Origin of the sequence: Pseudomonas sp. NPDC096925, from assembly GCF_044762545.1 — a bacterium.
Classification (GTDB): Bacteria; Pseudomonadota; Gammaproteobacteria; order Pseudomonadales; family Pseudomonadaceae; genus Aquipseudomonas.
Map to the genome: position 1 here is coordinate 286,691 of NZ_JBIWEM010000003.1, position 57,289 is coordinate 343,979.

Here is a 57,289-nt window from a genome sequence, read left to right on the forward strand (position 1 = left end):
ACAACTAGAAAAGGACTGGCTCATGCGCATCCGCCCTACCCTTGAGCGCGACATTCAATGGCTCCCGGACGTCGAGCGTTCGGCGGCCCAGGCCTTTGCCGCCTGGCCGGCGCTGGCATGGCTGGCGCAGGGTGATGTGATGAGCCGTGAGACACACCGGGCATTCGTCGATGCAGGCGGTAGCTGGGTGGCTGAGGATCTGGAGGGGCGCATTCTGGGGTTTGCCTGTGCCCGCCTTGAGGATCACGCGCTGCATCTTCATGAAATTTCGGTGCGCCGGGAGGCCCAGGGGCAAGGTGTCGGGCGCAGGCTGCTGCGGCAGGTGATCGATGCGGCACGACAGATGGGTGGGCGGGAGCTGACCTTGACCACCTTTGCCGAGGTGCCGTGGAATGCGCCGTTCTATGCGCGGATCGGGTTCGAGGTGGTTGATGAGGGGCTGCTGGATGCGCGGCTGCGGGGCATTCTGGCCAAGGAGCTTGCCCATGGGCTCACGGGGCGCTGTGCAATGCGCCTTTATGTAGGGCCTTGAGCGCTTGGGCGCCGGCAAGCCAGCGCCCACCTCGATAGCGTTGAGCACAAGCCATGCGCAAACCCTGTGGGAGCGGCTTTAGCCGCGAAGAATCCAACGCGGTGCATGGCACCGGCTGCGCCGGTGTTAGCGGCTAAAGCCGCTCTCACAGGGCCCCTGCTAATTCAATGAGTTATGTGCAGTTCCATGAGAGCCGGCTTGCCGGTGCAGGCAATTGAAGGAATCATTCTTCCCCTCCCACTACCACACGCCCCGCCACACAATACCCATCCCGCCCCTGGCGCTTGGCCTGGTACAGCGCCGCATCCGCCGCCACCATCAGGTTCTCGGCCGTCACCCCCTCCCGTGCCAGGTCACCCACGGCAATCCCCGCACTGAACGATACCCGTCCCAGGGGGCTGCCTGCATGCTCCAGCAGATGCCGACGCAACAGCTGTTGCACTTCCTGCACCAGCAGCTCCGCCCCGCGTGCATCGGTATCGGGCAGCAGCAGTGTGAACTCCTCGCCCCCATAGCGCACAGCCAGGTCGGCAGGCCGCTTCAGCGCCTGTTGCAGCAACTCGGCAAAGCGCCGCAGGCACTGGTCGCCCGCTGGGTGCCCGTAACGGTCGTTGTAGGCCTTGAAGTAATCCAGGTCGAGCATCACCAGCGCCAGTGGATAGCCCTGGCGCCTCGCCCGGCGCAGCTCCGGCTCGAACACCGCATCCAGCCGCCGGCGGTTACCCAGCCCGGTCAGGCTGTCGGTCAGTGCCAGGGCCTTCAGGGTCTGGTGTGCCTGGTGCAGGGCCCGCTCGATGACAATACGCTCGCGCAACTGGCGCAGCACCACACCACCAAAGGCCGCCAGCCCCACCAGTAACAGCAGCAGTACCGACACCGACTTGATTGCGTCTTGCCGCCAGGGCGCGACGATCGACTCCCGCGACAAGCCCGCCTCCACCACCAACGGGTAGCTGGACAGCGCGCGAAAGCCATACAGCCGTGGCGTGCCGTCGACCACGGCGACCGCCTCGGCCACCCCTTCCGTTGCATACGGCAAGTGGTTGCGGAAGATCTCGCTGTTGCTCAGGCTACGGCCCACTACCTGCTCGACGAACGGCCGCCTGACCAGGATGGTGCCGTCGCGCTTGGCCAGTACCAGCGCGCCACGTTCGTCGATCTTGAAGTCGCCGTAGTAACGCACGAACCACTCCACCTTGATGGTGCCCAGCAACACCCCGGCGAAGCTGCCATCGGCATATTCCAGGCGCCGTGAAATGGGGATGATCAGGTCGCCAGTCGAGCGGCTGCGCACCACCGAGCCGATGTGTACTCCACGGTCGGGATGGTCGCGGTGGTAAATGAAGTAGTCGCGGTCGGCATTGTTGGCATTGGGCGGGACTACCGCCTGGTCGGTAACGATCCAGCTGCCATCGGGGCCATACACGAACAGTCCGTGCAACTGCGGCATGATGCGCTTCTGCTGGACCAGCAAGGTATGCAGGCGCGGCCGGTCGATGTGCTCGAAGCCGTCGCCTTCCAGGCGTTCGGCCAGCGCCGCGGTGATGACGTCGACCTGGCGGATGGCGTCTTCGGCATGCTGCGCCGTGGCTCGGGCCAGGTTGGTAACCATGTTTTCGGCATTGGTGAAGGCGTGCCGGTAGTCGCGCCAGATACGCCAGCCTTCCACCAGGACAAAGGCCAGCATCACCACCAGCATGAACGCCAGTACCAGGCGGAACAGCGCCACGGCACGGCCCTCGCCGGTTATCGCAAAGAGGCCGTCTTCATCCTGCTTCCTGGCTGCACACATTGAAATCCCTAGGTATACCGCGTTTGCCGTCTTTCACTATAGTTGAGCGCCACCTGGGCGCTGCCGCCCAGGAAAAAGATTAAACCTTTGCCGCCCGTGCCCCCTCAACCGTACGCGACACTGAGGTCGCGTCAAGGTTTAAGGAGTGAAGCATGAGCAGTCTCTTCATCAAGCGCGTCGGTTTTTCCATGGTGTTGGGCCTGGCATCGGTACACGCACTGGCGGCTAGTTCCGATGACTTCGTTGAGGCGGCCACCGAGGCCGGCATTGCCGAGGTGGTCACTGGCAACCTGGCCCAGGAAAAAAGCCAGAATACAGCGATCAAGGCATTCGCCCAGCAAATGGTCACTGACCACACCCAGGCCAACCAGAAACTGGGGGACATCGCCCGCAAGCTGGACATTTCCGTGCCCGACGAGGCGGCAATGACCGACAAGGTCAAGAAAGTGATCCTGGAATGGCGAGAAGAGTCGTTCGACAAGTCCTACATCAACAACCAGGTCGATGCGCACGAAAAGGCGGTGGAGCTGTTCAAGAAGGAGGCGGCCTCGTCAGACAAGGCTGAGCTCAAGGCCTTTGCGAGCGAAACCCTGCCCAAGCTCGAACAGCATCTGGAGCATGCCAAGGCGCTTCAGGCCAAGCATGGCAAGTGAGGCCCTCCATGAGTAACGATGCATTGAAAACCGAAGTGCTGACTCGCCTCCTGCACGCCCACCCTCAGGGGCTGGGCAAGGAAGTGCTGGACAACTACCGTGGGGAAAAGGCGGTGGCCGGCATGCTCAAGACACTGCAGGAAGCCGGCTTGATCCAGGATGGCAGCGTGGCGGTAAGCAGCGACCACCAAATCAGCGTGAACTACCCCATCAAGCTATCGGCGGCAGGTGTGGAGGCAGCCAGACAAGCCGAAGACTGAGCGCGCTCGGTAACAGCGGCCTTGTATCGCGATCGGGCTGTGGAACAGCCCTACGATGTCGACATTGACGCAAAAAATCGCCGGGGCTGCCCCGCGGCCCGATCGCGACACTGCAAAGACAGCGCTGGTCTGTGACTTACTGCGCCGCGTTAGCGGCAGACAACTGCGACCGACATTCACGCAGCTCCTCGTCTCGTGCCTTGAGCTGCTCCTCAAGCTGCCGTAACTGGCGAGCCTGTTCCGCGCACACGTCGCGCCTCGCTTCCAGGCTCTGTGCCTGCATATCCAGCTGCCGACGCATTTCCTCGCTGGCACCCTGCGCCTGGGCCAGGATCGTGCGCAAGCCCTGGATCTGCGCATCACGCTGTTCCAGCAATTCATCCTGCGCCCTGCAGGCGCTGGCGGCCTGACGATGCTCACCCAGCAAACGCTCATTGTCGCGGTGCAGGCGGGTCAGCTCGTCCTGCTTGACGATCATGCCCTGCTGCAGTTGGCGCACTTCCACTTGCAACTGTTGCAACTGTGCTTCATGCCGGCGCTGTTCCTGCTCACGCTGTTCGCGGCTGGCGTTGCGGTAGTGCTCCAGTGCATCGCGGGCATGGCGATGCTTGTCTTCCAGTGATTTTACCTGCTCGTCCTTGTCGGCCAGGCGCACCTGCAGCTCGCCCAGCGACTGGTTGAGGCTGGCACTGCGCAACTGTTCGGCTTGCAGGGTGCTTTGGGTGGAAAGCAGTTTTTCCGATTCGGCGGCCAGTGCGGCCACATCGATCTGATGCTGCTGATGCGCCGCAGCCAGTGCCTGCTGGGCGATCGCCAGCTGCGCTTCCAGCTGCTCGCGCTGTTGAGTGAAGGTGCTTTCGGCCTGCTCGATCTTCAGGTCGGCCTCGTCCTGCAACTGGGTTGCCAGTTGCCCGACCATTCGGCTCAGCACGTCGCTCAGCGCAATGCCGCCCTCGGCGGCCACGGGCTGCTGGCCGGTCAACTCTTTCAGGTAGCGGTGAATGGTGGTCTTGGAGCCGGTGTTGCCCAGCTCGATACGTATGGCATCGATGCTGGGGTTTTCGCCCCGGGCAATCAGCGCCTGACGCGCCTGCTGCACTACAACCTTGTTTATACCGCCCCGGGCCATGCTTGCTCCTACGATTTTGTACCGTGTTATGTACCATGTAATTACATACCAATTATGAATACAAGCAATCGCCCCTGCAAACATTTACTAAGGTTGAATAATCACGGCTTATCGCATGTGAGATGGAAAATCGGGCTGTTTTCGAACCGGGCAACCGTACCGGCCCTGCCCGTAGCTGCCTTGTGTCAGTTGCGCTTTGCCGCCACCATGGGTGTCCAGCACCCGATCACCGACAGAAAATGACCCTGGAAAACTACAAGGCAATCGCCGACAGCATCGCACTGCTGCTGTACCCGCACGCAGAAGCCATCGTTCATGACCTGCGCAGCCAGACTGTCGTGCACATCGCCAACAATTTCTCCCAGCGCAAACTGGGCGATGACTCGGCGATCGATCACGAACTGGGGGACCTGCTCAACGGTGCCAACCTGGGGCCCTACGAAAAGCTCAACTGGAATGGCCAGAAAATCCGCTCCATCAGCACCGTGCTGCGCAATCAGGACGGTGAAGCCGAGTACCTGCTGTGCATCAATCTGAATGTGTCGGTACTGGAGCAGGCCCGCGCGGCGCTGGATGCGTTTTTCCAGATGAGCCGGCTGGTGCCGCAGCCGGATTCACTGTTCCGCAATGACTGGCAGGAACGCATCAATACCTTCCTGCATGCCTGGCTGCAGGAACGCAACCTGTCACTGCAAACGCTGCAGATAAAAGACAAGCGCAGCCTTGTGCAGGCATTGCATGCCGAGGGTGCGTTCGAAGGGCGCAGTGGCGCCGACTACATCGCCAGCGTGCTCAACATGGGCCGGGCCACGGTGTACAAATACCTGAAGGAGTTCCGGGCCTAAGCCCCCTTTACTTCACAGCGCTGGCGACCAGATGGGGGCGCCGACGGTTTCGCTCGCCCTATTGCCATGAATAGACCATTAGTCTACGGTGGACATATATTCCATGAATAGACAGGAGTGCAGCCATGCCAGCCGCCACAGGTTCCCCCACCGTTGTCGATGCCGATTACCTCGATGCGCTATACGAAGCGATCAAGGATGCCCATGTGGCGCTGCGCCCGGCCGTCAGCATCACCCCGTTGACCTACAGCGCCCGGTTGTCAGCAATCAGCGGCTGCAACGTGCTGCTCAAGTGTGAACACCTGCAGCACACCGGCTCGTTCAAGTTTCGTGGGGCCAGCAACAAGATCCGTCTGTTGCCGGTCGATCAACACCAGCAGGGGGTGATTGCCGCCTCTTCCGGTAACCACGGGCAAGCGCTGGCGCTGGCGGGTAAGCGGGCTGGCGTACCCGTCACCGTTTACACCACCACTTCCGCCTCTGCGTACAAGGTGGAAGCCATGCGTGCACTGGGCGCCGAAGTGGTCTGCCTGCCCACCGACCCGCTGAGTACGGAGCTGGAGGCGGCCAGGCAGGCCAAGGCCCAGGGCAAGCCGTTCGTGTCGCCCTACAACGACCCGCAAGTCATCGCGGGCCAAGGCACCATCGGCATCGAGCTGTTCGAGCAGGCGCCAGAGCTTGACGCCGTGTTCGTTGCCGTGGGCGGTGGCGGAATGATTGCCGGCATCGCTGCCGCCCTGCGGGTACTCAAACCTGGCACCGACATCATCGGTTGCTGGCCAGAAAATGATCCGGCTCTGCAACAGTCGCTCAAGGCCGGCGAAATCATCGACGTGGACGCTACTGACACGCTGTCCGATGGCACGGCCGGCGGTGTCGAGCCCGGTAGCATCACCTTCCCGCTGTGCCAGGCGCTGCTGACCGATACCGTGCTGGTCAGCGAGGCCGAGATCAGGGCGGCCATGCGTGATATCGCCAGCAGTGAACGCTGGATCATCGAAGGTGCCGCCGGCGTTGCTGTCGCCGGCATGCAAAAGCTTGCCGAGCGCTACCGTGGCAAACGCGTCGCGGTCATCCTGTGTGGCCGCAACATCCTGCTGGACAAGTTCCTCGAGGCCGTCCAATGAAGGTCTTCAGCAAATCGCAGATCATCGCCAGCCTGGACCGGGAAGCTGCGGTACGCTGCCTGGAGCAAGGTTTCATCGCCTACTCCGAGGGCAAGGCGCAGGTCCCGCCAGTCCAGGGCTTTGCCTTCCCCGGGGCCAACGGTGACTGCTGCGTCAAATCGGCCTATATAGAGGGCAGCGCCACCTTCACGGTCAAACTCTCGACCGGCTTCTATGACAACCCGTCCAAGGCCTTGCCGAGCAATGATGGCTTGATGCTGGTGCTGTCTGCACACACCGGGCAGCCGCTGGCCCTGCTGCAGGACGAGGGCTGGCTGACCGGTATGCGCACAGCCCTGGCCGGGCGTATCGCTGCGCGCTTGCTGGCGCCGGCACAGGTCACCGCCATTGGCATCCTGGGTACCGGCATGCAGGCGCGGATGCAGCTTGAGCAGCTGGGTGCGGTGACCGACTGCCGCCGGGTCGTTGTCTGGGGTCGCCACGACAGCGGGCTGGGCGCCTATAGCGCTTTTGCCCGCGAGCTGGGTTACGAGGTGCGGACAACGCGTGACCCTGCAGAGGTCGCCGCGGCGGCAAACCTGATCGTCTGCACGACCCCGTCCCGCCAGCCGTTGTTGCGCAGCGAGTGGGTCCGGCCCGGCACGCACATCACCGCTGTCGGGGCCGATGCGCCAGGCAAGCAGGAGCTGGACCCGGCGCTGGTGGCCAGGGCAGATCGCATTATCGTCGACTCGATGGCCCAGTGCAGCCAGTACGGCGAGGTTGCCCACGCCTTGAACAGCGGCCGGATCGACGCCAGCCAGTTGATCGAACTGGGTACGCTGCTGGCTGGCCGCGCCAAAGGGCGTGAGCATGATCGCCAGATCACCCTGGCGGACCTGACCGGTGTAGCCGTGCAGGATGCGCAGATCTCAAGCTGCGCCCTGGCTGCGATGGCCGCCTGAGACCACGCCGGCGTCAGACAAAGCGCTGGACCTGCGCCGGCGTCCGCTGCATCAGCACCTTACCGTTGCGTACCGACACCAGCGCATGCCCCTGGCTGCGCACCATCTCGTAATCATCCGGCGCCGACAGCAGCAACAGGTTCGCCGGCCGCCCCACCTCGATGCCGTAGCGCTCGCCCAGGTTCAGGGTGCGGGCGCTGTTGTCGGTGATCAGGTCCAGGCAGCGCTGCAGGTCTTCGTAACCAAGCATATGGCAGATGTGCAGGCCGGCCTCGAGAATACGCAGGATGTTGCCGTTGCCCAGCGGGTACCAAGGGTCGACGATGGAATCCTGGCCAAAGCATACGTTCATCCCGGCGCGGTCGAGTTCGGCCACGCGGGTGACACCGCGGCGTTTCGGAAAGTTGTCGAAACGCCCTTGCAAGTGAATGCTCTCGGTCGGGCAGGAGACGAAGTTGATACCCGACTGCTTGAGCAAGCGAAACAGCTTGTAGCAGTAGGCATTGTCGTACGAGCCCATGGCCACGGTATGGCTGGCTGTGACCCGAGCCCCCATGTCGCGCACCCGGGCCTCTTCGGCCAGCACTTCGAGGAAGCGTGACTGCGGGTCGTCGGTCTCGTCGCAATGCACATCCACCAGGCAGCCGGTGCGCTCGGCCAGGTCCATCAGGAACTTCACCGACGACACGCCCTGGTCGCGGGTGTTTTCGAAATGCGGGATACCACCGACCACATCGGCGCCAATGGCCACCGCTTCGCTCATCAGCGCCCGGCCGTTGGGGTACGACTCGATACCCTCCTGGGGGAAGGCGACGATCTGCAGATCAAGCAGGTCGCGCACTTCGTCACGCACTTCAACCATGGCCTTGAGCGCGGTCAGGGTGGGGTCGGTGACATCGACATGGGTGCGCACATGCTGGATGCCATGGTCCACCAACATGCCGATGGTCTTTTTCGCGCGGCGCTTGATGTCGTCGTGGGTGGTGATTGCCTTGCGCTCGCCCCAGCGCTCGATGCCTTCGAACAGGGTGCCGCTCATGTTCCACTGCGGCTCGCCAGCAGTCAGCGTGGCGTCCAGGTGAATGTGCGGTTCGATAAAGGGTGCCACCACCAGGTTCTGGCCGGCATCCAGGTCATCGGCAGCGCGCGGCGCCACCCCGTCGGCCTGGGGCTTGATGGCGGCTATGCGTTCGCCGCTCAGTTCGATGCGGAACAGGCCAGGCTTGCCGCGCAGGCGTGCGTTGATGATGTTCATGAGGCTTCTCCCTGGGCTTGGCTGATGGCCCTACCAGCATAGTGGCGCAAGCCCTGTGGTATTTGCTACTGGCCCTATCGCCGGTGCAGGCAGCAAATCAGGCTCCGTCCAAGCCCATCTGCCAGAAGTCCGCCTCCAGGCTGGACGCCTGGCCGAAAATCCCCACCAGTTCGGCAAACCGTTGCTCGGTCATGCTCCGCGCTGCCAGCTCGTCCAGATGCTTGCGCGCCGCGCTGGCGACACCCTGGTAGCCCTCGCCGGCATACTCTGCGATCCATTCACGGTACGGGTGACTGCTCAAATCGCCAATGCGCTCGGACAGCGTTCGGCCGATCTCGGCATAGCCGATCACGCAGGGTGCCAACGCCACATGCAGCTCCAGCAGGTCACCCGCAGCGCCGCAGTCCAGCACGTAGCGGGTATAGGCAACCGTGGCCTGGTGTTCTGGCGCCGCCTCGATATCGGCCTGGGTCAGGCCCCAGCGTGCACATAGGCGCAAGTGCAGCTCGGTTTCGTCCAGAATCGCCGCCAGCCCGGCCTGCGCAGCGCGGATGTCGGCCGGGCGACGGCTCTTGTAGGCAGCCAGCGCCCAGGCGCGGGCGAACTGGATGAGAAACAGGTAATCCTGTACCAGGTAGGTGCGGAAGGCGGCTTCGCTCAGCGTACCCTCGCCCATCTGGCGCACGAAGTCGTGGTCGACATAACTGTTCCACTGCGGCGTGGCAGCGGCCTTGAGGCGATCGAAGATATCCATGCCCAGTTGTCCTCCGGGTAGACGGCGTTGAAGAAAGCCCGCTCCAGCGCCACGGTGCGCTGGCAGAAGTCACCGGCCAGCACGGCTTCCTGTGGGCCGACGCGGTCGAGTTCGGCTTGCAGGAAGGCAACGAAGTCCTGGTATGTCGGCCGGTTCACTGCCTTGGCATGGACGAGCCTCATAGCAAGGCCGGCAAAAGACAGGTTACAAGGCACATCCCTTCGCCGGCCTGATCCGGATCAGGTTCGTGGGGGCACCGCGCTGCAGCGTCCAGCGGTTCATCAGCCCATTGCCGGGCGCCCCTTGGTGGCGCTCAGGTATACCCCAGGGCGCCGGTGCTGTCACTACCCAATCAGTGGGCAATGGGTGACCCACTAGTGGGGACCTTCACCCATTTTTGACGCTACGGCATTTTACGCACATCAGGCACTACAAGGATTTGTTTGGAAAGGTATTCCCCCAATTTGGGTTGGCACAACCGTTGCTCTAGCCCCATAAACGGGCAAAACGCCATCGATAGCGTAAAGCCATAAGGCCGCGAGCGAGGCACAAGGCTATGAAAACAACTGCCGTGATCCACCCTGCCAGGCATGCGTTCCAGCTGTCCTCTGTCACTGCGCTGATGCTCAGCCTAGGGCTGGTCACGGTCATGGCCGCCCCCCTCGACGACAACAGCATGCCACCGCCGACCGACCCGTCAGCCTACACCAACCAGCCGGCCGACCCGACCCAGGCCTTGCTAGACCTCTACAACATGCCGCCGACCAACCAAGGTGCGCTGGAGCTGACCAATGGCGTGTACGGCGACCGCGACACGGTACGCGCCAACAACGTGCTGCCGCCGGCCCTGCAAACCGGTAACAAATACCCCACCAACGGCAAGCCCAGCCCGCTGTTCGGGGCACTGCCGTTTACCCAGCAGTTGCTGCTGTTCGAGGAATTCGGCACGGAAAAGCTCGACCCCACGCTGCCGCCGCCCCCCCTGACCTTCCCCGTGCCCACCTTGGGCGCAGCACCGGCGCAGGACCCTAACGTGGTAGCTCGCAGCGGCCCCAGCGGCACGGCCCTGGAAGCCTTCCTCAAACAGCCGGGCCTGTACCCGTTCCCGACCCAGTATTCCAACGTGCTCGACCGCAACCCGTGGAAGGCGCAGATCGAGATGTTCCTCAACCGCCAGCCGGTCGGTTCGCCGGCGGAAGGCCGGCCACCAGGAAAAGGCTGGTCGCACCAGCGCTGGAACGAGTTCACCCCGCAGGCGGGGTTCAAGACCGCCCAGGCCGGTGCGCGCATCAACCTTGGCCTGCGTGACCGCAGGCAACTGCACAACTACGCGGTTGGCGAGTTCGCCCCGGGCGGCCTGTACTACCAGACCTCCGACATCCCGACCACGCTGGGCACCACCAAGGGTATCGACACCCGCTTCCACCCGAAAATGCCACTGCAAAACCACAAGTCGCTATGGACCTTCGACGGCACCTTCCCGCCCAAGTTGCTGATGGTGCGCTATGGCCAACCGATCCTGATGCGCCACTACAACGCCTTGCCGATCGACCCTTCGGCCAACGCCGGCTTTGGCCTGCACACCCTTTCGACCCACGAGCACAACGGCCACTCACCGGCCGAGAGTGACGGCTTTGCCAACGCCTATTTCTTCCCAGGGCAGTACTACGACTACCGCTGGCCGCTGCAACTGGCCGGTTACGACACCATCAACACCCGGGCCCAGGACCCGCGTGCAGCGTTCCCCTGCTCGCCGGGTGAAACCCTGTTCGTCAATGACGCCTCGCCAGGCCTGAAAACCTGCCAGAACGGCAGCATCAAGATTCGTGGTGACTGGCGCGAAACCATGAGCACCCACTGGTTCCACGACCACATGCTGGATTTCACGGCGCAGAACGTCTACAAAGGCAACGCCACCATGATGAACTACTACAGCGCCCTGGACCGTGGCAACGAGGCGCTGCAGGATGGCGTGAACCTGCGCTTCCCCAGTGGTTCGGGCATGCCGTGGGGTAACCGCGACTATGACGTCAACCTGGTGATCGCCGACAAGGCCTGGGATGCCAACGGCCAGCTGTGGTTCAACCCGTTCAACACCGATGGTTTCCTCGGCGACCAGATCCTGGTCAACTGGCAGTACCGGCCCGTGCTCAAGGTACGGGCACGCAGCTACCGCTTCCGTATCCTCAACGGCTCGGTGTCGCGCTACTTCAAGTTCGCCGTGGTGCGGGAAATTGCCGGCACCAGTGGCGAATTCAAAGGCCCGACCGGCTCCAACGTATCGTATGCGCGGGTGCCGTTCCACATGATCGCCAACGACGGCAACATCATGGAGCACACCGTGCCGTTCGACGGCACCCTGGACCTCAACGGTGACGGCAACCTGCAGGACAACAACGGCATCCTGCCACTGCAAGGTATCGCCGAGCGTTACGACATCATCATCAACTTCGCCAAGAACGGCATCAAGGTCGGCGACAAGCTGTACTTCGTCAACCTGGAAGAGCACCTGAGCGGCAAGGGGCCGGAAGGCGCCATCGCGCTGGCCGACGTGCTCTCGGAAAAGTACAAGCCAGTGATCAAGCAGACCACCAGCGGCCCGCGCTGGGAAAACGGCGACCCAGGGATCGGCAAGTTCCTGCAGCTTGTGGTACAGCCCTACAGTGGCCAGGACCTGAGCATGAACCCCGCAGACTATGAGCCGGCCAAACCGGGCAAGGCCGAAGGCCTGAAGATGCTACCACTGCCGATTGACCGCAACTCTGCCACCGACCAGGCCAAGCTCAAGGCGGCCCGCCACCGCGAGTTCATCTTCGGTCGCTCCGACGGTACCGATACCCAGCCCTGGACCATCAAGACCGATGGCGGCTTTGGCTACAGCATGGACCCACGGCGTATCGGTGCGGCGCCACAGCTGGCCCAGCAGTCCACCGACGGCGGTTTCAGCGGCGACGGCACCCTGGAAGTGTGGAAAATCGTCAACGGCGGCAATGGCTGGAGCCACCCGGTGCATGTGCACTTCGAGGAAGGTGTGATCCTCAGCCGCGACGGCAAGGCACCGCCAGAATGGGAAAAGTGGGCGCGCAAGGACGTGTACCGCATCGGGCCGGATGTCGATTCGTCGGAGGAAGTGGAAATGGCCATCCGCTTCCGCGAATTTGCCGGCACCTACATGGAGCACTGCCACAACACCCAGCATGAGGACACCTCGATGCTGCTGCGCTGGGACCTGGAACACCCGGGCCAGTTCCAGGTGATGCCGACCCCGCTGCCGGGCTGGGATGGCGTGGAGTACGTGGCTTCGGTTGGCCTGCCGACGTTCCGCACCAAAGACCAAGGCGAAGACCCGGTCAACAAGCCGCCGGTCGCGGCCAACGACAGCGCCGCAACCACGGCCGGCAAGCCGATCACCCTGAATGTACTGGCCAACGACACCGACCCGGAAGGCAACCTGCCGCTGAAGGTCGTCGGTCTCAGCCAACCGGACTCCGGCCAGGGCACCACCAGCACCGATGGCACCACGGTGACCTACACCCCGCCGGCCACGGTTGCCGCGCCGTTCACCGCCAGCTTCAACTACTCGGCGCGTGACGCCAAGGGCGCCGAATCGGTAACACCGGCCACGGTCAGCATCGCGGTAGGCGCAGCGGCGATCGACCAGATCCAGGTCACCACTGCCACGGTGCAGGTGCTCAGCAGCAACCGTTTCACCTGGGAGGTCGCAGGCACTACCTCGGTGGCCACGGGCAACAGCATCACTGTGACCGTGGCTACCACCGGCGGCCCGGTGAACCTGGGCACCGCCACAATGACCGCCACGGGCAGCGGTGCCAGCTGGCGGTTGGTGGCAACCACCAGCGGCTATGGCCCGGCCACGCCGGCGACGGTGACCGTGAAATCGGCGCTGGGGCAGAGCGTGACCGCGCCAGTCAGATACAAGTGAGGGTAAAGCGGGGGCCGCTTGGCGGCCCATCGCCGGCAAGCCGGCTCCCACCTCGACTGCATCGGCTCCAAGCCTTGTGCAGTACCTGTGGAAACTGGCCCAGCCCTTTGGGGCGTAGATAACTGCACTTGCAAGCAGTCCGCATACCCTGTGGGAGCGGCTTTAGCCGCGAAGAATCCAACGCGGTGCATGGCACCGGCTTCGCCGGTGTTCGCGGCTAAAGCCGCTCCCACAGGGCCCCTGCCAACTCAATGAGTGATGTGCAGGCTTGCCGGTGATGGGCTGCGTGGCAGCCTCAATACCGTTACGAGGACCGCATCATGTCCGGCTCATGGCGTTTCCTGCTGGTGCTCTCGCTGTTCGCCGCCAGCATCCCGTTCTGGCCGCTGCAACCGCAACAACCCGTGGCCGAGGAAGCAGCAACCCCTTGGGGCTCCGACTACTTTCCCAACATCCCCCTGCTCACCCAGGACGGGGAAAAAGTGCATTTTTTCGACGACCTGATCAAGGACAAGGTGGTCGCCATCAACTTCATCTTTACCGGCTGCTCCGACTCCTGCCCAGTGGAAACCGCCCGCCTGCGCCAGGTGCAGAAAATCCTCGGTGATCGGGTCGGCAAGGACATCTTCCTCTATTCCATCAGCATCGACCCCTACAACGACACCCCCGCCACCCTCAAGCGCTACGCCGAAAAGTTCGGCATCGGCCCTGGCTGGACGCTGCTCACCGGCGAGCCGGCCGATATAGAGCAATTGCGCCGTAGCCTCGGCCTGTACATCGAAGGCCTGGAAAACGGCCGCTCCAAGGACCACAACCTGAGCCTGATCATCGGCAACCAGGCCACCGGCCGCTGGATGAAGGCCTCGCCCTTCGAAAGCCCGTACATCCTCGCCGACCGCCTGGGCAACAGCCTGCACAACTGGAAACAGGCCAGTGCCATGGCCAATGACTACGCCCAGGCGCCCAAGGTACGCCCCCCCAGCAGCGGCGAGCAGCTTTTCCGTACCCGCTGTTCGTCCTGCCACACCCTTGGCAACGCCGAGCCAGGGCAACCCGGCATCGGTCCTGACCTGCTGGGCGTGACCCGCCAGCGTGACGCCAACTGGCTGACCCGCTGGCTTAAGGAACCCGACCAGATGCTGGCACAGAAAGACCCCCTGGCCATGCTTCTGTACGAACAATACAACCGCCTGGCCATGCCCAACATGCGCCTGGGCGATGCCGAAGTCAGCGCGCTGATGAGCTACATAGAGGAAGAAACCGCACGCCTGCAGACGCCCCTGGCAGAAAAGGGAAACCCTTAAAGGCAACGCGCCATCAGTCATGCTGAAACCACAGCCGGGACAGGCAACCCATTTCGGTTTATCGTGTGCCCATCGCCCACCGACACCCGCACCATGACCGACATCGAGCGCTACCTCCGCGCCGCCACCCGTGACAACACCCGGCGCAGCTACCAGGCCGCCATCGAGCATTTCGAAACCCACTGGGGCGGCTTTCTCCCTGCCACGGCCGAGAGCATTGCCCGCTACCTGGCCGATCACGCAGACCAGCATGCAGTCAGCACCCTGCGCCAGCGCCTGGCCGCGCTCAGCCAATGGCACGTGGCCCAAGGTTTCCCCGACCCGACCAAGGCACCGCTGGTGCGCCAGGTACTACGCGGCATCCGCACCCTGCACCCGGCACCGCCCAGGCAAGCCGCGCCGCTGTTGCTGCAGCACCTGCAAAGCGCAGTGGAATGTTTTGAAGAAGAAGCCCGCCAGGCCCGGGAACACCATGACCTGGCCGCCTTGCGCCGGGCGCGCCGCGACGCTGCCCTGTTGTTGCTGGGCTTCTGGCGCGGTTTTCGGGGTGATGAACTGGCACGCCTGCGCGTCGAGCACATCCAGGCCGAGGCCGGTGTCGGCATTACCCTGTTCCTGCCGCGCAGCAAGGGCGACCGCGAAGCCCTGGGCGTACAACACCGCACCCCGGCCCTCAAGGCCTTGTGCCCGGTCACCGCCTACCTGCAATGGCTGGAAGTCGCCGGCATCGCCCATGGGCCGGTGTTCCGCAAACTCGACCGCTGGGGCAACCTCAGCGACGCCGCGCTCAACAGCAACAGCCTGGTCGGCCTGTTGCGGCGCATGCTGGAACGCGCCGGGGTACCAGCGGCGCTGTATACCGGCCACTCGCTGCGCCGTGGCTTTGCCACCTGGGCCACGGCCAACGGCTGGGAGTTGAAGTCGCTGATGAGCTACGTGGGGTGGAAAGACGCCAAGTCGGCGTTACGTTACATCGACGCGGCGCAGCGCTTTGGCGAACTGGCCGTGCTACCGGCCAGCCAGGCGCAAAAGCTTATTCCTTAGGTACACCGCCCCAGCGGGCAATACCCTTTGGGAATTTACACCGTGCAGCATCCAATGGGTGCATGGCACCGGCTTCGCCGGTGCTCGCGGTGAACCCGCTCCCACAGCGCTCACCGGTCAACCTGCTCAAATCTGCTTCGCGCAACGCCACAAGCGCCCGATATCACAAGCTCGCGCCCGCAGAAGCCCGGCGGCATTGGCACATGCCTGCTCCAGGCTCATCGGCCCACTGGCCAGGGCAAAGGCGGCATCGACCCCATGGGCATACAGCTGCTGGTAGCCCTCACCCAAGGTCCCGGCCAGCACCACCACCGGCACCCCATGGCGCTTGGCAACCCTGGCCACACCCATCGGCGTCTTGCCACGCAAGGTCTGGGCGTCGAAGCGCCCTTCGCCGGTCACCACCAGGTCCGCGCCTTGCACCAAGGCATCCAGGCCGGCCAGTTCGGCTACCACTTCCACCCCGGGACGGAACTGCGCGTCCATGAATGCCCGGGCCGCGAACCCCATGCCGCCGGCAGCGCCGCAGCCAGGGTAGTCGCGCACATCCTCCCCCAGCAACTGCGCACAATGGTCGGCAAAATGACCCAGGGCCTGGTCCAGCGCCTGCACCTGCTGCGGGTTGGCGCCCTTCTGCGGGCCGAAGATCGCCGAGGCGCCATTGGCGCCACACAGCGGGTTGTCGACGTCTGCCGCAACTTCGAATTGCACCTCGGCCAGACGCGGGTCGAGGTCGCTGGCATCGATGCGGGCCAGTTTGGCCAAGGCCAGGCCGCCCTCTTCCAGTGCTTGCCCGTCGGCGTCCAGCAGGCGCAGGCCCAGCGCCCGCAACATGCCGCTGCCCGCGTCGTTGGTGGCACTGCCGCCGATGGCCAGCACTACCCGTTGCGCGCCGGCGGCCAGGGCGGCGGCAATCAGCTCGCCGGTGCCCCAGGTGCTGCTGCGACAGGCATCGCGCAGGCCAGTCGGCACCAGCTGCAGGCCACTGGCCTGGGCCATTTCGATGATTGCCGTGCGGCTTTGCGGTAGCCAGCCCCAACCGGCCTCGACGCTTTGCCCCAGTGGCCCGCGCACGGTCTGACAACGCAGTTCGCCGTGGCTGGCGGCAAGAATCGCATCCATGGTGCCTTCGCCACCGTCGGCCATCGGGCACTCGACCAGCTCGGCCTCCGGCCAGGCCTCGCCCAGGCCCGTCGCAATGGCGCGGGCGACACCGGCAGCGTCGAGGCTGTCCTTGAACGAGTCGGGGGCAATGACGATCTTCATGGGGTTTCTCCTGTCCAGATGAGCGGCATGCTGACAGGTGCTTGCCAAGGTGGCCTCGGTCAAATGCACAAAACGCCGGGCGGGTTGTTTGGGCAGATGCCTTTCGCCTGTATTGGCCCTATCGCCGGTGCAGGCAACCCTTCAGTCGGCAGGCAGCAGCTGCAACCCCAGGTACAAGCTAAGCATGCCTTCCATGCGCAGCGGGTCCACCTCGCCCAGTTCGGCAATCCGTTCCAGGCGGTAGCGCAGGCTGTTGCGGTGGATGCCCAGGGCATCGGCACAGGCCTGGCTCTGGCCATCGTGGGCACACCAGGCGCGCAGGGTGGTGAGCAACTGCCCACTACTGTCCTTGCTGCGAATTCGCTGCAAAGGCTCCAGCAATTCATCCAGCGCATCATCGTTGCGATGCCGCCACAGCAAGGCTGGCAACCGGTAGCGCTGCAAGCTGAGCAGGCGCTCGCCGGGCAGTACCTCGCGCCCATAGGCCAACAGGTCGCGCACCCGGCGATAACCCCGGCGCAGTTGTTCCAGGCTTTGCGCGGCACCGCCCAGGGCCAGCCGTTCCACTTCCCAGCCATTGCGTTGCAGGCGTTCCAGCAGGCGCGGTTCGTCCAGCACCACGCTGGCCGGGCGACACCACAACAACGACTGGCGGGCCGGGCTGACACACCAACTGTCCGGGTAGCGGCTCATCAACCACGCCGACAGCGTTTCGGCGGGTGGCCCCGAGGCCAGCTCGAACAGGCACGGTACCCGTGGCAACTGGGGTTTCAGGCCCAGTTGCCGAGCCTCGTCGAGCAACCGGGGAGAATCGCCGCTGCCGCCCAGCAGCAGGGCCAGCAAATCGTCACAGCGCTGCCGTCGCCATTGCTGGTCGGCCTGCAAATGGCGCTGGGCCAGCAGCATTTCGGCGGTCATGCGCACCAGCTCGCCATAGGTGCGCACTTGCTGCGGGTCACCGGTCAGGCCAAGTACGCCCATCAATCGGCCATCGAGCATCAGCGGCAGGTTCACCCCGGGTTGCACGCCCTTCAGGCATTTGGCCGCGTCGGTGTCCAACTCGACGATCCGGCCGTTGGCCAGTACCAGCTGCGCGCCCTCGTGACGGGTATTGATGCGCTCCGGTTCGCCACTGCCGAGGATCAAACCTTGGCTGTCCATGACATTGACGTTGCAGGGCAGAATTGCCATCGCCCGGTCCACGATATCCTGTGCCAGGTCATGGTCGAGTTCGAACATTGAACGGTCCTTTGGGTGTCAGGTTTTGGGCTCGGGCACAGCAGCCCGGTGCAAGTGCTGTGCAAAAGCACAAAGACAGGCACGCCGCAGTCCCCGAGACTCGTCAGGGCGAGCGCCGGAACAGGCGACGCGGCGACAACCATAACAACAGAGAACCCGATCATGGCATACAGCCCCGCCCCTGACCAAGGCACGGATACCACCCGCAACGCGCTGTACCGGCGCATTACCTTGCGGCTGATTCCGTTCATTTTCATCTGCTACCTGTTCAACTACCTGGACCGCGTCAACGTCGGCTTTGCCAAGCTGCAGATGCTCGACGCCCTGAAGTTCAGCGAAACGGTGTACGGCCTTGGCGCCGGCATCTTCTTCATCGGCTACGTGCTCTGCGGCCTGCCGAGCAACCTGGCGCTCAACCGCTTCGGCCCGCGGCGCTGGATCGCGTTGATGATGATCGCCTGGGGCAGCCTCTCCACCTGTCTGCTGTTCGTCACCACACCCACCGAATTCTACGCCCTGCGCCTGCTGACCGGCGCCGCCGAAGCCGGCTTTTTCCCCGGCGTGGTGCTGTACCTTTCGCGCTGGTTCCCGGCGGCCCGCCGCGGCCGCATCATGGCCCTGTTCATGTCGGCGATCCCGGTGTCGGGCCTGCTCGGCGGGCCGTTCTCCGGCTGGATCCTGCAGCACTTCGCCGCCGGCCAGCACGGCCTGGCCGGCTGGCAATGGATGTTCCTGATCCAGGGCCTGCCGACCGTTGCCTTGGGGGTACTGGCAGTGTTCCTGCTCAGTGACGGCTACCAGAAAGCCGCCTGGCTGAGCCCGGCCGAACGCCAGCTGATTGCCGCCGACCTCGACGCCGATGCCGCCAGCAAGCCGAGCACCACCGGCGACAGCGTGCTCGCCGTGTTGACCAACCCGTTGATCTGGACCTTCGGCTTTGTCTACTTCTGCATCCAGAGCGGTGTGTACGCAATCAACTTCTGGCTGCCGTCGATCATCAAGAACATGGGCTTCGACAACCCGCTGCTGATCGGCTGGCTCAGCGCCATCCCGTACCTGCTGGCCGGTGTGTTCATGATCCTCTGCGGGCGCTCGGCCGACCTGCGCAACGAGCGCCGCTGGCACCTTGTGGTACCGATGCTGATGGGCGCCATCGGTCTGCTGATCGCGGTGAATTTCGCCAGCAACCCGGCCATCGCCATCCTCGGCCTGTCGATTGCCACCATGGGCGCCCTCACCGGCCTGCCGATGTTCTGGCCGATGCCCACCGCGCTGCTCAGCGCCGGCGCAGCTGTCGCCGGCCTTGCGATCATCAACTCGGTGGGCCAGATGGCCGGCTTCCTCAGCCCGTATCTGGTCGGCTTCATCAAGGACCAGACCGGCTCGACCGATGCCGCGCTGTATTCGCTGGCGGCGTTGATCGTGCTGGGTAGCCTGGTGGCCTTGCGGGTAACCCGGGCCGGTGCGCTGAGTACTGCACGGGCCAGTTGAGGCATTCGCGGGTAAACCCGCTCCCACAGGATCACCACCAACTGGACGATTGTGGGATCCATGTGGGAGCGGGTTCACCCGCGAAGAGGCCCGACCAGGCCACACAACAATCCACACCCTCCACCGGTCGTCAGCTCAACGCATCCCCTCCCCAGCCCAGGCGTCAAATGGTTCCAAAGCCCCCTTTGGAGAACCTCCATGACCCAGTACGCCGTGGCCCGCCTGGCCCAGCTCGACGAACACCGCCCCCTGCGCGTCCAGGCCGGCAGCGAGGAGATCATCCTCATCCGCCAGGGCGACCAGGTGCACGCCTACCAGGGCAACTGCCCCCACGAAGGCGCACCACTCAATGAGGGCGTGGTCTGTGGCGGTCTGCTGGTCTGCCCCTGGCACAAGGCCGCGTTCGCCGTGGACGAGGGCGCGGTCTGCGAGCCGCCGGCGCTGGCCGACCTGCGCCGCTACAGCACCTGGGTAAAAGGCGACGAGGTCTGGGTCGACGACCAACCCCTGCCCAGAACCGAGCCGCCCCGCCACAGCGATGCCCGCTGTTTCGTGGTGGTCGGCGCCGGTGCCGCCGGCAGTGCCGCAGTCGCCACCCTGCTGGACCATGGCTTCGCCGGCCACCTGGTCTGGGTCGATCAGGAGCGCCAGCCGGCCTACGATCGTACTTCCCTCAGCAAGTTCGTGATCGCCGGGCAGATGCCGCCCGATGAAGTGCCAGCCCTGCTCGACGCCGACGCCCTGCGCAAGGGCCAACTGCAGCGCAAGCATGGCAAGGTGCGCACCCTGAACGCTCAGAAGCGCCAGGTCACTCTGGCCGACGGCCAGCAGATCGACTATGACGCCTGCCTGCTGGCCACCGGCGGCAAGGCACTGCGGCCCGATATCCCGGGAGTCGATCTGCCCGGGGTATTTACCCTGCGTTCACGGGAGGATGCCGCGCACCTGCTGGACGCTGCCGAGCCCGGCCAGCCGGTCGTGATCGTCGGCGACGGGTTCATCGGCCTGGAAGCCGCCTCTGCCTTGCGCAAGTACGGCCTGCAGGTGCACCTGGTCACTCGCCACGAAGTCCCCCTGGCCCGGCAGTTGGGTGAGCGCATCGGCCGTAGCATCCGCGAGCTGCACGAACGCAAGGGGGTCACCTTCCACGGCCCCACCGAGGTCGAACGGATCGAGGGCCAGGGCAAGGTCGAAGCCGTGCTGCTGGCCAACGGTGAGCGGCTACAGACACCATTGGTGCTGTTGGGCACCGGGGTAGAACCGGCGACCACTTTCATCCAGGGCGTGCTGCTGACCGAAGACAAGTCGGTGCAAGTCGATGCCGAAATGCGCGCGGCAGATGGCCTATGGGCTGCGGGGGATATCGCCACCTTTCCGCTCAGCGGGCGCCCGGTGCGTATCGAACACTGGCGCCTGGCCCAGCAACACGGGGTGATCGCCGCCGCCAACATGCTCGGCGAGCAACGCCGCTATGCCGACGTGCCGTTCTTCTGGACCTACCAGCACGGCCGCACCTACGAAGTACTGGGTCACGCACGGGACTGGAACCGTATCGAATTCGTCGGCGAGCCGGAAAAAGGCGACTTCATCGCCCTGCAATGCGTGGATGAGCGGGTCGAGGCGGTCATCGCCAAGGGCTATTCCGATGCCATGGCGACACTGTCACAACGCCTGAAGCGCCCGTTGAGCCTGCAAGAGGCCTTGGCGTTGATCGGTTGAGGCCGCCTTTCATTGCGCCCCGGTTGTGTGTAAAACAGGTAGATCAGCCAACTGTCAAAGGACCCACGCGCATGATCTACCGCCCCCTCGGCCACAGTGGCCTGCAGGTTTCCGCCCTTACCCTGGGCAGCATGATGTTCGGCGAGCAGACCAGCACCGAGGACGCCCTGCGCATCATCGACAAGGCCTGGGACCAGGGCATCAACTTCATCGACACTGCTGACGTGTACAACGCCGGGCGCGCAGAGGAAATCGTCGGCGAAGCGGTGGCCCGCCATCGGCAGGACTGGATCGTGGCCAGCAAGGTCGGCTTCGGCCCGGCCGATGGCCTGCCCAACCGCAGCGGGCTGTCGCGCAAACACATCTTCAATGCCCTCGATGCCACGCTGACGCGCATGGACATGGACTACCTGGACATCTACTACCTGCACCGCGAAGACCACAAAGTACCGCTGGAAGAGAGCGTGCAGGCCATCGGCGACCTGCTGCGCCAGGGCAAGATCCGCTACTGGGGCCTGTCCAACTTCCGTGGCTGGCGCATCGCCGAGGCCTGCCACATTGCCGAGCGGCTGGGCGTGCCGAGGCCGGTGGTGAGCCAACCGCTGTACAACATCGTCAACCGCCAGGCCGAACCGGAGCAGCTCACCGCTGCGGCTGCCCACGGCCTTGGTGTAGTGCCATACAGCCCGCTCGCGCGGGGCGTGCTCAGTGGCAAGTATGCGCCAGGCGCAGTGCCAGATGCCGGTAGCCGTGCCGGGCGCCAGGACAAACGCATCATGGAGGTGGAATGGCGCCAGGAGTCGCTGGCCACCGCCCGGCAGATCCAGGCCTATGTTGAAGCCAAGGGCGTGGGTATCGTCGAGTTCGCTATCGCCTGGGTGCTGAACAACCAGCTGGTCAGTTCGGCGATTGTCGGGCCGCGTACGGAAGAACAGTGGGATACCTATGGCGGTGCGCTGGCGGTGAAGATCACGGCAGAGGATGAGGCGTTCATCGATTCATTGGTGACGCCGGGGCATGCGTCGACGCCGGGGTTCAATGATGTGGCTCATTATGTGACTGGGCGGTTGGCCCGCAGCTGATCACCCTCCTGTTCCGGCCTCTTCGCGGGTAAACCCGCTCCCACAGGATTACCTAGGCCTCAGGGCCTGTGCAATCCCTGTGGGAGCGGGTTTACCCGCGAAGAGGCCGGCAGGGTTTAGCTCAGTTCAGCCAAGGCTCGCGCGGCATAGGCATGCGAACGCTGCCGCGACAGCGGGTCGTGGATGCGGCAGTCAATCATCAGTTCATCTGCGGCGGTCTGCTCGATCAGCAAGCGCAACCCTTCCCTTACCCGCTCCGGCCCACCGGCCACGGTGCAGGCCATGACTTGCTCAAGTACCGCGCGCTCATGGTCCGGCAGGCTCTCGACATAACCTTCCTGTGGCTTGGGCAACAGGCCGAAGCGCCCCACATGCAAGTCCAGCATCCACTTGCGATGGGAGCTGGCCAGGTAGTCCGCCTCGGCATCGCTGTCGGCGGCGAACAGGTTCATGCCCACCATCACATAAGGCTTGGCCAGTTGTGCCGAAGGCTGGAAGTTGGCCCGGTAATGGGCGATGGCCTGCAGCAGGTAGCGCGGGGCAAAGTGCGAGGCAAAGGCATAGGGCAAGCCCAGTTTCGCCGCCAGGTCGGCGCCGAACAGGCTGGAGCCGAGGATCCATACCGGCACATCGTGGCTGCCAGGTACGCCACGCACCCGGCGCTTGCCGTTGTCGGCCAGATAATCGCGCAACTCGGCGATGTCCTGGCTGAAATCACGCTCTGGTGCGGCACCACGCAAGGCACGCACGGTTGGCCCTGAGGTGCCTGGCGCACGGCCCAGCCCTAGGTCGATTCGGCCTGGGTGCAGGGTGTCTAGCGTGCCGAACTGCTCGGCCACCACCAGCGGCGCATGGTTGGGCAGCATGATGCCACCGGCGCCGACGCGGATATGCCGGGTGGCGTTTGCGATTTCGTTGATGACCAGTGACGTGGCGGCCGAGCCGATGCCCGGCATGTCGTGGTGTTCGGCGATCCAGTAGCGGCTGTATTGCTGTTGCTCGACATGGCGCGCCAGTTGGCGGGACTCTTCGATCGCGTCGGCGAAGGTCTTGCCTTCGCCGATCATGACCAGGTCCAGTACGGACAGTGCAGTCATGGGGTCTCCACGGGGATTCTCGGTGACTGCCAGTTTCCCTGCTGCGCAGCCAGCGATAAACCCGGCTTCAGGCCCGGCACAGGGGCCTGCCAGTCCCCAATCAGTATTCCCAGGGCACGCCCGGTTCCCAGCTGGCTACCAGCAGGTCGATGAAGCCGCGTACCCGTGGCGACAGATGGCGCTTGCTTGGATAGACGATGCGAATCGGGTCCGCTGGCGGCCGATAGGCTTGCAGCACCTCCACCAGGGTGCCGGCGCGCAAGTCGTCGCCGGTGATGTAGGTAGGCAGGTGAATCAGCCCGAAACCCGCCCGCGCGCCATCGAGCATCGCCTCGGAGCTGTCGATGTTCAGCCGCCCGGGGTCTTCGCACAGGTGCAGCCCCGCTTCGGTATGGAAGCGCCACGGCATGGTCTTTTCGCCGGCCAGGAAGGCGATCTTGTCGTGGCCATAGAGGTCGCCGGGCACCTGCGGTACGCCGCGCGCGTCCAGGTAAGCGGGCGAGGCGCAGGTGACAAACTGCTGCCAGGCCACCGTGCGGGTCAACAGTTGCGAGTCTTCCTTCGGTGCACCGATACGCACCGCAACGTCGATACCCTCCTCGACCAGGTCGACGAAACGGTCGGTGAAGCGGATGTCGGCGCGCAGCTCGGGCCACTGCTTCAGGTAGCGGTCAAGCATCGGCAACACATGGCGCTGGCCGAATGACAGGGGGGCTGTCAGGCGCAGGGTGCCGGTGGGCTTGCCACGGCGCTGGGCCATGGTGCTTTCCACTTCGTCCAGGTCATCCAGAATCTGCCGCCAGCGCTCGTAGGCCACCAGGCCCTCGTCGGTCAGGCTCAGCTTGCGCGTGGTGCGATTGAGCAGGCGTACGGCCATGCGCGCTTCCAGACGGGCGATGCTCTTGCCCACCGCCGAGCGCGTCAGGCCGAGGGTGGCAGCGGCGGCGGTAAAACTGCCGGCCTTCACCGCACTGACGAAGGCGGCGATGTCGCCGAAGCGGTTGGGTTCCATGGGCGGTTCCTGAGTCCGGTGCGGCCGGCCTAGATGGGTATGAATCTGTGAAATACAAGCGGGGGCTGCTTTGCAGCCCTTCGCGGCCCCGATTACTGGTTCAGGATAATCCTTTGATGACCAGCAGATGCACCGGATAAAACAGGTAACCCCAACGTCCCACCGCAGGCACCCGCCAACCCTCATGGCGCAGCAGCGACCACCCGAGGGGAATCGCCGAGGCTGCGGCCATCAGCGTCAGCACGGTAATTGGCGCCAGCAGATGCTCCCTTAACCAGCTGTTGGTCAGGTTCCCGCCCATGGCCAACAGGCAAGGCAACAACCAGGCCGCCCCTCCCTTGCTGCGCGCCATCAACCAGGCGCCCGGCAGCATCACCCCCGCCAGCCCGTACATCAACTGTTCACTGAACAGCCACCCCGCAAGCAGACTGGCAAGGCCAATCACTCGCGCCGATCTCAATGAGTGATGCACACCCCAGGCGACCAGCAACCCCAACACCAGGGTCGGCATCACGCTGAACGTTGGCGAACCACTGTCCAGCCAACGATACACAGGCTCCGACAGCCCCGCGAACACCAGCATCAGCACCACATAACGCAGGTTGCCGCGGGTGTACAGCGCCTCTGCCCTGCCGCGCCCCACATTCACCGCAATCGCCAGGCAAAACAGCGGAAATGCCAACCGGCCGAGTACGAACAGGCCATCGGCATCAGGCCAAAGGAAGCGTAGGTGGTCGGCGACCATGGTCAGCATCGCCGTCCACTTGACCAGGTCCAGCCCGGCTGAGCGCATGCCTCAGTGCCCGCGCTCGACTGGGCCGGCCCCCAGGTGGCGATCGGTCCAGGCAGCCAGTGGCAATGGTGGCTGCTGCTCGACGATCCGTCGCCAGATCAGCACCAGGTCGTCGCCATTGAACGCCGAGCCTGGCCCGGCACCCTTCCACATTGATGGCACATCGGCAATCCAGTGCCCCTGGCTGTCACGGTGGGCCATGCTGAAGCGGAACGTGTAGTTTCCCGGTATGCCCATACGCAGGTCGCTGACCACCAGCGCATCACCTACCTGGTCGTAGCGCAGCCAGTCATCGGTAAACCAGCGCAAGCGCTGGTGCAACGGGTGCCCGGCCAGCGCTTGCGCCAGCTGCAGATTACGCGGCAAACGCTGCATTTCTGGCGCCTGCTGGTCAAACCCGCTGCTGATGCCTTCGTAGTAATCGCCGTCCGGGGTCTTGGCCAGCACCCGCCAGACCAGGCTGTTGAAGGCGATCGGCACGGCACGTACCTGGCTGACGGCAATACCTTGCTGGTCGAGGGCCGCCTGGAAACGCTGCTCGGCCGCCATGCGTCCGGCCAGGCCGAAACCCAGGTAGGCTGCGCTGAACACCAAGGCCAAGGTCAGAAACTGCGTGGCCCGGCTCGTCAGCCCTTTGATGATTGCGTAGGTCACCGCCGCCAGCAGCGGCACGGTGTACACCGGGTCGATGATGAACACCGCTGCCCAGCTTTCCGGGGTGGCCTGCAAGGGCCAGAACAACTGCGTGCCGTAGACCGTGAAGGCGTCGAGCAACGGGTGGGTGACCAGCACCAGCCAGAACGCCAGGAACAGCCTGGGCAAGGTATAGCCTTTGCCTGGCCAGCACTTGTGGACCAGCCAGGCCAGCAGCAAGGCCAGCCCGGTGAGCACGAACAGGGAATGAGAAAAACCACGGTGGTAGGTCATCTGCGACACCGGATCGGCGTAGCGGATGATCACGTCAAGGTCGGGCAGCGTGCCCAGCGCCGCGCCATACAGCAGCGAGCGGCGGCCCTGGATACGGCCGAGTACGGTGCCTTGAAGGGCAGCGCCGAGAACGGCTTGGGTGATGGAGTCCAAGGGTGGCGATCCTGAAAAGGTGGTTTCAGGAAACTACCCTCATCTCAGAACAACTGCCAGGTATACACCAGCGTCAAGCGGTTCTCGTCGATGTCGCTGCGGTAATTGGACCGGGCCATGGCATTGCGTACCCGGATCCCCAGCCCCTTCAGCACCCCGCTCTGCACCGCGTAACCAATGTCCAGGTCACGCTCGCGGTCACGCCCTTCATAACCCAGCCCGGTATCGACATTGTTACCCGTGATGTAGCGCACCGTCGCGGTCAGCCCCGGCACGCCCATGGCCGCAAAGTTGTAGTCGTAGCGCACCTGGTATGAGCGTTCGTCGGTATAGGCGAACTCATAAGTGGGCACTTCGTTACCCAGCGGCGAGATGTTGGCGAACACCCGTGGGAACGGGGTGTCGCCATAAATGCCCTGGTAGCCGGCATGCAAGCTGTGCCCGCCATGCCGGGCGGTAAACATCGAGAAGAACGCCTGGTTGTCGATGTTGCCGAGCAACGCATCGCCATCCTCACGCGCGGTGAAATACCCCAGGTTGGCGCTGAGCACCCAGTTGCCTACGGGCTTGCTGTGCTTGAGGCCGACAAAGCCCTGTTCGTAGATGTCCTCCAGCTGCCCGTACCACAGGCTGACACTGCTCTGGTTGGCATTGAATGCATAGTCCCCGCCCAGGTAGTTGAAGGCATCGCTTTCTACCTGGCGCATCGGCACATGGCCGAGCATGGGGTTCATCTTGCCGTCGCCGCCTTCGTTGCGCAGGTGGGTGCTCTTCAGGTGCCCGGTCTGCACTGTCAGGCCGTCGATTTCCGCAGAGCTCAGGCTGACGCCTTGATAGGTCGGTGGCAGCAGGCGGATGTCGCTGAAAGTCAGCACCGGCAGGTTGGGTTGCAGTTCGCCGACGCGCAGTTCGGTCTTCGACAAGCGGGCCTTGAAAGTGGGTGCCAGGCGGCTGTATTCGTCGGCGGCGCGGCCGTCGCCGTGCACCGGCAGCAACCCGGTGTTGGTGCGGTCGGGGCTGCTGTCGAGCTTGATGCCCAGCAGGCCCAGCGCATCCAAGCCAAAGCCGACCGTGCCCGGGGTGTAGCCGGACTTGAAGTCGAGGATGAAACCCTGGGCCCACTCCTCGGCCCTGGATTGCCGGTTGGCCCCGACAATGTCGGAGAAGTCGCGGCTGAAGTAGTAGTTACGGGCACTCAGGGTAGCCTTCGAATCCTCGAAGAGGCCGCCTTCGGCGGCCAGCAACGGTTGGCTGAGCAAAGTCAGGCCCAGGGCGACGCAAGGGGTGTGGTTCATTCCGAAGCTCTCTTGATCTTGTTTTTATGGGTTAAGCGTTGGAAACACAGCGGTTCAGGGGGTACGGGGCAGCACCTCCCGGGCACGTGGCTGGCCCAGCCTCAGCAGCGCATGGGCCAGCAGGCCGAACAGCAAGCCCCAGAACGCCGCCGAAAGGCCCAGGAAGGCCACCCCCGAAGCGGTGACCAGGAAGGTGAACAACCCGGCATCGCGCTCGGCCGGGTCCGCCAGGCTGCGGGCCAGGGCCTCGCTGATGGCGCCATACAGGGCCAGCCCGGCCAGGGCGGCGATCAGGGCGGCGGGAAAAGCCGCGAACAGCGACATCAGCGTTGCTCCGGCGACGCCCAGCAACAGGTACAGCGCACTGCCAGCCACCGCCGCGACATAGCGCCGCCGTGGGTTTTCATGGGCTTCATGGCCGGTACACAGGCTGGCGGTGACTGCCGCCAGGTTCAGCCCGTGGCAACCGAACGGCGCCAGCGCGGCACCGGCCAGGGCACTGGCACCGATGATCGGGCTGGCCGACGTGGGGTAGCCGGCGTTGCGCAGTACCGCCATGCCCGGCATGAACTGCCCGGTCAGGGCCACCAGCACCAGCGGTAGTGCCAGGCTGAATACCGCTGCCAGGCTGAACTGCGGGGTGACCCACTGCGGTGACGCCAGCTCCAGCACCAACGCCTCGCTGCGAAACGCCCCGCTGGCCACGGTCATCACCGTGCCCACGCACAGCACCGCCGCCACGGCGTAGCGCGGCTGCACCCGGCGCATCAGCAGGTAGGTGACGAACATTGCCAGTACCAGCAGTGGTTGCACCGGCAAGGCGCGGAACACCTCGATGCCGAAGCTGAACAGGATGCCGGCCTGCATGCCGGCGGCGATGGAGCCCGGCAGGCGCGCGATGATGCGGTCGAAGGCCCCGCTGATGCCGATCAGCAACAGGACCAGGTTGGCCACCAGGTAGGCACCCACGGCCTGCTCCAGGCCCAGTAGCGGCAAGGCGGTGACCAGCAGCGCCGAGCCAGGGATCGACCAGGCGATTACCACCGGCACCCGGTAGCGCAGGCTGAGCAGCGCGCCGAGCACGGCGCTGCCCATGGACACTGCCCAGACCCAGGAGGACAGTTGCCGATGAGACAGGCCGGCGGCTTCGGCGGCGTGAAAGATGATCACCAGTGGGCCGGCGTAGGAGATCATCGTGGCGATGCAGCCAGCGACGATGGCCGACAGGGAGCAGTCCTTGATCAGGGTTTTCATGACGCTTCTCGCAAGGCAGCGGCCGGCCTTTGTGGCTGGCTCTTGTTCTGGTGTTGGCTTTTTCGCGGGTGAACCCGCTCCCACAGGGACTGCGCAGGTTTCAGCATTTGCGCCGTACCTGTGGGAGCGGGCGCGCCCGCCAAGAAACCAACCTGGTGGATCAGGCCTCCTGCAAAGCCCGTGGCCGGCTGCTGCGCTGCTCATCGGCGCTGCCCTGGGCCCGTTGCAACTGGAAGTCGAACTTCAGCTCGGCATGCCGCCCCGCCTCACCCTCGACGAACACCACCTCGCCCACCAGCCCATCCCGCGTGGCATAGGCAAAGTCGTCCCACAGGTACTTGTCCCCGGCCAGGTTGATCTGCGTGGTCAGGTGCCGGTGCCCCTGCGCCGAGATGAAGAAGTGCACATGCGCCGGGCGCTGGCCATGGCGGCCCAGCAGGTCCAGGCACTCCTGGGTCGGCCCCTGCGGGTCGCAGCCATAGCCCGATGGCACGATGGAGCGCGCGCGGTAGCGCCCTTCGGCATCGGTGACGATGCGCCGGCGCAGGTTGTACTCGGACTGGCTCTGGTCGAAGAACGAATAGGTGCCGCGGGTATTGGCATGCCACAGGTCCACCGTGGCACCTGGCAGCGGCCGGCCCTCCGGGTCGAGCACCTGGCCCTCCAGGTACATGAGCGTGGCCACGCCCTCCTCGCTGCCGTCGTCCATGCGTACTTCACCTTCGGCGATGGGCGCACCGGCCACGTACAGCGGGCCTTCGATGGTGCGCGGGGTACCGCCGCCCAGCCCAGCCTCGGCGTCCTTGGCATCCTGCAGCAGGTCGAGAAAGTGCTCGATGCCCAGCCCTGCCACCAGCAGCCCGGCCTCGCCGCGCCCGCCCAGGCGGTTGAGGTAGTCGACGGCATGCCAGAACTCGTCCTCGCTGATTTCCAGGTCTTCGATCAGTCGCGCGGTGTCCTGCAGCACGCGCTGCACGATGCGCTTCAGGCGTGGGCTGCCGGCATCGTTGCCGAAGCCTGCGGCCTCTTCGAAGAACTGCTGCACCTCGGCAGTGTGGGAAATTTTCACGGTCATGGTGGGTCACCTCATGTTGTTGTTCTGGAATTACGCCTGCGCTGCAATGGCCTGGGCATGCCGACGGCCGCTGGCCAGGTGCACGGCCATGGCCAGCGCGGCGATCGCGCCAGGTATGGCGAAGGCGATGAAATTGAGTTGCAGGGGCAAGTTGATGCCCATCAGTGCACCACCCAGCAGCGGGCCGACGATGGCACCGTTGCGGCCGATGCCCGAGGCCCAGCCCAGCCCGGTGGAGCGCACCGACAACCCGTACATTTGCGCAGCGCCGGCATACAGCAGGATCTGGGTACCGATGGTGGTGGCGCCGGCAATGAAGATCAGCAGGTACAGCACCGGCATCGGGCTATTGACACCCAGCAGGCTGATCGACAGCGCGGCAGCCATGAAGAACGCGACCTTGACCTTGACCAGGTTGTAGCGGTCGCCCAGCCAGCCGCCGAGGATCGCCCCAGCCATGCCACCGAAGTTCAGCGCCAGCAGGAACGACAGGCTCGAGCCCAGGCTGTAGCCGGCGTTGGCCATCAGCTTTGGTAGCCAGGAGCTGAGCGCGTAGACCATCAGCAGGCAGCAGAAGAACGCCAGCCACAGCGCCAGGGTACGAATGGCCAGGCCGTTGCGGAACAGTTCCAGCACCGACGCCCCGCTGCCTTTGCGGTCGGCTGCCTGCAGCACATCATCCGCCTGCACGTCGCAATCCGGGTCCAGCCGCTTGAGCAGCTTGCGGGCCTCGTCGGTCCGGCCCTTGCGCACCAGGAAACCGATCGATTCCGGGAGGTGGTAGAGGATCACCGGCAACAGCAGCAGTGGTACCGCTGCGGCGAAGAACATCGATTCCCAGCCGAAACGCGGCAGCATGAAGATGCCGACGCCCGCCGAGAGCATGCCGCCGAGCGAGTAGCCACTGAACATGATCGCTACCAGCGTGCTGCGCAGGCGCTTGGGCGCGTACTCGTTCATCAGTGCCACGGCATTGGGCATCAGGCCGCCGCAGCCCAGGCCGGCGATGAAGCGGTAGATGCCGAACTCGCTCGGGCTGCTGGCAAACCCGTTGAGGATGGTCGCCCCGGAGAACAAGGCGAAACAGATGGCGATGCCCTTCTTGCGCCCGATGCGGTCGGCCAGGCTACCGAATGCCAGGGCGCCGAACATCATGCCGAACAGCGCATAGCTGCCCAGCGCACCGGCCTGCAGCGGGGTCAGGCCCCACTCTTTCATGATGACCGGCAGTACCACGCCGTAGATGAACAGGTCATAGCCGTCGAAGATCAGCAGCAGGCCGCACCAGGCCATGACCATCCAGTGGAACGGGGTAAAGCGCGCGTTATCGATGATCGGGTGTACGTCAAGGGTTCGCATGGCATCTGTCGCTCTTGTTTTTGTTGTGAAAGAAAGCTCTTGCCTTTGGGGTGTCGCTCAGCCGAGGTCACCGCCCCCTACCGGCAAGGTCACGCCGGTGATGTACGAGGCTTCGTCGGAGGCGAGGAACAGAATCGCGCCCACCTGCTCGTCGATGCTGCCGTAGCGGTGCATCAGGCTGCTGTCGAGGGTCTGGTCGACGATCTGCTGGTACCAGTGCTTTTCCTGTTCGGTCTGCTCGGCACTGTTGCGCGGCACGCGCCGGGGTGGCGCTTCGGTGCCGCCGGGGGCGGTGGCGTTGACACGGATGCCACGGCCGGCGGTTTCGAAAGCCAGGCACGCGGTCAGCGCGTTGACGCCGCCCTTGGCCGCGCCGTAGGGCACGCGGTTGACGCCACGGGTGGCGATGGACGAGACGTTGACGATGGCGCCACTGCCACGTTCGAGCATGTACGGCAGTGCGGCATGGCAGCACCACAGGGTGGGGAACAACGAGCGGCGCACTTCGGCTTCGATCTGGTCCACTTCGTAGTGTTCGAAGGGCTTGGCCCAGATAGTGCCACCAACGTTGTTGACCAGGATGTCGAGGCGGCCGAATGCTTCAACCGCGCTGGCCATGACCCGGGTGCAGTCGCCATGTTGTTCAAGGTCGGCGGTGAGGGTGAGCATGCCCTCGCCGGCCAGTTCGTGAACCAGTTCGGAGCGGTCTACCGCGACCACTTGCGCGCCTTCGGCCTTGAGCCGCCAGCACACGCCACGGCCGATGCCCTGGGCGGCACCGGTGACCAGGGCGACCTTGCCTTGGAATCGGTTGTTCATATGCAAATCTCCACTTGCCCGCTGTCCCTGTGGGAGCGGGTTTACCCGCGAATGCGTCCGACAAGACAAAACCGCTGTACCGGCTGGCCTCTTCGCGGGTGAACCCGCTCCCACAGAAGCGGTGTCATGTTCGGATGAAAGGGATCAAGCCGCCGCCGCGAACTTCTCGTAGTAGAAGTTCGCCGGGGTAATGCCCTGCTCGCGCACGTACTGGCTGACCGCTTCGACCATCGGTGGCGGGCCGCACAAGTACACGTCGACATCGCCATCGTTGAGGTGGCGCGGCTCGATGTGCTGGGTCACGTAGCCCTTTTGCGGGTACTGGCTGTCCGGGTTGGCCACGCAGGCGCTGAAGGTGAAGTTGGGGATGCGCGCCGCCAGCGCCTGCAGGCGGTCGAGCTCGACCAGGTCGAAGTCGTTGGTCACGCCGTAGATCAGGTGCAGCGGGTGCTCGCTGCCCTGCTCGGCGATCTTCTCCAGCATCGCCGTGAACGGTGCCAGGCCGGTGCCACCGGCCAGCAGCAGCAGCGGGCGCTGGATCGGCCGCAGGTAGAAGCTACCCAGCGGCCCGGCCAGGGTCATGCGGTCGCCGGCCTTGGCCAGGTTGGTCAGGAAGCTGCTCATCAGCCCGCCCGGCACGTTGCGGATCAGGAAACTGACTTCGCCATCCTTCTGCAGCGAGCTGAACGAATAGGCGCGGCTCTGCTCGCTGCCTGGCACCTTGAGGTTGACATACTGGCCTGGCAGGAAGGCCAGGCGGCTGAGGGCCTCGCCCTTGATCGACAGGGCAATGGTGCTGGCCGACAGCTGGCGGACATCGCTGATGGCGGCCTCGAAACTGGCCTGTTCGGTCTTGCACAGCTGCGACGAGGCCGGGATGCGAATGACGCAGTCGCTCTCGGCGCGCATCTGGCAGGTCAGGACGAAGCCTTCGGCGACTTCGTCTTCGCTCAGGGCGTCTTCGATGAAGTTGTCGCCCAGGTCGTAGCGGCCGGACTCGGCCTTGCACTTGCAGGTACCGCAGGCGCCGTCGCGGCAGTCCAGCGGGATGTTGATGCCCTGGCGGTAGGCGGCGTCGGCCACGGTTTCATGGCCGGCGGCTTCGATGAAGCGGGTAACCCCGTCTTCGAAATTCAGTGCGATCTGGTAGCTCATGTTGCACCTCGCGGGCGAGCCTGGCCACGGCGCGTCGCAGGACGCACCGGGCAGCGCTCGCAAAAACCCTGGATCAGATGTGATAGATGTCGATGACCTGGCGCACGTAGTCGTTCTTCAGCACCACCTTCTTGGCCTTGATCAGCGGCTGCTCACCGCGCAGGTCGAGGGTGTAGAAGCTGGTGCCGAAGTAACTGTCGGTGGTCTTGTAGCGGAAGCTCAGGGTGTGCCAGTTGAAACGCACCTGGCACTCACCTTCGCCCTGCTCGACGATCTCGATGTTGCTGATGTTGTGCGAGGTGCGGGTGTCGGGCACGGTCGCACTGGAGCGCTCGGTCTTGATGCGGAACACGCGGTCTTCCAGGCCGCCACGGTTGCCGTACCAGATCAGCGAGATTTCGCTTTGTGGGTCTTCGGTAAGGGTGTCGTCATCGTCCCAGCTCGGCATCCAGAAGCTGGCGTCGCTGGCGTACAGTTCCAGCCACTGATCCCACTGGGCATCGTCGAGGTAACGTGCTTCACGGTAGAGGAAGTCGCGCACGGTTTCATACAGGCTCATTGCACGGCCTCCACGGGGATCAGTTGCTGTTCGTCCTTCAGGGCCTGGATCATGGTGTCCTGCCAGTACTTGTGCTGCAGCACGAACAGGCCTTCGTCCTCGGTGCGTACACCGGACAGCAAAGGCTTGAGTTCAATTTCCCTGGCCGCCTCGTCGGCACCCTCCACCCAGTGCGCAGCGCCGCGGGACATGTCGTTCCAGCCGGTGCCGCCGCCGTAGCCGGTCTGACACGAGCGGAACTCCTCCAGGTCATCCGGGGTGGCCATGCCGCTGACGTTGAAGAAGTCTTCGTACTGGCGAATGCGCTTGGCGCGGGCATCGGCACTCTCGCCTTTCGGCGCGATGCAATAGATGGTGATTTCGGTCTTGTTCACCGAAATCGGCCGGGCGATGCGGATCTGCGAGCTGAACTGGTCCATCAGGTACACGTTCGGGTACAGGCACAGGTTGCGCGAGTTCTCGATCATCCAGTCGGCACGGGCCTGGCCGAAGTCGGCTGCCAGCTGGTCACGGCGCTCGTAGGCCGGGCGGTCCTCGGGGTTGGCCCAGCGGGTCCACAGCAGCAGGTGACCGTGGTCGAAGGAGTAGAAGCCACCGCCCTGCTTGGCCCAGGCGCCGGCGCTCATGGTCTTGATCTCGTCACCCGCCTCACGCTGCTTGCGCTGGTTCTGGGTGGCGGCGTAGTTCCAGTGCACCGAGCTGACGTGGTAGCCGTCGGCGCCATTCTCGGCGGTGAGCTTCCAGTTGCCTTCGTAGATGTACGAACTGGCACCGCGCAGCACTTCCAGGCCTTCCGGCGACTGGTCGACGATCATGTCGATGATCTTGGCCGACTCGCCCAGGTGCTCGACCAGCGGCTTGACGTTGGCATTCAGGCTGCCGAACAGGAAGCCACGGTACGACTCGAAGCGCGCCACCTTGGTCAGGTCGTGGGAGCCGTCGCAGTTGAAGCTGTCGGGGTAGCCGGCATTGCTGGGGTCTTTGACCTTGAGCAGCTTGCCGCTGTTGTTGAAGGTCCAGCCGTGGAACGGGCAGGTGTAGCTGGAGCGGTTGCCACGCTTGTGCCGGCACAGCATGGCGCCGCGGTGGCTGCAGGCGTTGAGGAAGGCGTTGAGCTCACCGTCCTTGTTGCGCGCGATGAAGATCGGCTGGCGCCCCATGGTCAGGGTGAGGAAGTCGTTTTTCTCGGGGATCTGGCTTTCATGGGCCAGGTAGATCCAGTTGCCCTCGAAGATGTGTTTCATCTCCAGGTCGAACAGGCGTGGGTCGGTGAACATCTCGCGCTTGCAGCGGTAGATGCCCTTTTCACGGTCGTCCTCGAGCAAGGCATTGAGGTAGTCGAATCCCAGGGACATGGCCAGGGTCTCCCTTGTTATTGTTTAGACCTGGTCAGGTTAGGGAGACGGCTGGCGGGGGACTATCCGGATTGTGCAGAGTGCTATCCAGCGGTATGCGGCCTTCTCACTGCTGGGACTAGCCGTTTAGGATCATGAAGCCAACTGACGCGTGGAAAGAGGGTTTCGGCTGCTTGCATTTTATTGTTGAGCGGAACGAGCACGCTGAGCGCCTCCATCAATTCGCCTTGAGACCCTATGGGGGTTGCGGCTGGATCGACGCTCAGACCGCGAGCCCGTTTCAAATTCTCGCCATAATTGCTAATCAGCTTGAGTGTGGTTCCTTGCACCAATAGTTTTTCAGCATCAGTCCATACAGCGGCGTTAAGAATTGGCTCTATTTGGGAGCCATAACCACGGCCTAGTGTATTTACCGTACCTACAGTGCTCGGGCTTACCACCTGCCGATCAAGCCCGCCGGCCTTGAAATCCGGATTGAAGCTATATCCGCCTTTGGCGTTTCCTACGTTGTCCCTGATGCTCGATAGCTTGATGCCCGGGAGCCGGCGGTGACCACTCGGGTCCGTATTGTTAACGGGATCCCCAGCACAGTAGGCGTAACAATTAAATCCTCCGGCACCCATTGGGCTTAAGCTGTCAGGGCTGTGGAACCGCATCAAAACCGGATTGAACGCACGGTATCCATTCCCCAGCAAGTAGTGGCCTGTTGCAGACTCTTTTCTCTGCCCGCTGAAACGCAGCACTGATGGGTATTGACTGTATCCATCATGCCCATAAACGGTGTACTGCAATGAAGTCGACATGATTGCCACCTTTTACCTGAGATAAGGCAAATGGTGTGTTGTGCATGAAATGCAAACAACTGGCAGAAATATCAGGTGGCCAAGCGGGCGGGTGTCATCCCCGCCGCTTGAACGTCTGCGACGGCAGCTCACCAAACTGCTGCCGATAGACCTCGGAAAAACGCCCCAGATGAAGGAAACCGTAATCCAGGGCCAGCTCCGTCACACTGCGCACGCCACAGGTCGGGTCGCTCAGGCATGCATGCACCCGCTCCAGCTTGCGCTGGCGCACGTAATGCTTGGGCGTGGTGCCCAGATGCTGGTCAAACAACCCATACAACGAGCGCAAACTCATGCAGGCCTGCTCCGCCAGCACCTCAGCCGACAACTCCAGCTTCAGGTTGCGCTCGATGTAATCGAGAATGCGCTCAAGGCCCACTTGAGGGGCGCTCAGGCATTCGCGACGGATATTGGTGCTCATCAGGGTCAGCAACTTGCTGGCTACGATCTGGCTGTAATGGCCCTGTACCCTTGGCAGTGAGTCGCTTACCTCGGCCTCGTGGCAAACCATCGCCAGCAGGTTGACGAACCCGTCCAGCTCCTCCAGCCGATAATGGTTGCGCAAGAACCGCACCCCGCCATCCGGCCGGTGCCAGCGCTGTTCATCGCAGATCGAATCCAGCAACCGGGTCGGCACCTTGAGGATGAATTTCTCGCAGTCTTCCGAATAGGTCAGGTCAACCGGGTCGTCGGGGTTGATCAGCAACAGCTCGCCCGGCACCAGGTGTTGCTCACGCTTGTGCCCCCGCCACAGGCAGTTGCCGTTGAGCAACACCTGCAGGTGATAAATGGTTTCCAGCGCCGGCGAAGTAACCCGCACGCTGCCGCCGTAGCTGATGCGGCACAGGTCCAGTTCGGCGAACTTGCGGTGGCTGAGGCTGGCTTGCGGATGGGTGGTGCGGGACAGACCGATGCAATGCTGGCCTACATGCTGATTGACATAATCGGACACAGCATAGGGGTCGGCGTGATGAAACACGCTACTGCGCTCGCTCAGCAGGCGGCTTTCCATAGGCAAGGCACTCGGTATCGTTATTGTTCTGGTCGCCGCGTCCTACGGCCCGGTGGGCTGTGGTTGCGGTCGTCACGGTCATTCTATCGAGCCGGCTGCGGGTCGCGGGGGCAGGCGACAACCGGTGGATGGGCACACTTAAGCAAAAAGGCGGGGGTTGGGCAATGCAACCTTGGGAATGGATGGGCGGATAGCGGACAGACGGGACAGTGGCCGTGTTCGTTTATCGAACGGTCTTTCCTGTACCGCTCACTTCACTGTACAGGCAGGAAGTTCATCAGCAACAGGCTTTGCGCGTAATTCAAACCAATCCGCCGATACCGCTCATCCAGCAATTCCGCAAGCAAATCCAGCCGCGCCACGATCTTGCCGAACTCCACCGCAAAACTGAGGTTGCTGCCCTCTTCCGAGATCTCGTTGGAGAACAACAGCAGCACGCCATTGGCATCCTGCCGCTGGCTCAACATCCAGGTGGCCTTCTCGATATTGCGCGCGGCGTTGTTGACGAACAGCGGGTCGATGGTATCGGTCATGTAGAACTCGGTACGGCCACCGTGCGCCGTGATCAGCATGCTGCCGATGGCGTAGATGAAGGCACCGACCCGATCACCGCGAAACTCGGGGCTCAGGGCATAGCTCAAGGCTGCGAGATCGCGACGGTTGCCCAGTTGCGCCAACGGCTGGCGTTGTTCGATGGCGATGCGGATCTGCCGCTCGGCAGTCGCGGCGTCGACATAACCGGACATTTTCCACTGGTTGGGGTTGCGCAGGTACAGCTTGTTCATCAGCAGGTACAAGCTCTGCAGGTTGTCGCGCATGGACAGCGTGGCCAGGCGGTCGACGCTGGTCTGGAACAGTTCGCTGGGCTTGCCGTTGCCGAGCTGGTTGACCATGTCGCGACCCTGCTGCTGGGTGCAGGCGCACAGGCATGTGAGGGCGCCTGCCAGCAGCAGGCGGGAGAAGACATTGGGATTGCTTGCAACCATCGGCACCGGGTCGATATTCGGCGGCCGCACCGGGGATCAGAGCGGCCTGGCCAAGCATAGAGCCCGGAAATTGGAAAAAGTGCGGTGATTGGGAAGATAGTAAGCCTGTACCGGCCTCTTCGCGGGTAAACCCGCTCCCACAGGATCACCACAAATCCTGAAAACCGTGCAGTACCTGTGGGAGCGGGTTTACCCGCGAAGAGGCCAGTACAGGCGACACAACACTTACATGGCGTGACGCAACATCTCCACCACCTGTGCATGCAGCGCCGGGTCACCACAGGCCACCACACACCCGCCATTCTGCGCGCTGCTGCCATCCCACGCCGTGATCACCCCGCCCGCCCCTTCGATGATCGGCATCAGCGCCTGCACGTCATAAGGCTGCAGGCTCGCCTCGACGATCACGTCGACAAACCCGGAAGCCAGCATGCAGTAGGCATAGCAGTCGCCACCGTAGCGCATCAGGCGCGCCTTGCCGGCAACGGCCTCGAACGCAGCCTTGCGCGCGGTGGTATCGAACATGTCCGGCGTGGTGCACATCAGCGTGGCCGAGGCCAGGTCGGCACAGGCGCGGGTCTGCAACGGCGTACCGCTGCGCCAGGCACCTTCCGGGGTGCCGACAAAGCGCTCGCCGGTAAACGGCTGGTTCATCACCCCGACCACCGGGCGCACGCCGTCGTTCAAGGCAATCAGCGTGCCCCATAGCGGCAGGCCGGTGATGAAAGCGCGGGTGCCGTCGATCGGGTCCAGCACCCAGGTAAGCGGGCTGCTGCCGACTGCCACACCGGCTTCTTCGCCGAGGATGCCATGCTCGGGGTAACGGGCCTGGATCAGCTCGCGCATGGCGTCCTCGGCCGCCTTGTCGGCCACGGTCACCGGGTCGTACAGGCGCCCGCCCTTGTCCTCGACCTCCAGGCTGGCGCGAAAGTATGGCTTGATCGCCACAGCGGCAGCATCGGCCAACTGCTCGGCAAAGGCGCGGAATTCGCCGATCTGTTCAGCACTCAGGGACATGGGGCGGGCCTCGTGAAAATGATGGGGCCCGCATCATACCCGACACGCCGTGCCGCGCCAGCCTCCGTCAGGTGCTCATGCAGCCCTGCGCGGTCTAGACTGAACAAGACCAGATCACCGGGGGGCTGTCACACGTGGAGGTGTGAGATGAGCCAGTTCAAGCGTCTGTTCGTCATGCTTGGCCCGCAGATGCGCCACACGCCGGCGCTGCAACGCGCTGCGGCGTTGGCGGAATCCAGCGGGGCTTTGCTGGATATCAATGTGTTCGTCGACGATGTCGACACCTTTGGCTTGATGAGCGATAGCCGTGAGCGTGAGCGGCTGCTCAGCGACAACCGCCAATGGCTGGCGGACGAAGCCGAACAACTGGCCAACGCCGGCCTGGATGTGTCTACCGAACTGCTGCTGACCCGCGACCCGCTGGGCAGTGTGCTGGAGCGGGTCGAACGGCTGGGTTGCGACCTGCTGATCAAGGACGTGCAGCATGAACCGGTACTCAAGCGCCTGCTGGTAACGCCACTGGACTGGCAGTTGCTCAAGGACAGCCCGGTGGCCGTGCACCTGGTCAGCGATATCCGCCTGCCCCTGCCCCGGCAGATTGCCGCCGCGGTGGACCTGAACAGCCATGGCGCTGGCGAGCACCTGGATGAGCAGGTGATCCACTGCGCCCATGCCTTGGCCCTGCAGTGCAATGCCGAGTTGCATCTGCTGCACGTGTGCGACGCGGCCAAGACCCACATTGCCGACTTCGGCGCCGGTACGGTGACCATGCCTGGCTTCGATGGCAGCGTGCGGACCGCGCAGCGGGCGGCGTTCAACCGGTTGGGCGACCACCACCAGATTCCGCTGGAGCGCAGGCACTTCCTGGAGGGGGCAGCGATCAAGGCCATTGCCGAGTTCGTCGGGCACAGCCGGGCGGATGTGATCGTGATGGGCAGCCACCGGCACGACGCCATGCAGACGTTCCTCGGCGGGACCACGGCGCATGTGCTGGAGCATCCGCTGTGCAATGTGCTGGCGATCAAGGCGGTCCGCTGAAGGCTGGGTAACCTGGACCGGCCTCTTCGCGGGTAAACCCGCTCCCACAGGTACCTCACTGCCCTCAGGCCAGTGGCCCCCCTGTGGGAGCGGGTTTGCCCGCAAAGACGGCGGTTCGGATTTCACCCTTTGGTACCTGGCACACCAGTACCACTAAAAAAGAATGCATTTGATAATGATTCGTAGTAGTTTCTTGGCGCTTGCCCACCCTACCCCTCAGCGCCTTACTCCAGGATCGTCCCGTCGATGCGTCGCACGTTCGTTTCGCTTTGTGTGCTTCATGCTGTCTCCCCGCTGGCCTTTGCCGAGCCCGAGCCGCTCGGCGCCCCCGCCCAGATCGAACTCCAGGCCCTGAGCATTACCAGCAGTGCTGATAGCGAACGTGCCGATGGCCCGGTCGACGGCTACAAGGCCACCCGCTCGGCCAGCGCCACCCGCACCGACACCGCGCTGCATGAGACCCCGCAATCGGTCAGCGTGGTGCCCAGGGACGTCCTGCAGGACACTGGCGCCACCCGCCTGCAGGACGGCCTGGACTACGCCGGCGGTGTCGGGCGCGCCAACAACTTCGGCGGCCAGGGCCTGACCACCTTCACCGTGCGCGGCTTCACCACCGGCGAGTTTTACCGCAACGGCTTCCCCATCAACCGCGGCTACCCCAACGCCCCGGACGCCAACACGGTCGAGCGCCTGGAGGTGATCCGTGGCCCGGCCAGCAGCCTGTATGGCCGTGGCGACCCCGGCGGCACCTTCAACGTGGTCAGCAAGCAGCCGCTGCCGGAATCCAAGGTCACCCTGGGCAGCCAGTTCGATGACCAGGGCATGCACCGCGCAACCCTGGACGCTACCGGGCCGCTGAACCAGGACGGCTCGCTGGCCTACCGCCTGAACCTGCTGGGCGAAGGCGGCGAAAGCTTCCGCGACAACGTTGAAAGCGAGCGCTATGACGTGGCGCCGGTGCTCAGCTGGCAGGTCAACGACAGTACGAAGATCGTCTTCGAGGGTGATTTCATGCGCAACAACCACCCGCTGGACCGTGGCTTGACCCGCTACCCGACCCAGGCCGGCAGCGCTTCACGCGATACCTACATCTGGGAGAAAGGCAGCGACAACCTGCTGCACAATGACAACAACATGGCTCAGGTGCGCTTCGAACACCTGCTCAACGATAACTGGACGCTGGGTGGAGGCTTCCAGTATCTCGATGGCTCGCTCAAAGGCAATGCTGTAGAGGCCACCATTGCCCCAGCAGATGGCCGTACCCTGCAGCGCAACTTCAATTACCGCAAGCTGGAGTGGACCGACCGCGACTGGCAGTTGAACCTCACCGGGCATTTCGATACAGGTGCGTTCAGCCATACCCTGCTGACCGGCGTCGAGTACGAGAACTACCATTACAATTCGATCATTCGCCGTTCCACCGCGCCCTACACGATCGATATTTACAATCCGGTACTAGGCCAGCCGAGGCCGGAGCTGGCAGCGGTACCAACTACCTGGGACAGCGAGAAGCTCGAGACCTGGGCGTATTTCATCCAGGACCAGGTGGCCCTGACGGAGCGCTTGAAGGCACTTGCAGGCGTACGCTTCGAGCGTTTCGAGCATGATTACGACGACAAGCGGCCCGCGAACCGCGACTTCAGCAAAGGCGAGAACGGCGTCACCCCGCGCTTTGGCCTGATCTACGACCTGACCGACTCTGTCGCCGTTTATGCCAACACCGCCCGTTCGTTCAAGCCCAATAGCGGCGCCAGCCTGCAAGGTTCGGGCTTCGACCCGGAGAAAGGCAAGTCGTACGAACTGGGTATGAAATGGGAAGCGCCGGACCGTCAGCTGAGCGTTGACGCGGCGATCTATCACATCGTCAAGGAAAATGTGCTGACACGCGACCCGGCGGACCCCAACTACAACCTTGCCGCTGGCGAAGTACGTAGCCGTGGTCTGGATATCAACATCGCCGGCAATGTCACGCCAGAATGGCGGGTGATCGGTGGCTACGCCTACGTCGACGCTGAAGTGACCAAGGACAACCGCCTGCCCACTGGCACCCGGCTGGCGAACATTCCTAGGAACAGCTTCAGCCTGCTCAACACCTACGAATTCCAGGACGGACTGGCCAAAGGCCTTGGGCTGGGGGTTGGGGTGAAGTACGTCGATGACCGCAATGGCCAGACCGAGGCAGTGACTTACAACATGGACCAGTACACCGTTGTTGACCTGCTGGCCTTTTACAAGGTCAACGACAACATCCGCCTCAACCTGGACCTGAAGAACCTGTTCAACAAGGAATACGACGAGGGAGCATTCAACTTCTACGCCTACCCAGGAGCGCCGCGGACGGTGCAGGCTGGGGTTTCGTATACCTTCTGAATTGCCGGGGCTGCTTCGCAGCCCTTTCGCGACACAAGGCCGCTCCCACAGAAGTCAGGCGCATACCTGTGGGAGCGGCCTTGTGTCGCGATGGGCCGCAAAGCGGCCCCCGGTCTCAGAACCCTTTGCTGTAGAACAGCGAGTACGACTCGATGCCGTCGTTAGGCTGCTTGAGCCCCGCGTTGGAGTAATGCATCGCGCGGATCCCCACCTTCTGCTCCCCCGGCAATTTCAGGCCAAAGCCGATGCGGTCTTCGAAGTTGACCGCCGAGCCCAGGCGCTGGTCGCCCACGTCGGTCTTGGAAAACGCCGCCAGGCCAATGCCGGCCTCGATGTACGGGGTATAGGTAAAACCGCTGAATTCATAGGTAAACACCGGGCTGAACGACAGCGAGTGCGCGCCACTGGCCTCACCGCCCTCCCAATAGGTGTAGGCCGCATCCCAGTATCCGGTCAGATAACCGGTGCTGCTCTCCAGCCATTTCTTGTCCCAGTCGAACGACAGGCCAATACGGTAGGTCATGTCGCCTTGGCCAGTGGCGCCAACGGCGCCGGTCACCTGCGCTGCCTGGGCCAGATTCGCTCCGGCAAAGGCCAGCACTGCAGCAGCCAGCGAAGCTGCTAGTCGGGTTTTCATCAATGACTTCTCCTGATGGTCTACACGGCAAGTGGGGGCTTGGGCCCCTCGATCTTATGCGGTGACCGGTTGCATCCGGACCGGTCACGCGAAGTAATACTTTTCTGATTATCGACCAGATAACCAGAAAGTTGAAAGCGAGTTGCCACTATTGGCTAATTCCGTCTGCCAGCCTCTAGCCTGCCGAACAGCAGGACTCAGTCGTATTCCGCTTCTTCGTGTTCGCCCAGCAGACGCCTTTGCCTGGGTGTGGCCTCCTCCAGCACCTGAGGGTTGAAACGCCAGTTCAGGTACGGCGAAAACTTCTGCGCGACCATGCGCCGGCCGTAATGCACTTGCAGCATGTCGCGCTCGCGTGACTGGGTGCAGTTGGCCCCGCCGCTGTGCCAGACATCGCTGCGAAACACCAGCGCGTCCCCTGCCTTGCACAGCACCGGCTGGGCCTCATGGCCCTGCCAGTGTTGCTCGCCAGCCCGCGGTGGCCGCGCCGCACGGTGGCTGCCCGGTACAACCCAGGTCGGCCCGATGTGATGGTCGATATCGCTGAGGTACAGCTGCGCAGTCAGGATCTGCGCGGGCTGGGTGAAGTCGCCACGCTCACTGAGCCAATCGGGCAACTGCATGGGCAGATGGTCCAGGTGCAGGGCCACACCGGGGTAGCCCGGGTGGCTGCGCCAGGCGGTTTGCCCGATCACATGGCAGTCGGCGCCCAATGCCGCTTCGGCCAGGGCAATCAGCGGCGGCAGGTCGAGAAATGGCAACCACAACGGGTTGCGGTTGAACACGCACTTGTAGTGTTCCAACAGCCCCTGGTAATCCCAGTGGATGGGCTGCAGGTCATCGATGGCGCAGCGCAACAAGGCGATACGCAAGGGTTCGAGCACACCGGGGAGCAACACATAGCCCCACTCGTCCAACATCTCCAGTTGAAGGTCCAGGCTCATGGCGATGCGCTCCTTTCAGGCAGGAGCACATCCGTACTCCTGCCCGTTTTTCCATCAACGCCAGTTCAAGCTAACGGTCGTGGGGGCCTTGCCACTCACGGTCACCAACTGTTGCACCGTCTCACCCTGGGCGTTGCCCGTAACTTTGTACTTGCCGGGAGGCAACTGCACGTACAGCAGCGGCCCGGCATCCACAACGCTGAGCACGGACTGGCCCTGTGCATTCTGGATGTCGACGTTGGCACCGCTCTGGAACTCACCTTCCGGGCCGGTGGAGAGCTCTACGTGCAGGTCATAGCCCGGGGTCTTGCGCAGGGCGTTGGCTTCATCCTGGCCGATGCCACCTTGCAGGTAGCGGATGCCGTTCTGCTCCTGCTGTTGCAGTTGCACGGCCTGCATGTTGATCGGGGCATTGAGGTCGGCGGCGGCGGCCAGGGTCCATGGCAGCGCCAGGGCGATCAGCAGCGCCGCGCCGAGGGCATAGTGATGGTTACGCATGGTACGACCCTCCTTTCGAGGATGGCTTACCTATTATCTGATCCTTCGGGCGTAACGGCGTTCGTGCTGATGCATGGTTGTCGGGATGAAATTTGCATCAATGGCGTAGGTTTTGCGTTAGAACATCAGCTTGCGCGCCCTTCTTCGAGCAATTTCACGAACATGCTCAAACTGCGCGACACCGTACCCCGTCGCCACACCAGCCAGGTTTTCAGGTAGCGGAAATCCTCCGACATCGGCCAGGCACTGACGGTGCTGCAACCGGGCATGTTGTCGAGCATGCTGCGCGGCATCATGGCCAGGCCGGCACCGGCGCTAACGCAGGCCAGCATGCCGTGGTACGACTCCATCTCGTGGATCTTGCCCGGCACGGCCTGGTCCTGGACGAACCAGTTCTCGAAGTGGTGGCGGTACGAACAGTTGGCGCGAAAGGCGTAGATGCTTTCGCCATTGACGTCCTGGGCGCGGGTTACCGGGGCGTGGTTGAGCGGCGCGATGACCATCATTTCTTCCTCGAACACCGGCATGCCCTCCAGCGTCGGGTGCAGCACCGGCCCATCGACGAACGCCGCCACCAGGCGGCCAGACAGCACGCCTTCGAGCATGGTCCCGGAAGGCCCGGTGGACAGGTCCAGGTCGACCTTGGGGTAACGCTGGTTGTAGGCCGCCAGCAAGGCCGGGATGCGCACCGCCGCCGTGCTTTCCAGCGACCCCAGGGCGAAGGTACCTTGCGGGTCTTCACCGGCCACGGTCAGCCGCGCCTCGTGCACCAGGTCGAGGATGCGCCGGGTGTACTCAAGGAAGTTCCAGCCTGCTGGGGACAGGCGCAGGCGGCTCTTTTCACGGATGAACAGCTCCACGCCCAGGTCCTCTTCCAGTTGCTTGATGCGCGTGGTCAGGTTCGACGGCACCCGATGGATGTGCTGCGCGGCGGCGCTGATACTCCCCTGCTCTGCCACGGCCTTGAAGATCTCCAGTTGCACCAGGTCCACAGTCTTTCTCCAAACGTGAATGTTTCGCTCATTATTATTCAGTTTTCAATAAAGCCCTAGCCCACTAGTCTGGCGTCTCGGATCAACGACAACGAGAGTGTCCCGCCATGAGCGCGATCAGCAGCCTGACCCACGCCATCTCCCTCGACCCATACAGCGGCGAGCAGATCGGCGCCTACCCGTTCGACACCGACGCCGCACTGGAAGCGGCGCTGCAACGCGCCAAGGTTGGCTACCGCCAGTGGCGCCAGGTGTCGCTGGGTCAGCGCAGCGAGTACCTGCTTGCCCTGGCCAGCACCCTCGAAGCCAAGGCTGAAGCCTTCGCGCAAATGATCAGCCACGAAATCGGCAAGCCGATCGCCCAGGCGCGCGGTGAAGTCAGCAAGTGCGTCGGCCTGTGCCGCTGGTACGCCGAGCACGGCCCGGCCATGCTCGCCCCCGAGCCGACCCAGGTCGAGAAAGCCCGCATCGAATACCGCCCGCTGGGCCCGATCCTGGCCGTGATGCCATGGAACTTCCCGGTCTGGCAGGTACTGCGCGGCGCCGTGCCGGCGATCCTGGCCGGCAACACCTACGTGCTCAAGCACGCGCCGAACGTGATGGGCAGCGCCTACCTGCTGGGCGAGCTGTTCAAGGATGCCGGCCTGCCGGAAGGCGTGTTCGAAGTGCTGAACGTGACCCCGGACGGCGTCACCCGCGCCATCAACGACCCGCGCATCGCCGCGGTGACCCTGACCGGCAGCGTGCGTGCCGGCATGGCGATTGGTGCACAAGCCGGCGCCGCGTTGAAGAAGTGCGTGCTGGAGCTGGGCGGTTCCGACCCGTTCATCGTGCTGGCCGATGCTGACCTGGACGCTGCCGTGAAGGCTGCGGTGATCGGCCGCTACCAGAACACCGGCCAGGTCTGCGCTGCGGCCAAGCGCCTGATCGTCGAGGAAAGCATCGTTGACGAATTCACCCGCAAGTTCGTTGAAGCGACCCGCGAGCTGAAGGTCGGCAACCCGCTGGAAGACAGCACCTACATCGGCCCGATGGCCCGTTACGACCTGCGCGACGAACTGGATGGCCAGGTCCAGGCGACCATCGCCGAAGGCGCCACCCTGCTGCTGGGTGGCCACAAGGTCGATGGCGTGGCCAACTTCTACGCGCCGACTGTGTTGGCCAACGTTACCCCGGACATGACCGCATTCAAGCAGGAACTGTTCGGGCCGGTGGCAGCGATCATCAGCGCACGGGATGCAGACCATGCGGTGGAGCTGGCTAACGACAGCGAATTCGGCCTGGCTTCGACCATCTACACCGCCGACTACGCGCTGGCCGAGCGCATGACCGCGGCGCTGGATACCGGCGGCGTGTTCATCAACGGCTATTGCGCTTCCGACCCCCGCGTGGCGTTTGGTGGGGTGAAGAAGAGCGGCTTCGGGCGTGAGCTGTCGCACTTTGGTGTGCGTGAGTTCACCAATGCCCAGACGGTGTGGCTGGACCGTAACTGATCCGATGCTTAGGGGCCGCATTGCGGCCCTGTGGGAGCGGGCTTACCCGCTCCCACAGGGATTTTGAAGGGCTGAAAAAGCAGCCCCAGGGGCCTCAATCGCGAACCTGGTCCTTGACCCAGTCCAGCATCCCCCCCGGCACGATCAGTTCATGCCGCGCCCGCGAACAGGCGGTATACAACCCCGCCAGCATCCGCGCCCGCTCATTGCGGTTCCCCGCCACTTGCGGCGCCACCATCAGCTCCGGCGACACCATTACCCGGGCGAACTCCATGTTCTTCACATCCCGCACCCGCCCCAGGAACAGCTTGGGCGCCTTGTCCCAGCGGTAACGGCTCTTGGCCCTGGCGAAGTGCTCCGGCGTGTAGCCCTTGCGCAGCATGTTGGCCACGGCAACGAACGCCTTGTCATCACCCTTGTCCTGCTCCAGCGCCTGCCAGCTGGCATAGCGGAACAGCATCGGGTGACGTGGCCGGGTGCCATGGCGGTACAGTTCGATGCAGTCTTCGACGAACAACTCGAAGTCCTTGCGCGCGCTTTTCAGCAGCACGAACGGCACGCCCTGGTGGGTCAGGCGCTGGAACCAGCCAAACAGGCCCCATTCATCGTCGACGATCAGCGCCGTAGGCTGTTCCGGCACGCTCACCGTGTCGAAGAAGCTGACCCGGGTGTAATGCTCGGCGCTGCCACTGAAGGCCGCCTGGATCGCCGCCGGGTGTGCCTGGATCAGCGGGTTGAGCACGTTGTCCATCGCTGGCCCGGCCCGCAGTGAATGGTCGATATAACGCTGGCGGATAAAGCCGCCATGGTGCGCGCTGAGACCGTTGAGGTTCTGCAGCTCGTCACCCAGGGCAATGATCGACTGCGGGCTGCGGTCGAGCACGGCAAGCATTGGTGCCGACAGCTCGTGGGCCTCATCGACGATGACATGGGTGTAGCGGCTGTCGATCACATAACCGGTCAGCGACAGCAGTTTGACCCGGTGGTAGTCGCGCACCGGCAACTGGATTTCCCGTGCCGACGGGCGAATCAGCTCCTGCCAGTACAACCGTGCCTTTTCCAGCAACACTTCCTGGTCCAGCGGCGTGGTCCCCGGCCCGGCCCAGGGAAGGTGGTGCAACTGCAACTGGGTGTCGGCGCTGTGGCAGAACGTACGCACCGCGCGGATGCACAAGGCAACCACATCGCGTGCGGCGAGCGGGCCTATGTCAGGGATGGCCAGCCAACGTACCACCTGCGCATCCTGCGGGCGCCACGACAGCTTGGTACGGTACGGGTCGCGCAGGCGCCAGCCGTTGCCGGTGAGGTCGCGGTTGAGCAGCTCGTCGGCCAGTTGGCCAAAGGTCAGCGCGGTGTAGGCGGCGGCGTCCTTGACCCGTGCCTGCAGGGCGCGCAACTGGCCTTCGGTCAAGGCCAGCAACAGCGTACGCTGCGGCTCGAGCAGGCGGGCGAACTGGTGAATCAGGAAGGTCTTGCCGGTGCCTGCAAAGCCCTGTACCGCCACCGACTCGTCGATACCACTGAGGAATTCGCGCAACAGGCGGTTCTGCTGGTCGCTGAGCATCAGGTCGCTGGCCAGGGACGGCAGGTACACCGGGTGCAGCGGGGTTGCCCGCTGGCGGTAGCTGTCGGCGAACTGGAAGTTCCACTGGCCCTCGGCGTCCAGCAGCTCGTCGGCCTGGTACTCCACCTCGGTCGACAGCAGTGCGATACCGTTTTCGCCCAGCATGCCCAGGCCCATGGCGAAGGCTTCGCGATCGAAGTGCTGCGCCACCTGGCCCTGGAAGCGGCCGGGTGCGGCGCTTTCGACTTCGTTGGCAATACGCACGATTTCGGCAAAGCGGCGCTCCTGCGCATCCGCCGAGGCGATGGCGGGCTGGCGCGGCAGGTTTTGCACGAACAGCACTGCGGCGGCGTCGAGGACGCTGGCGGTGGTGAAGAAATCGGTGGTGGGCTCGCTGGCGAGGCGGTCGGCCTGGTCGCTGGGCAAAGGCAGGTAGAACATCGGCACCTCGGGTGGAATCAGGGCGGCACGATAGCAATTTTCGCGGTGGAATGCTGGGCTGTGTATGTCTGGGCCTGCCTCTTCGCGGGCTTGCCCGCTCCCACAGGTTCACCTCAGGGGCAGGCATTGTGAGATCCCTGTGGGAGCGGGCGAGCCCGCGAAGAGGCCAGTAGCTACACCACCAAATTCAGCCCCTGCCCCGCTTCAAGGTCTCACTGGGAAACTCCTTGAACAATTGCCGGTAACTCTCTGAAAACCTTCCCAAATGCCAGAACGACCAACGCATCGCCACTTCGGCGACGGTCACGCCACCGCCACGCAACAGATCGCGCCGCGCACCGTTCAGCCGGCGCAGGCGCAGCCAGTGCGCCGGCGTCATACCGGTAAACGCCTTGAACGCCTGCTGCAACTGGCGCAGGGAAACCCCCGCAACATCCGCCAGCTCCACCAGGTTCAGGGTTTCCTCCGGGCAGTCGGCCGCCCACTCGCTCACCCGGCGCATGATCGCCCGTTCCTCGTCACGCCGGCCCAACGCCACGCCCTGCAGGCGCTGGCAGGCGTTGTCGAGGATGAACAGGCAGTCTTCCAGCAGTTGCTCCGCCAGGGCCTGCCCCTGCAGCGGGCAATCGGCCTCGCCCAGGCGGGTCAACGTCGCGCTCAGCCAACTGCCGAACAGCGCATTCTGCCCGCTGCCCAGCGGCACCATGAACAACCCTTCCAGGCGCTGCGGGTCAAGCCCATGGCGGGCCAGGAAGGCCTGATCGAACACCACCGCCACTTCCTGGTAGTTCTCCGGCGTGATCCAGATGTTGCGGCTCTGTTCGTTCAGCAGGTACAGGCTGTTCTCGCTGCGGTCGAAGCAGAACGCCAGCGAACCGCTCGGCGCGCGGAAAAACTGCTCCACCCGGGTGTTCAGCCGCTCTTCGTAAACCTCCACCCCGTCCAGCCCCAGGCAACGCAGCTCACCGCTGAAATGCCCGGGCGACATTTGCCGGTACTGCTGCTGCCAGCCAGGGGTGGCACGTACTTGTTCGGTAACGTCGGTGGTGTGGAAAGCCTGGACTTGCAGGGCATTTGCGGTTGTCACGCTCGGTCCTAGTTGCACTCTTTTGGTGCATTCATTGCCGGAGAAAGTGGATAGATCAGCCTTGCTGGCTGCGACCAAGATAGTCTCCAGCGCGTCACCTGGGAAGCGGGACGCCTTCGAAACCACACAACGGTTTACGCCAGCACACTCGCTCCCACACTAAAACCCAACCAAGAGGTCTGTATGAACGCCCCCTTCGATCAGCTGTCCACCTGGCTGAAAGAACACCGGATCACCGAAGTCGAATGCGTGATCAGCGACCTGACCGGCATCGCCCGTGGCAAGATCGCGCCCACCGCCAAGTTTCTCCACGAGCGCGGCATGCGCCTGCCCGAGAGCGTGCTGCTGCAGACGGTCACCGGCGACTACGTTGACGATGACATCTACTACAACCTGCTCGATGCCGCCGACATCGACATGGTCTGCCGCCCCGACCCGGCCGCGGTGTACCAGATCCCGTGGGCGATCGAGCCAACCGCAATCGTGATCCACGACACCTTCGACAAGCAAGGCAACCCCATCGAACTGTCGCCGCGCAACGTGCTGAAGAAGGTGCTCAAGCTGTACGCCGACAAGGGCTGGCAGCCGATCGTGGCACCAGAGATGGAGTTCTACCTGACCCAGCGCTGCGAAGACCCGGACTTGCCGCTGCAAGTGCCGCTGGGGCGCTCCGGCCGCGCCGAAAGCGGCCGCCAGTCGTTCTCGATCGATGCCGCCAACGAATTCGACCCGCTGTTCGAAGACGTCTACGACTGGTGCGAGATCCAGGGCCTGGACCTGGACACGCTGATCCATGAAGACGGCCCGGCGCAGATGGAGATCAACTTCCGCCATGGCGACGCCCTGGACCTGGCCGACCAGATCACCGTGTTCAAGCGCACCATGCGTGAAGCGGCGCTCAAGCACAACGTGGCCGCCACCTTCATGGCCAAGCCGATCACCGATGAGCCGGGCAGTGCCATGCACCTGCACCAGAGCGTGGTGGACATCGCCACCGGCAAGCCGATCTTCGCCAATGAAGACGGCAGCATGAGCCAGCTGTTCCTGTACCACATCGGTGGTTTGCAGAAGTACATCCCCAAGTTGCTGCCGATGTTCGCGCCCAACGTCAACTCGTTCCGCCGCTTCCTGCCGGACACCTCGGCACCGGTGAACGTCGAGTGGGGTGAAGAAAACCGCACCGCCGGCCTGCGCGTGCCCACCTCCAGCCCCGAGGCGATGCGCGTGGAAAACCGCCTGCCGGGCGCCGATGCCAACCCGTACCTGGCCATCGCCGCCAGCCTGCTGTGCGGCTACCTGGGCATGGTCGAGCGCATCGAACCCAGCGCACCGGTGCAGGGCCGTGCCTACGAGCGGCGCAACCTGCGCCTGCCGATCACCATCGAGGACGCCCTGCAGCACATGGAAGACTGCGAGACCGTGCAGCAGTATCTGGGCAAGCAGTTCGTCCAGGGTTATGTGGCGGTCAAGCGTGCCGAGCATGAGAACTACAAGCGCGTGATCAGCTCGTGGGAGCGTGAATTCCTGATGCTGAGCGTCTGACCTTTCGCGGTACCTGTGGGAGCGGGTTTACCCGCGAATGCTGGGGTGCATTCAACGACGTATTCGCGGGTAAACCCGCTCCCACAGGGCACGAGCCCCTGCACCGAACTCGAAGAACAAGACCAACGAGGTGTCCCCATGCGTCATCTGCAAGCCCTGATCCCCGCCGCATTCACCCTGCTGTTCGCCACCACCACCCAGGCCACCCCCTCGGTCAGTGTGTACAACTGGACCGACTACATCGGTGACACCACCCTGGCCGACTTCCAGGCCAGCAGCGGGATCAAGGTGGTCTATGACGTGTTCGACTCCAACGAAACCCTGGAAGGCAAGCTGTTGGCCGGGCGCACCGGCTATGACGTGGTGGTGCCATCCAACCACTTCCTCGCACGCCAGGCCCAGGCCGGCGCCTTCCTGCCGCTGGACCGCAGCAAGCTGCCGAACTGGCAGCACCTGGACCCCAAGCTGCTCAAGCAGCTTGAACAGAACGACCCAGGCAACCAGTACGCCGTACCCTACCTGTGGGGCACCAACGGCATCGGCTACAACGTCGACAAGGTCAAGGCGGCCCTGGGTATCGACCATATCGATTCATGGGCAGTGCTGTTCGAGCCCGAGAACCTGAAAAAGCTCAAGCAGTGCGGCGTGGCGTTCATGGATTCGCCCGACGAACTGTTCCCGGCCATGCTCAACTACCTGGGCATGGACCCGCGCAGCGAAAAACCGGCTGACTATGCCAAGGCGGAAGCCCGCCTGCTCGAACTGCGCCCCTACATCACCTACTTCCACTCCTCCAAGTATGTTTCCGACCTGGCCAATGGCGATGTCTGCGTGGCCTTCGGCTACTCCGGCGACGTGTTCCAGGCCGCCAACCGCGCCGTGGAGGCGAAAAACGGCGTGAAAGTCGCCTACAGCATTCCCAGGGAAGGCAGCAACCTGTGGTTCGACCTGCTGGCCATCCCCAAAGACGCCAACAACCCCGAACAGGCCCTGGCGTTCATCAACTACCTGCTCGACCCCAAGGTAATCGCCAAGGTCAGCGCCACGGTCGGATATGCCAACGCCAACCCCGATGCCCAGGCCTACATGGACGCGTCGCTGGTCAACAACCCCGAGATCTACCCCCCCCAGGACGTGCTGGACAAGCTGTACATTTCCAGCACGCCGAGCCCGAAGATCATGCGCGTCATGACCCGCTCCTGGAGCAAGATCAAGTCCAACCGCTGAGTCGAGAACGCTCATGTCTTTCACTACCCAACACACCGCTTCGTACTATGCCGCCACGGCACGCAATGCGGCGCCCTACCCCAGCCTGGAGGGCGAACTGACCGCCGATGTGTGTGTGGTCGGCGGCGGGCTGACCGGGGTCAATACCGCCCTGGAACTGGCTGAGCGCGGGCTCTCGGTGGTGCTGCTGGAAGGCCGGCGCATCGGCTGGGGGGCCAGCGGCCGCAACGGCGGCCAGCTGATTCGCGGCATCGGCCATGACGTCAGCAGCTTTGCCCGGCATGTCGGCCAGGACGGCGTGCATTACCTGAAGCAGGCCGGCATCGACTCGGTGGCGCTGGTGGCCAGCCGCATCGCCCAGTACGGCATTGCCTGCGACCTGCGCTGGGGCTTCTGCGAACTGGCCAACACCCCTGCACAGTTCGCCGCCTTCAAGGACGAACAGGATGACCTGCTTGCACTCGGCTATCGCCCTGAAACCCGCCTGGTCAGTGCCGACCAGTTGCATGAAATCGTCGCCAGCGACCAGTACGCCGGCGGCCTGGTGGACATGGGCTCGGGCCACCTGCACCCGCTCGACCTGGTCCAGGGCGAAGCCCGCGCCGCCCACGGCCTGGGCGTACGCATCTTCGAGCAGAGCCCGGTGCTGCGCATCGAGCACGGCCCCCGCGTGACCCTGCACACGGCCCGCGGCAAGGTGCGGGCAAGCAGCCTGGTGCTGGGCTGCAACGCCCACCTCGATGAACTGGAGCCACGCCTGAGCGGCAAGGTGCTGCCGGCCGGCAGCTACGTGGTGGCCACCGAGCCATTGCCTGAAGCACTGGCCAGCAGCCTGATCCCGCAGAACATGGCGCTGTGCGACCAGAAGGTCGGCCTGGACTACTACCGTCTCACGGCAGACCGGCGCCTGCTGTTCGGTGGCGCCTGCCACTATTCTGGCCGCGACCCCAAGGACATCGCCGCCTACATGCGGCCCAAGGTGCTGAAGGTGTTCCCGCAACTGGCCAACGTGCGTATCGACTACCAGTGGGGCGGAATGATCGGCATCACCGCCAACCGCTTCCCCCAGGTCGGGCGCCTCAGCCAGCACCCCAATGTGTATTACGCCCAGGGCTATTCCGGGCACGGGCTCAACGTCACCCACTGGACAGCGAAGCTGCTGGCCGAAAGCATCGCGCTTGGCCACAGCCAGGGGCTGGACGTCTTCAGCGCGGTACCACATCTGACCTTCCCCGGCGGCAAGGCACTGCGCTCGCCGCTGCTGGCGCTGGGGATGTTGTGGTACCGATTGCGTGAGGTGCTGGGTTGAGTGCGCCTGGAGGTTTTCTGCGGCTGTGAGACCGAGCGCCACCCGCGCGGCGCTCGGTCTCACAGCCGCAGAAAACCTCCAGGCAAACCCTTCCAGCCGCAACTTTTTACCTTTTCACAAAGGATTGGAACCTACCCACTGGCCAACTGTCACGCACCTGCTAGCGTTGTTCTGGCCGACCTATCATGGATGCATCTTCATCATGAAATCATTGCCCCGCATTACCCTGTTGTGCGCCGCACTGCTTACCATGGCCGCCTGCTCCAGCAATCGCGTGGACCCCAAGGACTATTCCGGCTTCCTCAAGGATTACAGCCGGCTGCAGGAAGCCAAGAGCCCTTCGGGTGACCCGGTGATGCGCTGGATCGACCCCAAGGCCAACGTCAACCAGTACAGCCAGGTATTCATCGAGCCCAGCCAGTTCTACCCCAAGCCGCAGCCGACGGAGGTCATCTCGACGCAGACGCTGCAGGAAATCACCCGTTACTTCAATGAAGCGCTGCGCCGTGAAATGGGCAGCGTCGTGCCGCTGGCCAAGGGCCCCGGCCCGGGTGTGATCGTGGTGCGCCCGGCAATCACGGCAGTGTCGACCAGCAACGAGGGCCTCAAGCCCTATGAAGTGATCCCGATCGCCTTGATTTCGGCCGGTGTTAACACTGCCATGGGCGGCCGTGACCAAGAGGTGGATGTCGGTGTGGAAGCTGCGTTCCTCGATGGTTCCAGCCAGAAGGTGCTGGCCCAGGTCGTGCGCAAGGGCACGGGGCAGGAACTGGAGAACAAGACCACGAAACTGACTTTGAATGACGTCAAGCCGGTGCTGGACGGCTGGGCCAAGGACATGCGCGCGAGCTTCCTGGCAGCGAAACAGAAGAACCGTTAGTCTTGCACCCAGCCATGGACAAACGGGGTTGCTTTGCAGCCCCGTCTTTGTACATTACTCCAGGCTACGAACTCTAATAGTCAGCTCTAGGCCCACGAATGAACGCTGCCTTTCGGTAAATGGAAGTGACAATGGCTTTATTATCCGAAGCAAAAACCCCTTGCCCAGTCGAGTGCAAACGTGGGTTATTCGCCGCATCGGGCAAATCTCCATATTCGGTCTTCATGTGATACCTGCCTGCTCCCCATTTGATAACTGCAGCTCCAGCAGTCCCTTTACCCTTCTGCAGCGTAACTTCCATAGCCCCGAATGGTCTCTCGACCTGAAAATACAGCCCGCCTTCCAGTTGAGGATCTTCTTTTATAGCGGCTTTAATCAAATGCTTTAGCTCCGGAGCTTTCAAGCCTGCCCGATCCATCGCACTCTTGACACCTTTTATAGATTGCCATGGCCAGCGAAAACACCCTGAAGGGTCATGGAAATTTACCGGATCCCCGGAGCAATAGTTGTATGAGCCCAGACCGCCCCGGCCAAATGGGCTTTCAGTATCAGGGGAACAGAATCTCGTGAGCGTTACACTAAAAAACCGTTTTCCTAGACCAAGTGGATAACCGCCTCCGACTGGGTCACGCCATTGACCGTTGAAACCTGCCAGTGCTAATACCTGCTCCAGCAATGAAAAGCCATAAGGGGAGTAAGTAGCCCGCTCTCCCCCACCTCTTCCCCATGACGCGATTACCGTATTGTTACCTGCGGTTTGCAAGAGTTTAAGGTCTTCAGACTGCTGTACCAGTAATTGACTACTCGCGTACAAAAGACGCGCCATTTCTTTTCCAGTTTGACACACCAGTTCCCGGCCAGAGTAAAACAGCAAATTACCTGTGTACTTTTGCAAAAAGCCATTCATAGCGGTGATATCCAGGATGATTGAGGCCATCATGGAAATATCGGCAACAGTCGGCAACTAGCATTTTTAACAGTCCCGTCAACACTCCACGAACGCAACAGCAAGGCCGCCGCGCGAGGTCTCCTTGTAGTTGGCGTGCATGTCCGCCCCGGTATCACGCATGGTGCGGATCACCCGATCCAGCGAAATGAAGTGCTCGCCGTCCCCCCGCAACGCCATTTGCACGGCGTTGATCGCCTTCACTGCTGCAATCGCATTGCGCTCGATGCACGGCACCTGCACCAGGCCACCCACCGGGTCGCAGGTCAGCCCAAGGTTATGCTCCAGAGCAATCTCGGCGGCATTTTCCAGTTGCGGCGGTGTAGCACCCAGCACCTGGGCCAGGCCGGCAGCGGCCATTGAACAGGCCGAGCCCACCTCGCCCTGGCAGCCAACCTCGGCCCCGGAAATCGACGCGTTCTTCTTGCACAGGATGCCTACCGCCGCTGCCGCCAGCAGGAAGTCCACCACATCCGCGTCGCACGCGCCCGGGTTGAACTTCATGTAGTAGTGCAGCACCGCCGGAATGATGCCGGCAGCACCGTTGGTAGGCGCAGTCACCATGCGCCCGCCGGCGGCGTTCTCTTCATTCACCGCCAGGGCGAACAGGTTGACCCACTCCATGGCACTGAGGGTGGACCCGATCACATTGGGCTTGCCCAGTTCCTGCAGGCTGCGATGCAGCCGCGCCGCGCGGCGCTTGACGTGCAACCCGCCAGGCAGGATGCCTTCATTGCGCAAGCCGTTGTCGACGCACTCACGCATGGCGGCCCAGATCCGCAGCAGGCCTTCACGTACTTCGGCCTCTGGGCGCCAGGCACATTCGTTAGCCATCATCAGTTGCGCCACGCTCAAGCCATGGGCCTTGCACAAGGCCAGCAACTGCGCAGCACTGTCGAACTCGTACGGCAGCGCCACCGTGTCCGCTTCGCCTGATGGCGCATCGATCTCGGCTTGCTCGACGATAAAGCCACCGCCCACCGAATAGTAGGTCTGGCGCAACAGGCTGCCCTGCCCGTCCATGGCTTCCAGGCTCATGGCATTGGGGTGGTACGGCAGGTTCTCGTCGAGCAGCAGCATGTCGCGGCTGTACTCGAACGCCAGCGGGTGGCTGCCATCGAGCATCAGGCAGTGCTCCTGCATCACCTGGCCAATGCGCGACTCGATAGTGGCCGGGTCGATACGGTCCGGCCACTGCCCCATCAGGCCGAGCAGGCAGGCGCGATCGGTGG

The 57,289-nt window shown here is 63.6% G+C and carries 48 protein-coding genes, 2 pseudogenes and 1 riboswitch (1 of these 51 only partly in view); of the genes and pseudogenes, 19 read left to right on the forward strand and 31 right to left on the reverse strand.

What is annotated here, in order from left to right; all coding sequences use genetic code 11:
- Positions 1-22 precede the first annotated feature (22 nt).
- Positions 23-532, forward strand: coding sequence for a GNAT family N-acetyltransferase (locus tag ACIQYU_RS11825; protein WP_207831945.1), 510 nt, complete (start codon positions 23-25; stop codon positions 530-532).
- Positions 533-755: 223 nt separating this feature from the next.
- On the opposite strand, the gene ACIQYU_RS11830 is transcribed toward ACIQYU_RS11825, so the two are convergent.
- Entirely contained in the window at positions 756-2,324 is a 1,569-nt protein-coding gene (locus ACIQYU_RS11830) for a diguanylate cyclase (protein WP_402799958.1), read from the reverse strand.
- 152 nt (positions 2,325-2,476) lie between these two features.
- Here ACIQYU_RS11830 and ACIQYU_RS11835 point away from each other — a divergent pair, with 152 nt between their 5' ends.
- Positions 2,477-2,977: a DUF4142 domain-containing protein gene (locus ACIQYU_RS11835; protein ID WP_207831941.1), complete on the forward strand. Its 501-nt coding sequence runs from the start codon at positions 2,477-2,479 to the stop codon at positions 2,975-2,977.
- 8 nt (positions 2,978-2,985) lie between these two features.
- Positions 2,986-3,237, forward strand: a complete 252-nt coding sequence (locus ACIQYU_RS11840) for a hypothetical protein (protein ID WP_207831939.1) — start codon at positions 2,986-2,988, stop codon at positions 3,235-3,237.
- A gap of 136 nt (positions 3,238-3,373) precedes the next feature.
- Here the strand turns inward: ACIQYU_RS11840 and ACIQYU_RS11845 are convergent, their stop codons facing one another.
- Positions 3,374-4,366: a DNA-binding protein gene (locus ACIQYU_RS11845; RefSeq protein ID WP_233687796.1), complete on the reverse strand. Its 993-nt coding sequence runs from the start codon at positions 4,364-4,366 to the stop codon at positions 3,374-3,376.
- Positions 4,367-4,605: 239 nt separating this feature from the next.
- Between ACIQYU_RS11845 and ACIQYU_RS11850 the strand changes: the two genes are divergently transcribed.
- The 3 genes from ACIQYU_RS11850 (at position 4,606) to ACIQYU_RS11860 (ending at position 7,282) form a co-directional block, all read left to right on the forward strand.
- On the forward strand, positions 4,606-5,211 hold the full coding sequence (locus ACIQYU_RS11850; protein WP_207831935.1) for a transcriptional regulator: 606 nt from the start codon (positions 4,606-4,608) through the stop codon (positions 5,209-5,211).
- A 125-nt stretch (positions 5,212-5,336) separates the two neighbouring features.
- Positions 5,337-6,338: a threonine/serine dehydratase gene (locus tag ACIQYU_RS11855; RefSeq protein ID WP_343587826.1), complete on the forward strand. Its 1,002-nt coding sequence runs from the start codon at positions 5,337-5,339 to the stop codon at positions 6,336-6,338.
- Positions 6,335-7,282 (forward strand): ornithine cyclodeaminase family protein, encoded by a 948-nt coding sequence (locus ACIQYU_RS11860; protein WP_343587823.1) that lies wholly within the window; start codon positions 6,335-6,337, stop codon positions 7,280-7,282. Before ACIQYU_RS11855 ends, ACIQYU_RS11860 begins: the two co-directional genes overlap by 4 nt.
- A 13-nt stretch (positions 7,283-7,295) precedes the next feature.
- On the opposite strand, the gene codA is transcribed toward ACIQYU_RS11860, so the two are convergent.
- The 3 genes and pseudogenes from codA to ACIQYU_RS11875 all read right to left on the reverse strand — a co-directional run.
- Positions 7,296-8,537 carry a cytosine deaminase gene (gene codA / locus ACIQYU_RS11865; protein ID WP_343587821.1) on the reverse strand — a complete coding sequence of 414 codons (1,242 nt, stop codon included), beginning with the start codon at positions 8,535-8,537 and terminating at the stop codon, positions 7,296-7,298.
- A gap of 97 nt (positions 8,538-8,634) precedes the next feature.
- Complete coding sequence (gene tenA, locus ACIQYU_RS11870) at positions 8,635-9,297, reverse strand: thiaminase II (protein ID WP_233687853.1); 663 nt, start codon at positions 9,295-9,297, stop codon at positions 8,635-8,637.
- A 5-nt stretch (positions 9,298-9,302) separates the two neighbouring features.
- Positions 9,303-9,434: pseudogene (locus ACIQYU_RS11875) on the reverse strand (TenA family transcriptional regulator); the annotation flags it as partial.
- A gap of 57 nt (positions 9,435-9,491) precedes the next feature.
- Positions 9,492-9,605: riboswitch (TPP riboswitch) on the reverse strand.
- Between the two features lie 242 nt (positions 9,606-9,847).
- Between ACIQYU_RS11875 and ACIQYU_RS11880 the strand changes: the two are divergent.
- The 3 genes from ACIQYU_RS11880 (at position 9,848) to ACIQYU_RS11890 (ending at position 15,582) form a co-directional block, all read left to right on the forward strand.
- Entirely contained in the window at positions 9,848-13,234 is a 3,387-nt protein-coding gene (locus ACIQYU_RS11880; protein WP_402799968.1) for an Ig-like domain-containing protein, read from the forward strand.
- Between the two features lie 320 nt (positions 13,235-13,554).
- The gene (locus tag ACIQYU_RS11885; protein WP_402799970.1) at positions 13,555-14,538 is read left to right on the forward strand and encodes an SCO family protein; all 984 of its coding nucleotides are present in this window, start codon (positions 13,555-13,557) and stop codon (positions 14,536-14,538) included.
- Between the two features lie 93 nt (positions 14,539-14,631).
- Positions 14,632-15,582, forward strand: coding sequence for a site-specific integrase (locus tag ACIQYU_RS11890; protein ID WP_207831922.1), 951 nt, complete (start codon positions 14,632-14,634; stop codon positions 15,580-15,582).
- Between the two features lie 126 nt (positions 15,583-15,708).
- Here the strand turns inward: ACIQYU_RS11890 and ACIQYU_RS11895 are convergent, their stop codons facing one another.
- The gene (locus ACIQYU_RS11895; protein ID WP_233687793.1) at positions 15,709-16,848 is read right to left on the reverse strand and encodes a glycerate kinase; all 1,140 of its coding nucleotides are present in this window, start codon (positions 16,846-16,848) and stop codon (positions 15,709-15,711) included.
- A 141-nt stretch (positions 16,849-16,989) separates the two neighbouring features.
- Complete coding sequence (locus tag ACIQYU_RS11900; protein ID WP_233687792.1) at positions 16,990-18,087, reverse strand: sugar diacid recognition domain-containing protein; 1,098 nt, start codon at positions 18,085-18,087, stop codon at positions 16,990-16,992.
- A 162-nt stretch (positions 18,088-18,249) separates the two neighbouring features.
- On the opposite strand from ACIQYU_RS11900, the gene ACIQYU_RS11905 reads away from it, so the two are divergent.
- The 3 genes from ACIQYU_RS11905 (at position 18,250) to ACIQYU_RS11915 (ending at position 22,379) form a co-directional block, all read left to right on the forward strand.
- Positions 18,250-19,578 (forward strand): MFS transporter, encoded by a 1,329-nt coding sequence (locus ACIQYU_RS11905; protein WP_207831915.1) that lies wholly within the window; start codon positions 18,250-18,252, stop codon positions 19,576-19,578.
- 198 nt (positions 19,579-19,776) lie between these two features.
- Positions 19,777-21,297 carry an FAD-dependent oxidoreductase gene (locus ACIQYU_RS11910; protein ID WP_233687791.1) on the forward strand — a complete coding sequence of 507 codons (1,521 nt, stop codon included), beginning with the start codon at positions 19,777-19,779 and terminating at the stop codon, positions 21,295-21,297.
- A 71-nt stretch (positions 21,298-21,368) separates the two neighbouring features.
- Positions 21,369-22,379: an aldo/keto reductase gene (locus tag ACIQYU_RS11915; protein WP_207831912.1), complete on the forward strand. Its 1,011-nt coding sequence runs from the start codon at positions 21,369-21,371 to the stop codon at positions 22,377-22,379.
- Between the two features lie 116 nt (positions 22,380-22,495).
- Here ACIQYU_RS11915 and ACIQYU_RS11920 read toward each other — a convergent pair whose 3' ends face one another.
- From ACIQYU_RS11920 to hisN, 16 genes and pseudogenes are all read right to left on the reverse strand, one after another.
- On the reverse strand, positions 22,496-23,476 hold the full coding sequence (locus ACIQYU_RS11920) for an LLM class flavin-dependent oxidoreductase (RefSeq protein WP_402799978.1): 981 nt from the start codon (positions 23,474-23,476) through the stop codon (positions 22,496-22,498).
- A gap of 100 nt (positions 23,477-23,576) precedes the next feature.
- On the reverse strand, positions 23,577-24,488 hold the full coding sequence (locus ACIQYU_RS11925; RefSeq protein WP_063914102.1) for a LysR family transcriptional regulator: 912 nt from the start codon (positions 24,486-24,488) through the stop codon (positions 23,577-23,579).
- A gap of 100 nt (positions 24,489-24,588) precedes the next feature.
- Positions 24,589-25,281 (reverse strand): TraX family protein, encoded by a 693-nt coding sequence (locus ACIQYU_RS11930; protein WP_233687789.1) that lies wholly within the window; start codon positions 25,279-25,281, stop codon positions 24,589-24,591.
- Between the two features lie 3 nt (positions 25,282-25,284).
- Positions 25,285-26,361 carry a metal-dependent hydrolase gene (locus ACIQYU_RS11935; protein ID WP_207831906.1) on the reverse strand — a complete coding sequence of 359 codons (1,077 nt, stop codon included), beginning with the start codon at positions 26,359-26,361 and terminating at the stop codon, positions 25,285-25,287.
- A 44-nt stretch (positions 26,362-26,405) separates the two neighbouring features.
- Positions 26,406-27,656, reverse strand: a complete 1,251-nt coding sequence (locus ACIQYU_RS11940) for an OprD family porin (RefSeq protein WP_402799984.1) — start codon at positions 27,654-27,656, stop codon at positions 26,406-26,408.
- A gap of 54 nt (positions 27,657-27,710) precedes the next feature.
- Positions 27,711-28,910, reverse strand: coding sequence for a benzoate/H(+) symporter BenE family transporter (locus ACIQYU_RS11945; RefSeq protein WP_207831902.1), 1,200 nt, complete (start codon positions 28,908-28,910; stop codon positions 27,711-27,713).
- 160 nt (positions 28,911-29,070) lie between these two features.
- Positions 29,071-29,985 (reverse strand): catechol 1,2-dioxygenase, encoded by a 915-nt coding sequence (gene catA / locus ACIQYU_RS11950; RefSeq protein ID WP_207831899.1) that lies wholly within the window; start codon positions 29,983-29,985, stop codon positions 29,071-29,073.
- A gap of 30 nt (positions 29,986-30,015) precedes the next feature.
- Positions 30,016-31,344 carry an aromatic acid/H+ symport family MFS transporter gene (locus ACIQYU_RS11955; protein WP_233687787.1) on the reverse strand — a complete coding sequence of 443 codons (1,329 nt, stop codon included), beginning with the start codon at positions 31,342-31,344 and terminating at the stop codon, positions 30,016-30,018.
- A 57-nt stretch (positions 31,345-31,401) separates the two neighbouring features.
- A complete protein-coding gene (locus tag ACIQYU_RS11960; protein WP_207831894.1) occupies positions 31,402-32,163 on the reverse strand; it encodes a 1,6-dihydroxycyclohexa-2,4-diene-1-carboxylate dehydrogenase in 762 nt (253 codons plus the stop codon).
- Between the two features lie 144 nt (positions 32,164-32,307).
- Positions 32,308-33,318 carry a benzoate 1,2-dioxygenase electron transfer component BenC gene (gene benC / locus ACIQYU_RS11965; protein WP_207831893.1) on the reverse strand — a complete coding sequence of 337 codons (1,011 nt, stop codon included), beginning with the start codon at positions 33,316-33,318 and terminating at the stop codon, positions 32,308-32,310.
- 73 nt (positions 33,319-33,391) lie between these two features.
- On the reverse strand, positions 33,392-33,877 hold the full coding sequence (benB, locus tag ACIQYU_RS11970; protein ID WP_025339039.1) for a benzoate 1,2-dioxygenase small subunit: 486 nt from the start codon (positions 33,875-33,877) through the stop codon (positions 33,392-33,394).
- Positions 33,874-35,232 carry a benzoate 1,2-dioxygenase large subunit gene (gene benA / locus ACIQYU_RS11975; RefSeq protein WP_207831890.1) on the reverse strand — a complete coding sequence of 453 codons (1,359 nt, stop codon included), beginning with the start codon at positions 35,230-35,232 and terminating at the stop codon, positions 33,874-33,876. Before benA ends, benB begins: the two co-directional genes overlap by 4 nt.
- A gap of 548 nt (positions 35,233-35,780) precedes the next feature.
- Positions 35,781-36,044: pseudogene (locus ACIQYU_RS11980) on the reverse strand (RHS repeat-associated core domain-containing protein); the annotation flags it as partial.
- Positions 36,045-36,129: 85 nt separating this feature from the next.
- Positions 36,130-37,086, reverse strand: a complete 957-nt coding sequence (gene benR / locus ACIQYU_RS11985) for a benABC operon transcriptional activator BenR (RefSeq protein ID WP_207831886.1) — start codon at positions 37,084-37,086, stop codon at positions 36,130-36,132.
- 254 nt (positions 37,087-37,340) lie between these two features.
- Positions 37,341-38,072, reverse strand: a complete 732-nt coding sequence (locus ACIQYU_RS11990; RefSeq protein ID WP_207831884.1) for a hypothetical protein — start codon at positions 38,070-38,072, stop codon at positions 37,341-37,343.
- Between the two features lie 225 nt (positions 38,073-38,297).
- A complete protein-coding gene (hisN, locus tag ACIQYU_RS11995) occupies positions 38,298-39,089 on the reverse strand; it encodes a histidinol-phosphatase (protein ID WP_207831882.1) in 792 nt (263 codons plus the stop codon).
- Between the two features lie 147 nt (positions 39,090-39,236).
- On the opposite strand from hisN, the gene ACIQYU_RS12000 reads away from it, so the two are divergent.
- Both ACIQYU_RS12000 and ACIQYU_RS12005 read left to right on the forward strand, forming a co-directional pair.
- A complete protein-coding gene (locus ACIQYU_RS12000) occupies positions 39,237-40,127 on the forward strand; it encodes a universal stress protein (protein WP_207831880.1) in 891 nt (296 codons plus the stop codon).
- 246 nt (positions 40,128-40,373) lie between these two features.
- Entirely contained in the window at positions 40,374-42,497 is a 2,124-nt protein-coding gene (locus ACIQYU_RS12005; protein ID WP_233687786.1) for a TonB-dependent siderophore receptor, read from the forward strand.
- Positions 42,498-42,612: 115 nt separating this feature from the next.
- Here ACIQYU_RS12005 and ACIQYU_RS12010 read toward each other — a convergent pair whose 3' ends face one another.
- The 4 genes from ACIQYU_RS12010 to ACIQYU_RS12025 form a co-directional block, all read right to left on the reverse strand.
- On the reverse strand, positions 42,613-43,134 hold the full coding sequence (locus tag ACIQYU_RS12010) for an acyloxyacyl hydrolase (RefSeq protein ID WP_207831876.1): 522 nt from the start codon (positions 43,132-43,134) through the stop codon (positions 42,613-42,615).
- A 197-nt stretch (positions 43,135-43,331) separates the two neighbouring features.
- Entirely contained in the window at positions 43,332-44,078 is a 747-nt protein-coding gene (locus ACIQYU_RS12015; protein WP_233687785.1) for a phytanoyl-CoA dioxygenase family protein, read from the reverse strand.
- 54 nt (positions 44,079-44,132) lie between these two features.
- Positions 44,133-44,576 carry a carboxypeptidase regulatory-like domain-containing protein gene (locus ACIQYU_RS12020; RefSeq protein ID WP_207831872.1) on the reverse strand — a complete coding sequence of 148 codons (444 nt, stop codon included), beginning with the start codon at positions 44,574-44,576 and terminating at the stop codon, positions 44,133-44,135.
- Between the two features lie 125 nt (positions 44,577-44,701).
- Positions 44,702-45,568: a putrescine utilization regulator PtrR gene (locus ACIQYU_RS12025; protein ID WP_063914122.1), complete on the reverse strand. Its 867-nt coding sequence runs from the start codon at positions 45,566-45,568 to the stop codon at positions 44,702-44,704.
- Positions 45,569-45,675: 107 nt separating this feature from the next.
- On the opposite strand from ACIQYU_RS12025, the gene ACIQYU_RS12030 reads away from it, so the two are divergent.
- Entirely contained in the window at positions 45,676-47,061 is a 1,386-nt protein-coding gene (locus tag ACIQYU_RS12030) for an aldehyde dehydrogenase family protein (protein ID WP_207831870.1), read from the forward strand.
- Positions 47,062-47,155: 94 nt separating this feature from the next.
- On the opposite strand, the gene ACIQYU_RS12035 is transcribed toward ACIQYU_RS12030, so the two are convergent.
- Both ACIQYU_RS12035 and ACIQYU_RS12040 read right to left on the reverse strand, forming a co-directional pair.
- Positions 47,156-49,066 (reverse strand): AAA family ATPase, encoded by a 1,911-nt coding sequence (locus ACIQYU_RS12035; protein ID WP_207831868.1) that lies wholly within the window; start codon positions 49,064-49,066, stop codon positions 47,156-47,158.
- A 187-nt stretch (positions 49,067-49,253) separates the two neighbouring features.
- On the reverse strand, positions 49,254-50,153 hold the full coding sequence (locus ACIQYU_RS12040; protein ID WP_233687784.1) for a helix-turn-helix domain-containing protein: 900 nt from the start codon (positions 50,151-50,153) through the stop codon (positions 49,254-49,256).
- A 183-nt stretch (positions 50,154-50,336) separates the two neighbouring features.
- On the opposite strand from ACIQYU_RS12040, the gene ACIQYU_RS12045 reads away from it, so the two are divergent.
- From ACIQYU_RS12045 to ACIQYU_RS12060, 4 genes are all read left to right on the forward strand, one after another.
- Positions 50,337-51,695 carry a glutamine synthetase family protein gene (locus ACIQYU_RS12045; RefSeq protein WP_063914126.1) on the forward strand — a complete coding sequence of 453 codons (1,359 nt, stop codon included), beginning with the start codon at positions 50,337-50,339 and terminating at the stop codon, positions 51,693-51,695.
- Positions 51,696-51,833: 138 nt separating this feature from the next.
- Positions 51,834-52,922: a polyamine ABC transporter substrate-binding protein gene (locus ACIQYU_RS12050; RefSeq protein WP_207831864.1), complete on the forward strand. Its 1,089-nt coding sequence runs from the start codon at positions 51,834-51,836 to the stop codon at positions 52,920-52,922.
- A gap of 13 nt (positions 52,923-52,935) precedes the next feature.
- The gene (locus tag ACIQYU_RS12055) at positions 52,936-54,231 is read left to right on the forward strand and encodes an NAD(P)/FAD-dependent oxidoreductase (protein ID WP_402800007.1); all 1,296 of its coding nucleotides are present in this window, start codon (positions 52,936-52,938) and stop codon (positions 54,229-54,231) included.
- A gap of 202 nt (positions 54,232-54,433) precedes the next feature.
- Positions 54,434-55,111, forward strand: a complete 678-nt coding sequence (locus ACIQYU_RS12060; RefSeq protein ID WP_233688366.1) for a DUF3313 domain-containing protein — start codon at positions 54,434-54,436, stop codon at positions 55,109-55,111.
- Positions 55,112-55,184: 73 nt separating this feature from the next.
- Here the strand turns inward: ACIQYU_RS12060 and ACIQYU_RS12065 are convergent, their stop codons facing one another.
- The gene (locus ACIQYU_RS12065; RefSeq protein ID WP_233688367.1) at positions 55,185-56,051 is read right to left on the reverse strand and encodes an RHS repeat-associated core domain-containing protein; all 867 of its coding nucleotides are present in this window, start codon (positions 56,049-56,051) and stop codon (positions 55,185-55,187) included.
- A 45-nt stretch (positions 56,052-56,096) separates the two neighbouring features.
- On the reverse strand, positions 56,097-57,289 hold the 3' portion of the coding sequence (locus ACIQYU_RS12070) for an L-serine ammonia-lyase (RefSeq protein WP_207831856.1). The gene runs 184 nt beyond the window's last position; only the last 1,193 of its 1,377 coding nucleotides appear in the window; its start codon lies off the right edge, out of view; its stop codon occupies positions 56,097-56,099.

Excerpts from the sequence above, each read along its gene's own strand:
- ACIQYU_RS11825 (WP_207831945.1), top strand. The coding sequence starts at position 23 with ATGCGCATCCGCCCTACCCTTGAGCGCGACATTCAATGGCTCCCGGAC.
- ACIQYU_RS11830 (WP_402799958.1), bottom strand. The coding sequence starts at position 2,324 with ATGTGTGCAGCCAGGAAGCAGGATGAAGACGGCCTCTTTGCGATAACC.
- ACIQYU_RS11835 (WP_207831941.1), top strand. The coding sequence starts at position 2,477 with ATGAGCAGTCTCTTCATCAAGCGCGTCGGTTTTTCCATGGTGTTGGGC.
- ACIQYU_RS11840 (WP_207831939.1), top strand. The coding sequence starts at position 2,986 with ATGAGTAACGATGCATTGAAAACCGAAGTGCTGACTCGCCTCCTGCAC.
- ACIQYU_RS11845 (WP_233687796.1), bottom strand. The coding sequence starts at position 4,366 with ATGGCCCGGGGCGGTATAAACAAGGTTGTAGTGCAGCAGGCGCGTCAG.
- ACIQYU_RS11850 (WP_207831935.1), top strand. The coding sequence starts at position 4,606 with ATGACCCTGGAAAACTACAAGGCAATCGCCGACAGCATCGCACTGCTG.
- ACIQYU_RS11855 (WP_343587826.1), top strand. The coding sequence starts at position 5,337 with ATGCCAGCCGCCACAGGTTCCCCCACCGTTGTCGATGCCGATTACCTC.
- ACIQYU_RS11860 (WP_343587823.1), top strand. The coding sequence starts at position 6,335 with ATGAAGGTCTTCAGCAAATCGCAGATCATCGCCAGCCTGGACCGGGAA.
- codA (WP_343587821.1), bottom strand. The coding sequence starts at position 8,537 with ATGAACATCATCAACGCACGCCTGCGCGGCAAGCCTGGCCTGTTCCGC.
- ACIQYU_RS11880 (WP_402799968.1), top strand. The coding sequence starts at position 9,848 with ATGAAAACAACTGCCGTGATCCACCCTGCCAGGCATGCGTTCCAGCTG.
- ACIQYU_RS11885 (WP_402799970.1), top strand. The coding sequence starts at position 13,555 with ATGTCCGGCTCATGGCGTTTCCTGCTGGTGCTCTCGCTGTTCGCCGCC.
- ACIQYU_RS11890 (WP_207831922.1), top strand. The coding sequence starts at position 14,632 with ATGACCGACATCGAGCGCTACCTCCGCGCCGCCACCCGTGACAACACC.
- ACIQYU_RS11895 (WP_233687793.1), bottom strand. The coding sequence starts at position 16,848 with ATGAAGATCGTCATTGCCCCCGACTCGTTCAAGGACAGCCTCGACGCT.
- ACIQYU_RS11900 (WP_233687792.1), bottom strand. The coding sequence starts at position 18,087 with ATGTTCGAACTCGACCATGACCTGGCACAGGATATCGTGGACCGGGCG.
- ACIQYU_RS11905 (WP_207831915.1), top strand. The coding sequence starts at position 18,250 with ATGGCATACAGCCCCGCCCCTGACCAAGGCACGGATACCACCCGCAAC.
- ACIQYU_RS11910 (WP_233687791.1), top strand. The coding sequence starts at position 19,777 with ATGACCCAGTACGCCGTGGCCCGCCTGGCCCAGCTCGACGAACACCGC.
- ACIQYU_RS11915 (WP_207831912.1), top strand. The coding sequence starts at position 21,369 with ATGATCTACCGCCCCCTCGGCCACAGTGGCCTGCAGGTTTCCGCCCTT.
- ACIQYU_RS11920 (WP_402799978.1), bottom strand. The coding sequence starts at position 23,476 with ATGACTGCACTGTCCGTACTGGACCTGGTCATGATCGGCGAAGGCAAG.
- ACIQYU_RS11925 (WP_063914102.1), bottom strand. The coding sequence starts at position 24,488 with ATGGAACCCAACCGCTTCGGCGACATCGCCGCCTTCGTCAGTGCGGTG.
- ACIQYU_RS11930 (WP_233687789.1), bottom strand. The coding sequence starts at position 25,281 with ATGCGCTCAGCCGGGCTGGACCTGGTCAAGTGGACGGCGATGCTGACC.
- ACIQYU_RS11940 (WP_402799984.1), bottom strand. The coding sequence starts at position 27,656 with ATGAACCACACCCCTTGCGTCGCCCTGGGCCTGACTTTGCTCAGCCAA.
- ACIQYU_RS11945 (WP_207831902.1), bottom strand. The coding sequence starts at position 28,910 with ATGAAAACCCTGATCAAGGACTGCTCCCTGTCGGCCATCGTCGCTGGC.
- catA (WP_207831899.1), bottom strand. The coding sequence starts at position 29,985 with ATGACCGTGAAAATTTCCCACACTGCCGAGGTGCAGCAGTTCTTCGAA.
- ACIQYU_RS11955 (WP_233687787.1), bottom strand. The coding sequence starts at position 31,344 with ATGCGAACCCTTGACGTACACCCGATCATCGATAACGCGCGCTTTACC.
- ACIQYU_RS11960 (WP_207831894.1), bottom strand. The coding sequence starts at position 32,163 with ATGAACAACCGATTCCAAGGCAAGGTCGCCCTGGTCACCGGTGCCGCC.
- benC (WP_207831893.1), bottom strand. The coding sequence starts at position 33,318 with ATGAGCTACCAGATCGCACTGAATTTCGAAGACGGGGTTACCCGCTTC.
- benB (WP_025339039.1), bottom strand. The coding sequence starts at position 33,877 with ATGAGCCTGTATGAAACCGTGCGCGACTTCCTCTACCGTGAAGCACGT.
- benA (WP_207831890.1), bottom strand. The coding sequence starts at position 35,232 with ATGTCCCTGGGATTCGACTACCTCAATGCCTTGCTCGAGGACGACCGT.
- benR (WP_207831886.1), bottom strand. The coding sequence starts at position 37,086 with ATGGAAAGCCGCCTGCTGAGCGAGCGCAGTAGCGTGTTTCATCACGCC.
- ACIQYU_RS11990 (WP_207831884.1), bottom strand. The coding sequence starts at position 38,072 with ATGGTTGCAAGCAATCCCAATGTCTTCTCCCGCCTGCTGCTGGCAGGC.
- hisN (WP_207831882.1), bottom strand. The coding sequence starts at position 39,089 with ATGTCCCTGAGTGCTGAACAGATCGGCGAATTCCGCGCCTTTGCCGAG.
- ACIQYU_RS12000 (WP_207831880.1), top strand. The coding sequence starts at position 39,237 with ATGAGCCAGTTCAAGCGTCTGTTCGTCATGCTTGGCCCGCAGATGCGC.
- ACIQYU_RS12005 (WP_233687786.1), top strand. The coding sequence starts at position 40,374 with ATGCGTCGCACGTTCGTTTCGCTTTGTGTGCTTCATGCTGTCTCCCCG.
- ACIQYU_RS12010 (WP_207831876.1), bottom strand. The coding sequence starts at position 43,134 with ATGAAAACCCGACTAGCAGCTTCGCTGGCTGCTGCAGTGCTGGCCTTT.
- ACIQYU_RS12015 (WP_233687785.1), bottom strand. The coding sequence starts at position 44,078 with ATGAGCCTGGACCTTCAACTGGAGATGTTGGACGAGTGGGGCTATGTG.
- ACIQYU_RS12020 (WP_207831872.1), bottom strand. The coding sequence starts at position 44,576 with ATGCGTAACCATCACTATGCCCTCGGCGCGGCGCTGCTGATCGCCCTG.
- ACIQYU_RS12030 (WP_207831870.1), top strand. The coding sequence starts at position 45,676 with ATGAGCGCGATCAGCAGCCTGACCCACGCCATCTCCCTCGACCCATAC.
- ACIQYU_RS12035 (WP_207831868.1), bottom strand. The coding sequence starts at position 49,066 with ATGTTCTACCTGCCTTTGCCCAGCGACCAGGCCGACCGCCTCGCCAGC.
- ACIQYU_RS12045 (WP_063914126.1), top strand. The coding sequence starts at position 50,337 with ATGAACGCCCCCTTCGATCAGCTGTCCACCTGGCTGAAAGAACACCGG.
- ACIQYU_RS12050 (WP_207831864.1), top strand. The coding sequence starts at position 51,834 with ATGCGTCATCTGCAAGCCCTGATCCCCGCCGCATTCACCCTGCTGTTC.
- ACIQYU_RS12055 (WP_402800007.1), top strand. The coding sequence starts at position 52,936 with ATGTCTTTCACTACCCAACACACCGCTTCGTACTATGCCGCCACGGCA.
- ACIQYU_RS12060 (WP_233688366.1), top strand. The coding sequence starts at position 54,434 with ATGAAATCATTGCCCCGCATTACCCTGTTGTGCGCCGCACTGCTTACC.
- ACIQYU_RS12065 (WP_233688367.1), bottom strand. The coding sequence starts at position 56,051 with ATGATGGCCTCAATCATCCTGGATATCACCGCTATGAATGGCTTTTTG.